44 protein-coding genes and 1 tRNA gene (1 of these 45 only partly in view) are annotated in these 57,671 nt (G+C 55.5%); 32 read left to right on the forward strand and 13 right to left on the reverse strand.

Annotation, left to right across the window (positions count from 1 at the left end; translation table 11 throughout):
• Positions 1-89: 89 nt before the first annotated feature.
• Positions 90-728, forward strand: a complete 639-nt coding sequence (locus FDK21_RS16435; RefSeq protein ID WP_138149930.1) for a hypothetical protein — start codon at positions 90-92, stop codon at positions 726-728.
• Positions 729-751: 23 nt separating this feature from the next.
• Here FDK21_RS16435 and FDK21_RS16440 read toward each other — a convergent pair whose 3' ends face one another.
• From FDK21_RS16440 to FDK21_RS16450, 3 genes are all read right to left on the reverse strand, one after another.
• Positions 752-1,612, reverse strand: a complete 861-nt coding sequence (locus tag FDK21_RS16440) for a thioesterase family protein (protein ID WP_138149932.1) — start codon at positions 1,610-1,612, stop codon at positions 752-754.
• A 260-nt stretch (positions 1,613-1,872) separates the two neighbouring features.
• Positions 1,873-2,727 carry a thioesterase family protein gene (locus tag FDK21_RS16445; RefSeq protein ID WP_114011382.1) on the reverse strand — a complete coding sequence of 285 codons (855 nt, stop codon included), beginning with the start codon at positions 2,725-2,727 and terminating at the stop codon, positions 1,873-1,875.
• A gap of 152 nt (positions 2,728-2,879) precedes the next feature.
• Complete coding sequence (locus FDK21_RS16450) at positions 2,880-3,911, reverse strand: endonuclease/exonuclease/phosphatase family protein (protein ID WP_138149934.1); 1,032 nt, start codon at positions 3,909-3,911, stop codon at positions 2,880-2,882.
• A gap of 727 nt (positions 3,912-4,638) precedes the next feature.
• On the opposite strand from FDK21_RS16450, the gene FDK21_RS16455 reads away from it, so the two are divergent.
• Complete coding sequence (locus FDK21_RS16455; RefSeq protein WP_114011379.1) at positions 4,639-5,310, forward strand: response regulator transcription factor; 672 nt, start codon at positions 4,639-4,641, stop codon at positions 5,308-5,310.
• A gap of 86 nt (positions 5,311-5,396) precedes the next feature.
• Here FDK21_RS16455 and FDK21_RS16460 read toward each other — a convergent pair whose 3' ends face one another.
• Positions 5,397-8,951: a hybrid sensor histidine kinase/response regulator gene (locus FDK21_RS16460; protein ID WP_114011378.1), complete on the reverse strand. Its 3,555-nt coding sequence runs from the start codon at positions 8,949-8,951 to the stop codon at positions 5,397-5,399.
• A gap of 375 nt (positions 8,952-9,326) precedes the next feature.
• Between FDK21_RS16460 and FDK21_RS16465 the strand changes: the two genes are divergently transcribed.
• The 4 genes from FDK21_RS16465 (at position 9,327) to FDK21_RS16480 (ending at position 13,612) form a co-directional block, all read left to right on the forward strand.
• The gene (locus tag FDK21_RS16465; protein ID WP_138149936.1) at positions 9,327-10,544 is read left to right on the forward strand and encodes a pyridoxal phosphate-dependent aminotransferase; all 1,218 of its coding nucleotides are present in this window, start codon (positions 9,327-9,329) and stop codon (positions 10,542-10,544) included.
• Between the two features lie 13 nt (positions 10,545-10,557).
• Positions 10,558-11,874: a PAS domain S-box protein gene (locus tag FDK21_RS16470; protein WP_245418545.1), complete on the forward strand. Its 1,317-nt coding sequence runs from the start codon at positions 10,558-10,560 to the stop codon at positions 11,872-11,874.
• 15 nt (positions 11,875-11,889) lie between these two features.
• A complete protein-coding gene (locus FDK21_RS16475; RefSeq protein WP_114011376.1) occupies positions 11,890-12,507 on the forward strand; it encodes a response regulator in 618 nt (205 codons plus the stop codon).
• 376 nt (positions 12,508-12,883) lie between these two features.
• Positions 12,884-13,612 (forward strand): helix-turn-helix domain-containing protein, encoded by a 729-nt coding sequence (locus tag FDK21_RS16480; protein WP_198663060.1) that lies wholly within the window; start codon positions 12,884-12,886, stop codon positions 13,610-13,612.
• A 195-nt stretch (positions 13,613-13,807) separates the two neighbouring features.
• Here FDK21_RS16480 and hemN read toward each other — a convergent pair whose 3' ends face one another.
• Both hemN and FDK21_RS16490 read right to left on the reverse strand, forming a co-directional pair.
• Positions 13,808-15,157, reverse strand: a complete 1,350-nt coding sequence (gene hemN / locus FDK21_RS16485) for an oxygen-independent coproporphyrinogen III oxidase (RefSeq protein WP_138149938.1) — start codon at positions 15,155-15,157, stop codon at positions 13,808-13,810.
• A 104-nt stretch (positions 15,158-15,261) separates the two neighbouring features.
• Positions 15,262-16,464, reverse strand: a complete 1,203-nt coding sequence (locus FDK21_RS16490) for an alpha/beta hydrolase (protein ID WP_138149941.1) — start codon at positions 16,462-16,464, stop codon at positions 15,262-15,264.
• 407 nt (positions 16,465-16,871) lie between these two features.
• On the opposite strand from FDK21_RS16490, the gene pip reads away from it, so the two are divergent.
• The 14 genes from pip (at position 16,872) to FDK21_RS16560 (ending at position 30,768) form a co-directional block, all read left to right on the forward strand.
• On the forward strand, positions 16,872-17,825 hold the full coding sequence (gene pip / locus FDK21_RS16495) for a prolyl aminopeptidase (protein ID WP_138149943.1): 954 nt from the start codon (positions 16,872-16,874) through the stop codon (positions 17,823-17,825).
• Positions 17,826-17,871: 46 nt separating this feature from the next.
• A complete protein-coding gene (locus tag FDK21_RS16500) occupies positions 17,872-18,969 on the forward strand; it encodes an AbrB family transcriptional regulator (protein ID WP_138149944.1) in 1,098 nt (365 codons plus the stop codon).
• Between the two features lie 601 nt (positions 18,970-19,570).
• Complete coding sequence (ccoN, locus tag FDK21_RS16505; protein ID WP_114011371.1) at positions 19,571-21,202, forward strand: cytochrome-c oxidase, cbb3-type subunit I; 1,632 nt, start codon at positions 19,571-19,573, stop codon at positions 21,200-21,202.
• Between the two features lie 12 nt (positions 21,203-21,214).
• Complete coding sequence (ccoO, locus tag FDK21_RS16510) at positions 21,215-21,949, forward strand: cytochrome-c oxidase, cbb3-type subunit II (RefSeq protein ID WP_114011370.1); 735 nt, start codon at positions 21,215-21,217, stop codon at positions 21,947-21,949.
• Between the two features lie 11 nt (positions 21,950-21,960).
• Positions 21,961-22,113: a cbb3-type cytochrome c oxidase subunit 3 gene (locus FDK21_RS16515; RefSeq protein WP_114011369.1), complete on the forward strand. Its 153-nt coding sequence runs from the start codon at positions 21,961-21,963 to the stop codon at positions 22,111-22,113.
• Between the two features lie 2 nt (positions 22,114-22,115).
• The gene (ccoP, locus tag FDK21_RS16520) at positions 22,116-22,988 is read left to right on the forward strand and encodes a cytochrome-c oxidase, cbb3-type subunit III (RefSeq protein WP_114011368.1); all 873 of its coding nucleotides are present in this window, start codon (positions 22,116-22,118) and stop codon (positions 22,986-22,988) included.
• 533 nt (positions 22,989-23,521) lie between these two features.
• Positions 23,522-24,973: a cytochrome c oxidase accessory protein CcoG gene (ccoG, locus tag FDK21_RS16525; RefSeq protein WP_114011367.1), complete on the forward strand. Its 1,452-nt coding sequence runs from the start codon at positions 23,522-23,524 to the stop codon at positions 24,971-24,973.
• 124 nt (positions 24,974-25,097) lie between these two features.
• Positions 25,098-25,601 carry a FixH family protein gene (locus FDK21_RS16530; protein WP_138149946.1) on the forward strand — a complete coding sequence of 168 codons (504 nt, stop codon included), beginning with the start codon at positions 25,098-25,100 and terminating at the stop codon, positions 25,599-25,601.
• Positions 25,602-25,628: 27 nt separating this feature from the next.
• Positions 25,629-27,896: a heavy metal translocating P-type ATPase gene (locus FDK21_RS16535; protein WP_138149948.1), complete on the forward strand. Its 2,268-nt coding sequence runs from the start codon at positions 25,629-25,631 to the stop codon at positions 27,894-27,896.
• A gap of 107 nt (positions 27,897-28,003) precedes the next feature.
• Positions 28,004-28,204: a cbb3-type cytochrome oxidase assembly protein CcoS gene (ccoS, locus tag FDK21_RS16540; protein WP_114011364.1), complete on the forward strand. Its 201-nt coding sequence runs from the start codon at positions 28,004-28,006 to the stop codon at positions 28,202-28,204.
• Positions 28,205-28,229: 25 nt separating this feature from the next.
• Positions 28,230-28,637, forward strand: a complete 408-nt coding sequence (locus tag FDK21_RS16545; RefSeq protein WP_138149950.1) for a hypothetical protein — start codon at positions 28,230-28,232, stop codon at positions 28,635-28,637.
• 6 nt (positions 28,638-28,643) lie between these two features.
• Entirely contained in the window at positions 28,644-29,315 is a 672-nt protein-coding gene (locus FDK21_RS16550) for a DedA family protein (protein WP_138149952.1), read from the forward strand.
• The gene (locus tag FDK21_RS16555; protein ID WP_114011361.1) at positions 29,299-29,934 is read left to right on the forward strand and encodes a LysE family translocator; all 636 of its coding nucleotides are present in this window, start codon (positions 29,299-29,301) and stop codon (positions 29,932-29,934) included. The genes FDK21_RS16550 and FDK21_RS16555 overlap by 17 nt, the downstream gene beginning before the upstream one ends.
• 39 nt (positions 29,935-29,973) lie before the next feature.
• A complete protein-coding gene (locus tag FDK21_RS16560; protein ID WP_138149954.1) occupies positions 29,974-30,768 on the forward strand; it encodes a class I SAM-dependent methyltransferase in 795 nt (264 codons plus the stop codon).
• Positions 30,769-30,876: 108 nt separating this feature from the next.
• On the opposite strand, the gene FDK21_RS16565 is transcribed toward FDK21_RS16560, so the two are convergent.
• On the reverse strand, positions 30,877-33,012 hold the full coding sequence (locus FDK21_RS16565) for a methyl-accepting chemotaxis protein (protein ID WP_171022130.1): 2,136 nt from the start codon (positions 33,010-33,012) through the stop codon (positions 30,877-30,879).
• 414 nt (positions 33,013-33,426) lie between these two features.
• Complete coding sequence (gene hemA, locus FDK21_RS16570) at positions 33,427-34,704, reverse strand: 5-aminolevulinate synthase (RefSeq protein ID WP_138149958.1); 1,278 nt, start codon at positions 34,702-34,704, stop codon at positions 33,427-33,429.
• Positions 34,705-35,260: 556 nt separating this feature from the next.
• Between hemA and FDK21_RS16575 the strand changes: the two genes are divergently transcribed.
• On the forward strand, positions 35,261-36,910 hold the full coding sequence (locus tag FDK21_RS16575) for a radical SAM protein (protein ID WP_138149960.1): 1,650 nt from the start codon (positions 35,261-35,263) through the stop codon (positions 36,908-36,910).
• A gap of 126 nt (positions 36,911-37,036) precedes the next feature.
• Complete coding sequence (locus tag FDK21_RS16580) at positions 37,037-37,555, forward strand: response regulator (RefSeq protein WP_138149963.1); 519 nt, start codon at positions 37,037-37,039, stop codon at positions 37,553-37,555.
• Between the two features lie 42 nt (positions 37,556-37,597).
• Here the strand turns inward: FDK21_RS16580 and FDK21_RS16585 are convergent, their stop codons facing one another.
• The 3 genes from FDK21_RS16585 to FDK21_RS16595 all read right to left on the reverse strand — a co-directional run bounded on the left by FDK21_RS16585 (position 37,598) and on the right by FDK21_RS16595 (position 41,174).
• Positions 37,598-38,710 carry an AAA family ATPase gene (locus FDK21_RS16585; RefSeq protein WP_114011355.1) on the reverse strand — a complete coding sequence of 371 codons (1,113 nt, stop codon included), beginning with the start codon at positions 38,708-38,710 and terminating at the stop codon, positions 37,598-37,600.
• Positions 38,711-38,987: 277 nt separating this feature from the next.
• On the reverse strand, positions 38,988-39,647 hold the full coding sequence (locus tag FDK21_RS16590) for a TetR/AcrR family transcriptional regulator (protein WP_138149965.1): 660 nt from the start codon (positions 39,645-39,647) through the stop codon (positions 38,988-38,990).
• Between the two features lie 603 nt (positions 39,648-40,250).
• Complete coding sequence (locus FDK21_RS16595) at positions 40,251-41,174, reverse strand: MurR/RpiR family transcriptional regulator (RefSeq protein WP_138149967.1); 924 nt, start codon at positions 41,172-41,174, stop codon at positions 40,251-40,253.
• A gap of 344 nt (positions 41,175-41,518) precedes the next feature.
• Here FDK21_RS16595 and FDK21_RS16600 point away from each other — a divergent pair, with 344 nt between their 5' ends.
• The 4 genes from FDK21_RS16600 (at position 41,519) to FDK21_RS16615 (ending at position 45,510) form a co-directional block, all read left to right on the forward strand.
• Positions 41,519-42,382 carry a 3-keto-5-aminohexanoate cleavage protein gene (locus FDK21_RS16600; RefSeq protein WP_114011352.1) on the forward strand — a complete coding sequence of 288 codons (864 nt, stop codon included), beginning with the start codon at positions 41,519-41,521 and terminating at the stop codon, positions 42,380-42,382.
• 94 nt (positions 42,383-42,476) lie between these two features.
• The gene (locus FDK21_RS16605; RefSeq protein WP_157967780.1) at positions 42,477-43,094 is read left to right on the forward strand and encodes an NUDIX hydrolase; all 618 of its coding nucleotides are present in this window, start codon (positions 42,477-42,479) and stop codon (positions 43,092-43,094) included.
• 94 nt (positions 43,095-43,188) lie between these two features.
• Positions 43,189-44,673, forward strand: a complete 1,485-nt coding sequence (locus FDK21_RS16610; RefSeq protein WP_114011350.1) for an aldehyde dehydrogenase family protein — start codon at positions 43,189-43,191, stop codon at positions 44,671-44,673.
• 78 nt (positions 44,674-44,751) lie between these two features.
• Positions 44,752-45,510, forward strand: a complete 759-nt coding sequence (locus tag FDK21_RS16615; protein WP_138149969.1) for an SDR family oxidoreductase — start codon at positions 44,752-44,754, stop codon at positions 45,508-45,510.
• Positions 45,511-45,693: 183 nt separating this feature from the next.
• Here the strand turns inward: FDK21_RS16615 and FDK21_RS16620 are convergent, their stop codons facing one another.
• A complete protein-coding gene (locus FDK21_RS16620; protein ID WP_138149971.1) occupies positions 45,694-46,662 on the reverse strand; it encodes a threonine dehydratase in 969 nt (322 codons plus the stop codon).
• A gap of 197 nt (positions 46,663-46,859) precedes the next feature.
• Between FDK21_RS16620 and FDK21_RS16625 the strand changes: the two genes are divergently transcribed.
• Positions 46,860-48,260 (forward strand): PLP-dependent aminotransferase family protein, encoded by a 1,401-nt coding sequence (locus FDK21_RS16625; RefSeq protein ID WP_171022131.1) that lies wholly within the window; start codon positions 46,860-46,862, stop codon positions 48,258-48,260.
• Positions 48,261-48,299: 39 nt separating this feature from the next.
• On the opposite strand, the gene FDK21_RS16630 is transcribed toward FDK21_RS16625, so the two are convergent.
• A complete protein-coding gene (locus tag FDK21_RS16630; RefSeq protein WP_138149975.1) occupies positions 48,300-52,538 on the reverse strand; it encodes an ATP-binding protein in 4,239 nt (1,412 codons plus the stop codon).
• Positions 52,539-52,978: 440 nt separating this feature from the next.
• On the opposite strand from FDK21_RS16630, the gene phaP (FDK21_RS16635) reads away from it, so the two are divergent.
• From phaP (FDK21_RS16635) to FDK21_RS16655, 5 genes are all read left to right on the forward strand, one after another.
• Positions 52,979-53,356: a TIGR01841 family phasin gene (phaP, locus tag FDK21_RS16635; RefSeq protein WP_138149977.1), complete on the forward strand. Its 378-nt coding sequence runs from the start codon at positions 52,979-52,981 to the stop codon at positions 53,354-53,356.
• Between the two features lie 468 nt (positions 53,357-53,824).
• Positions 53,825-54,460, forward strand: a complete 636-nt coding sequence (gene phaP, locus FDK21_RS16640; RefSeq protein WP_138149979.1) for a TIGR01841 family phasin — start codon at positions 53,825-53,827, stop codon at positions 54,458-54,460.
• A gap of 317 nt (positions 54,461-54,777) precedes the next feature.
• Positions 54,778-54,854, forward strand: a tRNA-His gene (locus FDK21_RS16645).
• A gap of 606 nt (positions 54,855-55,460) precedes the next feature.
• The gene (locus tag FDK21_RS16650; protein ID WP_138149981.1) at positions 55,461-57,104 is read left to right on the forward strand and encodes an EAL domain-containing protein; all 1,644 of its coding nucleotides are present in this window, start codon (positions 55,461-55,463) and stop codon (positions 57,102-57,104) included.
• Positions 57,105-57,332: 228 nt separating this feature from the next.
• Positions 57,333-57,671, forward strand: the 5' portion of a protein-coding gene (locus tag FDK21_RS16655; protein ID WP_171022132.1) for a PAS domain-containing protein. Its footprint extends 177 nt past the window's final position; the window shows 339 of its 516 coding nt (coding positions 1-339); its start codon is at positions 57,333-57,335; its stop codon lies beyond the right edge, outside the window.

Consider the following 57,671-nt stretch of genomic DNA (forward strand, 5'->3'; position numbering starts at 1 on the left):
TTAGTCGAGAGCCTTGGCTCTGATGCGTGGAATCTGTTAGATTGACCCTCTGGCAACCCGACGGGTGCGACCGCAGAGAGGACCAAGCCATGATCAGTGCGAAGAGGCGAACTCCACCGCATTTCGAACGACCAGCCATGTTGTTGGTGGCCGGATTGCTGGTATCTGGAATGACGTTGCCAACGGCTGCTCAAACTGCAAGCCCATCGGGTGGAGCCAAACCGTCTCTGTCACAAAGCCAGCAGGAGGAACAGGATTGGCGCGAGCCGCTGCTGGCAGAATTGGCACGACTGGCGACAGCCTTGGAGCAGGAGCAGAAATTCAATCAGCTACTCCGGAATCGCCTCGACATTCTTGATCATCGGATTGACCTGCTGGAAGAGCAAAATAGTGCCCTCTCAGACCAGCTCGGTGCCATGGAAGAAGCCACGCGGTCCGGCGGGGCCGCACAAACCCAGCCAAGCGACACATCAAAGGACAAGGGGCCAACCGCCTCTGGCCCGATGGAGCTGGGCAAGAGCAAACAAACCGACCAGAATCCACCATCGGGCGGAGACGCACAGGCCAAGGATCCGGTCCAGAAACAGCCCCCCAAGGCGGACAAAGACGATGAGAGTGGCCTGCCTGACAATTTCGAGCAGTTTCTCGATATGGGCGAAGCCATGATGCGCCGTTTCTTCGGGGTGGTGAAGGAGTTCCGCAAGGAGTTTGACGAAAACCGCGTCTAGGGTCTTGATCCCTGAAGCTCTGATCAGCTTGCGCCAAGCATCGCTGTGACCTTCGCACGGGTGAAGTCCGGCAAGGGTTCGGACTTGCGTGTGGTGTGATTGAGAAGCATCACCGCAGCCTCCAGGATCGCCAGATGGGCACCGTCCCGCATGTCGAAAAAGTCATAACGCTTGGTCAATGCGCGGGCCTGAAGGCCCGTATAGCCCAATTGCATTTGATAGGCTGTTCCCACTTTCATGGGGCTGAGAATATGCAGCCGCATTTCTACCGCCACGCGCCCAAATCCTTGCGATTCCAGCCATTTGACATTCAGACCGACCCGCTCCCAAGCATGAGAGGCCGCATCGGACACCGCTGAGATATAGGCCTGATCCCGTGCCAGCATGTCACCATCACAAAGCCCCGGATGCAAGATGCCGCGGGCAATGATAAGGCCATCCTCTTGTGGCGGTTGTCTGGGGGTGAGATCGGCAGGATCCTTCAAACCACGCGGCATCACCGCCGTGTTGGCCTCATCACAAAGGGCGTCAGACACAGGCGGCAAGCTCCCCCGATGCCAGTCTAGCGCTGTCGCTGCAATCCGGCCGGTTGTGGTCTCACGCATCACATGCTGGATGAAACATCCTTCGCCCGGAGCGATCAGGTCGCCAAAGGCGACAATCACCGACGAGGTGATCTGGATCTGGGCGCCACCACGCAGTTCGCAATGATAGCGCACATGGCGATTGATCAGGGGTCCCAATTGATCATCCAGCTTGTGGCACATGGCAAACAATTGGGCCGCATCCTGAAATTTGGCGAAATAGAACTGGACATTCATGTGATCGTTTTCGTCACATTCCCAAAGATTGACAAACTGGTTGAGCGAAACGAAACGGGTCATCAAAAAAGTCCTGAGAGAAACAAAAGGCAGGCTTGATGACACCACAAAGCAGGCCAAAAGGAAAGACCCACAGCCGCCAATCGGTGCCAAGACCGCCTCAAGAAACGGGGCACTAAAACAGGATGAGCGACAAGACAAAATGGCCCCGCGGTGGGGACTACCGCGAGGCCGGGGTCGGTCTTTGAATGTCTGGTTTCAGGACGACCGACCTCTCTGAGCCTGCACATGCACAGGCCCGAAGTCCGACGTCTGCAGGGAAATCAAATCATCCTTTCCTTGATGGCTTCTTTGGCAAAGTCCGGCAAATGGTTCGAGCGTCTTGTTGCGACACTGAACACCATGGCAGCGGTGTCAACAAAGGCGATATGGCGTCCATCGCGGATATCGAAGAAGTCATAGCGCATCGTGAACATGTTGGGCTGCAGGCTTGTGAAGGCTACATGGATGCTAAATTGATCCCCGGCTTTCATGCCTTCCAGCACACAGAGCCGCATTTCGATCGATACACGACCAAAGCCGTTGACTTTCAGCCAGTTGCTGTTCATTCCAACCTGCGCCCATGCATGGGACCCGACATCCGACGCGGCGCTGATATAGGCCTGATCACGGGCATGACCGGTGGCATCACACATGGCAGGATGGACGATGCCGCGACCAATCAGGGTTTCGCCGAAATCCTCCGGTGATTTCAGGGAGAAATCCGCGTCATGCTTGAGGGCGCGTGGCATGACATTGTCGTCGATCTTGTCTTGATGGTTGGCATGGCTTGGCCAGGCGGTTCCCTCATAAAGATCGAGCGCTGAAGCCGCGACCAACCCGTTGGTGATATTTTCCATCACATGTTGCACGAAGCAGCCGCTTTCCGGCATGCCATCGTCGGTTTCCGGCGTCACCAGCGAGGTCAGAATGCGCACTTGCGACCCACTTCTCAATTCCGAATGGAACCGGACATGGCGACTGATGCGCTTGGAGAATGCATCTTCCATCTTGTTGCAGGAAGCAAACAGCTTGCTCGCATCATCGAACATCGAGAAATAGAACTGAACGTTCATATGATCATTTTCGTCGCATTCCCATGTATTGATATATTGGTTCAGCGTGACAAAACGTGTCATGACGATCCTCCTTTTCAGAAAGCACGAACTAACTTTGAATTGTTTTAAGTAAATTATATCGCGAAAACGATTTTGGAACTAGTATTCGATTTGCTTAGGTGTTTCTGACGACAGGAATTTTTGGCATTTATTGTTTGGAAGAAGTAACGACTTCAAGTGGAATGGGTGGCGTCACCAAAGTCGGGATCCTGATCCGTCCGAACTTGATCGAAAGTGCCCAGAATAACATCATGATCCGAAAGTGCCTTGCCGCTCATATCCAGCCCCGGCACGATCCGTGCCCCTCTTGGCGCAAAGCCGCGCGTGCAAAACCAGTCCTGATGCTTGCGGGCTTTAAGCCCGACCGAGCGACCGTTGGGGCGCGTGGTGGTGCCGGTGGCGTTATTCTCCCAGCTATAGCCATGACGGTGGGCTGTGCGAAAAAGTGGTTCCAGATCCTTGTCCAGACCATGCAGATCCGACAGGGTGCCGAAATCACCACCAATGAGGATCGGAAGATCGGTGGCAAACATGTCCAGAGCGGCGATGAGGCGCTCCAGCATGGCGAGGCGCAGGATCTGCGCGTGGGTGCTGGCGAGGCGGGTGGAAACGGCGCAAAATGGGCCATGTGCGGTCGAGAAAGTGGCGGCAACCGCGCAAGAACCGCCAATGCGACAGCCCTCCATCTCCTCCGACGCAGCATCGTGGGTTGCTGTAAAATTTGCACCATTGGCATCAAGACGGATCAGGGCCACGCGGTCCGGGTCCACCCGTGACAGGATGGCATTGCCATGCCAGCCTTTGTCGTTGCGGCTGTCAGCCGCCAAGCGTCTTTCGACCGCATTGCCCAAACCGGCCTCGAAATATTCAAGGCCAAAGCAATAGCGCATGCCAAGGCTGTCAGCCAATGCCTTGGCGGTGTGGCGCTGATGGGTGCGGGCCATGCCGATATCCATTTGCGAGACCAACACCAGATCGGCTTCCAGTGCGCGCAGCAGATCTGCGGATTGTTCGGGAAAGAAGCAGCGCTGCATGGTCCAAGCGGCCACGGTCAGGCGGGTCGGCAATGGTCCATTGGCGATCAGCTCGCCGCCAATCTCGACCTGATGCAGAGCTGGCATGGTCCGCATCAATGCCCGATGGGCCTCAACGCTGCGGGCCGCAATGTCGATGGCGTGACGCAACTCCGGGTCGATGTCGGGCAAGCATGTACAGCTCGCTGTCTCAAAGAGGTGCATCGCCTTTGCCTCGGTCCCACATTGGCCCCATCTGCGGACAGATACCGCCGCAAGGCATGGGCGCTCTCAGCCACCGGTTGGGACCCAAAAGCGCGAACCATGTCCTGTCGCGCCAGAGCCTATTGCTGAAATATAACGATCAGATGTCCGAAACCACAGCTTGCAAGCGGCATGGGATCGGACAATGCTGCAGAAGCGAGAAAGAGGGAAATGGCTTGAAGTCAAACAGCGATTCTTTCCGGTTCAACTGCCACAGGCTTGTTATGGTTAACAAACTTGGCGCTCATCGCAAGGATTTCCCCAAAGGAAGCGACTGCGCGACATTTTTTTCAAGTGAATTGCCGTATCCGCTCAACGAATTTGCGAATATGTCAATGCTACGTCTTGCCAAGACAGCGGCAACCGCCCATAGTTTGCTCGAACTCTTCATGTTTTCTTTGGCAAATTTGCCAATCAGGGGTGGCAAAGCGCCTTCACGGCAGACATCCCGAAGCGGCACACCTCCAAGTGAGGTGGAACTTCAAGGCAGCATGAGGAGCGTGTCCGACCGGTGAAAATCGGCAAGGACAGGAAGTGGGTGGCCGGTTGGCGTTTCTGCCTGGCCACGAAGTGAGTTTGACGTGAGGGGTGGTCTAGTCCGATCCGCCAGATCTGACAGACACATTCCACCCATCTGATTGGGGGAGGACCGAAAGTGCATCAGGCATCTCTGAATATTATTATTGCCGATGATCATCCACTGTTCCGGGGCGCGCTGCGCCAGACACTGGAAACGATCTTCGATCAGATTGCCATTCATGAGGCCGGGACCCTGGAGCAGGTGGGCGAAAGGCTCGAAGTTTCTGAAGACATTGATCTTGTGCTGCTCGATCTGTCCATGCCGGGCGTCCGTGGCTTCTCTGGCCTGCTCTATCTTCGGGCGCAATATCCGGCCATTCCGGTGGTCATTGTATCAGCCAGCGAAGACGTTCCAACCATCCGCCGTTGTATGGAATTTGGGGCATCGGGCTTCATTCCGAAGTCCATGTCCATCGATGCCATTGCTCAGGGCATTCGCGCCGTGCTGAACGGTGAGACTTGGGTGCCGGAAAGCATCGATCTCAACGCCCCATACAGCGATGAAATCACCGAATTGGTGGAACGCCTCAACACTCTGACACCACAGCAGGTGCGTGTGTTGATGATGCTGTCGGAAGGCTTGCTCAACAAGCAGATTGCCTATGAGCTGAATGTCTCCGAAGCCACGGTGAAAGCCCACGTTTCGGCGATCCTGCAAAAGCTCAATGTCGACAGCCGCACACAGGCCGTCATCGCCGCCGCCAAGATCGAAGCCGGTCAATGGCAGGCCATCGGCGCAAAAAGCTGATCACATCCGACACTTTGTGAAATCAAAAACCCGCATGCATCGAATGCGGGTTTTTTTGTCTGGCTCATCCATCGGGCAAAAGCATCTCACTGATTGCGCTTGCGCATCGCGGTCATGTTCCATGTGTTGAGCAGGGCGCGCAGCTGGGCGGGTTTGACCGGCTTGTTGAGGATTGCCATATCTTTGCTGCGGGCCTCTTCGCGCACCTCTGCGGTGCGGTCGGCGGTGATCAGGCTGGCCATGATGTCAGTGCCGAATTGTGCTCTCAATTCAGTGCAGGCATCGGTGCCCAGCATATTGTCGAGATGATAATCGATCAGAATGCCGTCCGGTTTGACATCGGATTCCAGCAAGGTTGCCTCGGCTTCCTCGATGCCGCCAGCGGTCAGGACCGTGCAGCCCCAGCCCTCCAGCATGGCCCGCATGCCTTCCATGATCTTGGGTTCATTGTCGATGCACAGGATCGACAGATGACTGAGCGGCTGGTTGGCCATCGAGGCAGGGGCCTCGGCCCGGCGGGCGCTGTGCAGCAGCCGGAAGGCAGGCAGTTTCACCGCAAAGGCCGACCCCTTGCCCACAGCCGACATCAGCCGGATCGGATGGTCGAGCACCTTGGCGATGCGGTCGACAATCGACAGGCCAAGGCCCAGTCCGCCAGCAATCCGTGCCCCTTCGTCAAGACGCTGGAATTCAAGGAAGATTTCTTCGCGCTGGGCTTCCGGGATCCCGACACCGGTATCATGGACCTGAAATTCAATCGCTCCTTCCAGACGCCGGCAGCCGACCAGAACCCGGCCTTCTGGCGTATATTTGATGGCGTTGGAAATCAGATTCTGCAACAAACGGCGTAGCAAATGCTTGTCCGAGCGCACATGCAGACCACACGGTATGATCCGCAATTCCAGCCCCTTTTCCTTGGCCATCGGCTCGAAATCGATCCGCATCCGCTCCAGCAATTCATCAATCGGGAAGGCCGACAGTTGGGCTTTCATTGCGCCGGAATCCAGCCGGGCAATGTCGAGCAAAGCCCCGATAATATCCTCAACCGCCTCGAGCGAGCTGTCGATATTGCCCGCCATGACGGCGCATTCTGCCACCTTGGCATCTTCGCTTGCCTCTGCCATGCCTTCAAGCCGGTTGACCAAGGCGGTGGTATAGAGCCTTGCAGCATTCATCGGCTGCATAATGTCGTGTCCGGCGGCGGCCAGAAAGCGCGTCTTGGAGACGTTGGCCGCTTCCGCATCCTGCTTGGCGGTGCGCAAGGCATCATTCAGATGCATCAATTCGCGGGTTCGGTCACGCACCCGGCGTTCAAGCGTTTCATTGGCGCTTTCCAAGGCCCGTTCGGCCCGCACCCGCTCGGACACGTCGGCAAAGGTGATGACAATGCCACCATCGGGCATCGCATCGGCGCGAATGGACAGGGTACGCCCCGAGCCACCCATCTGTTCCTGATAGGGTGCCTGCTGGACGACGATCAGATCGATCCGGTCATTGACCAGCTGTTCGCTTTGGCCTTCACCAAAGTCCCCCCGATCAGCAATATGATGCAGGATTGATTGCAACGGTGTGCCGACCTGACCAAATTCCGGCGGGATATTGAGCAGGCTGCGGAACGGTTTGTTCCAGAGAGTGAGACGCAAATCGGTGTCGAACACCGCAATGCCCTGTCGCACATGGTTGAGCGCGGTCTGCAGCAGATCACGGTTATATTGCAGCGCTTCGGAGGCATCGTCGAGCAGCTTCATCGTCCCCTTGGGCGAGGCTTCCTGTCGTTTTAATAGCAGGCTCATCAGCAGCCGCGAAGAGGCCGAGCCAATGGCGCTGGCCAGCAATTGCTCGGCAAAGCGCAGGAATTGCGGATCCACATCCAGATTGCGCTCATAGGGCATGCTGCGCTCTTTGGCGTGAGCGCGAAAACTACGCAAGGTGCGTTCGGCTCCCAGATAGCGCGCCACCATATCTTCCAGGTCCCCCGCCGTCAGCATGGTGCGGAACAGACGTCGGGTCTGTGGCGGGCGCAATTCGTCCGGTACGAAAATGTTGGCCTGCAGCCGCTCGATCATTTCCGGCTGTCGCGACACCGACCCTGCCGTATAGGCGATCAGGTTGAACAAAAGGCTCCAGAAAACCCCGTGCAGAAGCGAGGGGAGATCGGTGCCGAACAAGGCCTGTGGCTTAAGGAAGGTGATGCCGAACGGCCCGTCAGCCAGGAAGTCCACCGGGATCAGGCCGGACTGGGCAAACATCGGCAGCAACAGGGTATAGGCCCAGACAAAGAAACCAACCAGCAGGGAGGCAATCGCGCCACGTGCATTGGCCCGTTTCCAGATCAGGCCGCCAATCAACGCAGGCAGGAACTGGGCCATCGCCGCAAAGGCGATCAGCCCGATCTGTGCGAGTGCGGTATTGTTGACCGCCGTGCGATAGAAGGCATAGGCGAGTGTGAACAATGCCAGAATGGCCAGCCGCCGCACATTCAGCAGGGTCCGGCCCATATCTGGCGAGCTGATCGCCTGATCCGCATGGCGGCGCAGGATCAAGGGGATGACCAGATCGTTTGAAATCATGATCGACAGGGCCACGGATGAGACAATGACCATGGCGGTTGCCGCCGACAGCCCGCCAAGAAAGGCGATCAGCGTCATGGTTTCCGCCCCATGGGCCATCGGCAGGGTCAGCACATAGCTGTCTGCATCCACCTGACTGCCGAGCAACAATTGCCCCGCCAACGCAATCGGAATGACGAACAGATTGATCAGGATCAGATAGAGCGGGAACATCCATGTCGCCCGCCGCAGAGACCGCTCGGAGGTATTCTCCACCACCGCGACATGGAACTGGCGCGGCAACAAAAGAGCCGCTCCGGTCGACAGGGTGATCATCACGATCCAGTTGATGGCATCCGGCCCGCCCTGTGGCCCGAGGAAGGAAATGCCTGCATCCGAAGCTTGACTGAACAGATCGCCGGGGCCATCGAAAATCCAGAAGGTGATGAACATGCCCACCGTGAGAAAGGCGAACAGCTTGACCACGCTTTCCGTCGCCACCGCGAGAATGAGGCCATCCTGATGCTCGGTTGCGTCCGCGTGGCGGGTGCCGAACAGGATGGCAAACACCGCCATGGCGATTGCCACGAAAAAGGCAATATCGGCCAACACCGGCAGGTTGCCATTCGGGAAGGCGATATTGAGATGCTCCATCAGAGTGGCGACCGAGGTGGCCACCGCTTTGAGCTGCAACGCGATATAGGGCATCGTGCCAACCACCGTGATGACGGTCGCCACCGCTGCGACAAGCTGGTTCTTGCCATAGCGGGCACCCAGAAAGTCGGCAACCGAGGTGATGCGCTCGGCCTTCGAGAGGCGAATGATCCGCCATACGAGCGGGATGCCAAGGGTGAACAGGATGATCGGGCCAATATAGACGGTGATGAAATCAAGGCCACTCGACTTGGCGAGGCCAACGGAGCCGAAAAAGGTCCAGCTGGTGCAATAGACCGCCAGCGACAGGGCATAGAGATTGGGATTGCGTTCCCGGCCGGGATTGCGCCGTGCGCGATAATCCCCATAGGAGGCGATCGCAAACAACAGACCGATATATAACAGGGTCGTCAGCACGACCATCCAGCCTTGCAGCATAAAAGGCGATTCCTCCTACATCATTAAAGCAGATATAGCATAAGATTTTTCAAGGATTCCAGACATGAGACGAAACCGGCTCCTTCACCTGTGCTGTTTTTAACCGGAGAATCAGCCGGACAAGCCGTCACCGCTTTTCTGCGTAGGGGCAACATCGGCGCAATGAACCCGACATCCGCGTCCAAATCGGGCAATAAAGCACCCCAACACCCATTCTTTGGGCGAGGACTGGACCTTCTGGCTAAGTATCACCCCTTGCACATGGGAAAAAATGGGCGCAAGGATGATAAGCGCAAACAACACCCTCTTTAATTGAATGCCTTTATGTGCAAACTGCTAGGGTAAACTACGCATTTAATTCAGAAGGTCCAACAAATGCAGTCCAGCATCATGTCGAGTTTGCGTGCAGAGGCGATTGACGCGCCGGCCAGTCAGATTATCGAAATCATCAAATATGCAGACGGCAAGGACGATATCACCCCCTTGTGGGCCGGACAGGGCGTTCTGCCAACTCCCGATTTCATCTGCGATGCAGCCACCCGCTCCCTTGCGGCGGGCGAGACCTTCTATACCTATCAGCGTGGCATCCCCGAATTGCGTGCGGCGATTGCCCGCTATCACGAGCGCCTTTATGGCCGCCCCTTCGATCCAGAACGCTTCTTTGTGGTTGGCTCGGGCATGCAGGCCATCCAGATGGCGGTGCGCATGGTGGCCGGTCCTGGTGACGAGATCGTCTTGCCAACGCCTGCCTGGCCAAACCTGTCTGCGGCGGTCGGCATTGCCAGTGCCAAAGCGGTTGAAGTGCCGATGCAGTTTCGGCCTGAAGGTTGGCATCTCGATCTCGATGCGCTGTTCGGTGCTTGCACCGAGCGGACCAAGGCGATTTTCATCAATAGCCCAAGCAATCCGACCGGCTGGGTTGCCGATGAGGCCGAACTTCGTGCGATCCTCGCTTTTGCCCGCGAAAAGGGCATCTGGATCATTGCCGACGAGATCTATACCCGCTTCTATTACGGTGAAGGGCGCGACACGGCCCCGTCCTTCTATGAGATCATGGACGAGGATGACCGCATTCTCTTCGTCAACAGTTTCTCGAAAAACTGGGCCATGACCGGCTGGCGTGTGGGCTGGATATCTGCCCCGCCGGCAATGGGCGACATCATCGAGAATCTCATTCAATATTCCACGTCCGGTGTTGCCGTCTTCATGCAGCGCGCAGCCATTGCAGCGCTCGAGGATGGCGAAGCGTTCGTCACCAGACAGATCGAGCAGGCGCGGGTGGGCCGCTCCAAGCTGCTGGAGGCTTTTGAGGGCAACAACCAGTTGCGCTTTGCCGCCCCCAAAGGCAGCTTCTATTTCTTCTTCGGGCTGGCCGATGAGCCCGATGCATGGCCTTTGACCAAACAGCTGGTCGATGAGGCGAAAGTGGGATTGGCACCGGGTTTTGCGTTTGGTCAAAGCGGGTGCGCATTTATGCGACTATGTTTCGCAACAACTTCCGAGCAGATGGATCGTGCGGTAATGCGTTTGAATCGTTGGCTTTCGGCCAGAGACGCAATGCCGGAACGGGTTTTGGATTTGGAACAGGCGTAAGAGATCACCTGATATGGACGCAACGGTAACCATCAACGGTCCCAAGCGAATGGACGAAACCTCGCCTAAAAGACAGGCCGTGCCATTTCGTCCGCTTGAACAGATCGACGCCCGCCTGATGTCATTGCTCGACATGGCGGCTGACAGCATCTGCCTGATGGATGCCCATTCGCGCATTCTCCTCTTCAATAAGGCATCGGAAAAGCTGTTTGGCTATACCGCCGAGGAAGTGGTTGGCCAGAGCGTCGATATCCTGATGCCGATGAAATATGCCCGTCACCATGATGCATGGGTCGATCGCTACTTGCGCACCGGGGAGCATTCGATCATTGGCATCGGTCGTGAGGTGCAGGGCCGCCACAAGGATGGCAGCACGTTTCCATTCGACCTGTCGGTCGGCGTGACCGAAACCGAGGACGGCAAGCAGTTCATCGGTGTGCTGCGTGATTTGCGCCCCCGCAAAGACGCCGAAGGGCGCCTGCGCAGCCTGCAGACAGAACTCAACCAGATGACGCGGATCAATGCGATGGACGAGATGGGGGCCACCGTTGCCCACGAGCTCAACCAGCCGCTGACCGCCATCATTCTTTATTTGCAGGCGATCGAGCGCAAACTGAACGCCAATCCCTGCGCCCAGCAACTTGACCAGGAAGATCTGGACAAGCTGACCGAGTTGTGTGGCAAGGCGCGTCAGGAAGCCCAGCGCTCCGCCTCCTTGCTGCAACGCATCCGGTCGATCATAGAAAAGAAGGAGCCCGAGCGTAGCCATTGCAATATCGTTGATATCATTCAGCGTGCGCATCAACTGGCGCTCGTCGGCTTTGCTGCGACGGATGTGCATGTCAATCTGACGGCCACGGATGACATGCCTGCAGTTGCGGTCGATCCCGTTCAGATCGAGCAGATCTTCCTCAATCTGTTGCGCAACGCCTTTCAGGCCATGCGTGATCAGGATCAACGGGACATCAATATCACGGTTTCGGTGCCTTCCGAACAGGAGGATCTGCGAAAACGTGTTGTGGTTCACTTCAAGGACACCGGCCCGGGCATTCCCGATTCCCATCGGGATACATTGTTCAAGGCCTTTGACTCCGAACGGCGCAATGGCATGGGGCTGGGGCTCGCCATTGCACGGTCCATTGCCCAGAATCATGGTGGGAGCCTCGAATTGGCACCAACCGATATCAACCAGCCGGGGGCCTGTTTTATCCTGACCCTGCCCATCGTATCCCCTTTGTCGCAAGACCCATCGGACGATCCCGATGTGACCGACATTGACGATGATTGGCAGAGTGACAGTGCTCCGACGGCATCAAAAACGCCCGAATAAGCCAAGAGGCAACGAATGACAACTGATCTGCACCCTTCTATTCATATCGTCGATGATGATCCAGCCGTCCGGGACGCTTTGTCCGTTCTGTTCGAGCTGGAAGGCTATCAGGTTCAAACCTTCTCCAATGGGGAGGATTTCCTCTCCGGCCTGCGTGAATCCGTACCATCCATCATTTTGATGGATGTTCATATGCCCGGTCGCTCCGGCCTTGAGGTCATGGAAGAACTGGCTGCCCGCCACATCGCGGCCCCCGTTCTGATCATTTCTGGTCAGGGTGACATTCCGATGGCCGTAGCCGCCATCAAACAGGGCGCCCATGACTTTATCGAAAAGCCGTTTGACGGCACCGAAGTGGTCAATCGGATCGAGAAGATTCTGGCAACGGTCAACAAGACCCCGGATGCCGGTCAGTCGACCTTGGCAAACTGGAGTTTCCCACATGCGGAGAGCCTGACCCCACGTGAACGCGATGTTCTGTTGCAGATCACCCAGGGTGCCTCCAACAAGGAAGCGGGTCAGCATCTGGCAATTTCGCCGCGCACGATTGAAGTTCACCGTGCCCGGATCATGGAAAAGCTCAAGGCCCGCAATACCGCAGATCTTGTTCGTATCGTGCTGACCGGTCGCTAAACCAGCGACCGGATTCTGCCGATCTGCGTGAATAATGATTTGCCGAGCGCGCGCGCATTTGGGCTTCGTGCGGGCTTCGAAAAGAAGATGTGTTTCAAGACTCATCGGACAAAAACCGGATTTCAATCCGGTTTTTTTGTATCTATCTGAAAGATATGTCTTTTTAATTTAATTATAGTTATCCAAAAAAATCTTTCGCACCTCGAAAACCATTGGAGACTTTTTTCCCTTTGGGACTAAGGGTAATTACGTGTAGTATCGTTTTTGAGCGCGACCAATTGCAGCACAAAGAAACATGTCGTATAGATTTTCACAATCCTCGAAGCGGGGGATGGGTTTCTTTGAGTGATCGCTTCAGGAACGGGAGTAGGGAAACATGTCGGAAGAGCGTATTCTTAAAATGTCGGGCCACCGCATGGCCAGCGGCAACGTGGCTTCTCGATCTTCCTATCCGGCGGAGACGGAAAACAAAGGAATCATGTCCAGCGATCAGAGCAGACACAAGACATTCCCGGCCCATGGCATCATTTTCTTTGAAGGCGACCCAGCCAACAACATTTATGAAGTCGCTGACGGTTCGGTCATGCTCTACAAGTTGCTGCCCGATGGTCGCCGTCAGGTCGTCGAGATTCTCGGGCCGGGCGATCTGTTTGGTGTTCCCGCTGGCGAAGTCTATGATACTTCAGCAGAAACTCTGACGGAAACGCTTGTTCACATGGTCTCCCGCAAGGAGGCTGAAAGCTCTTCGACCATTCAGGAGCATATGAAAACATGTCTCGTGTCTCAGGTTCAGAGCCTGCATGAGCATGCGGTCCTGCTGGGGCGCAAGTCGGCGCATGAGCGGGTTGCTTCCTTCCTGATGCGCTTCGTGCCGCACCGGGGTGACTTTGCCTGCATCGGCCCTCAAGGCACCGACAGCGATGAAAGCGTCGTTACGCTGCACATGACCCGTCAGGAAATCGCCGACTATCTCGGCCTGACCATCGAAACCGTCAGTCGTGTTCTCTCGGATATGAAGCGTCGGAAAGTCATCACGATGGAGAAGCAAGACCGGATTCGGATCATGAATGTCTGCGGTCTGTGTCACCTCACGGGCAAGTATTGATAGTGATTCTACGTATTTTTATGCAATAATCGAATAATCGGTGTTTTACCTAGTCGTTAATATAGGTAAAGCTCCACGGACAAATTGTCGCAGTTCGATTTGTGTCAAAATTCTGTCTCAAAAAAAGCCGAGCGCCCCCGACATGGTGGCCTCGGCTTTTTGATTCCTAACGTTGCCAGTCAGCACTGATCTTGCTCAGACCGCAACAGAATGACGCCCCTTGCCTGCCTGAAGATAAGCATCGAAAGCGGCAGCAACCAGTCGCACAAGCGGTCGGCCCGCGTGGGTTACCCGGACCAGATCGCCATCGCGATCTGCCACGCCATCGGCGATCAGTTCAGACAATTGCGGATAGCAGGCCCGTAGCGGTGCCAGAGCCACACCGAAGTCGTCGGCAATTGCGGCGACATCCACCTCGTAGGCCGTCATGATCGACATGATGATGGCAGCCCGTGCCCGGTCATCCGGATCCATTTCCAGGCCCCGAACGATCGGCAGTTCGCCGGCTTCGATCGCCCGTACCCAACCGGCAAAGTCGGGGCTGTTCTGAATGTAGCCCTGCGGCATCTTGCCGATAGAGGAGGCACCGATGCCGATCAGAATATCCGCCTCATCGGTGGTGTAGCCCTGAAAATTGCGCCGCATCCGACCTTCGCGTGCCGCAACGGCCAGCGGGTCGTCCGCTTTGGCGAAGTGATCAAGGCCGATCTTCTCGTAGCCATGATCGGCGAGCGCTTCGGTCGCATCGTCAAACAGGGCAATCCGTTCGGAGGCATCGGGCAGGAGATCTTCGGGGATCAGGCGCTGATGCTTCTTCATCCATGGCACATGGGCATACCCAAACAGGGCCAGACGGGTCGGATCAAGCTTGGCAGCCAGTTCCACCGTGTTGCGGATCGTTTCTCTGCTCTGGTGCGGCAGGCCATACATCAGATCCAGATTGATCTCCGCGATCCCGGCAGAGCGAAGCAGGGAAACCGCTTTTTCCACCTGCTCGAACGGCTGAACGCGACCGACGCTTTCCTGTACCTTGAGATCGAAATCCTGCACGCCGAGGCTGGACCGATTGATCCCGGCTTCCTTCAGAGTGTTGACGAGGCTCTGCGTTACCGTGCGCGGATCCAGTTCGATCGCATGCTCCATCCCTTCGGTGAAGGTGAAGTGCCTGCGAAGCGCATCGACAACCCGCAAAAAGGCATCATGGGGCAGGATGGAGGGTGTGCCACCGCCCCAATGGATGTGACTGACCGGCTGACCGTCGGGCAACTTGCTGGCCACCAGCTCCACCTCGCGTACCAGCATGTCTGCATAGTCCTGCAGAGGCTTTTCCTGCTTGGTGATCTTGGTGTAGCAGCCGCAATAATGGCACATGGACTGGCAGAAGGGCACGTGGAGATAGAGAGAGATCGGCGTTGCCGGATCGATCGTCTCAAGCCAGCACGCATAGACATTCCTGTCGACATCGGCCGAGAAATGCGGCGCGGTCGGATAGGATGTGTAGCGCGGCACAGCACGCGTGGCATATTTCAGGGTTACATTGGTCATGGCTGCATTTAGCTTTGAGGCTGTCATGGCAGCTTTGAGAAAAGTCAAAACTTACCGAATTGTCATATCACGCTTTGGTCTACAATGAATCGGCCAGATTGGCGTCAGTCGCGATCGAAAATGGCACTGGTGGTCCGCACCACCAGCGAAATAGGCAGCGTTGCCGTGCTGACAACCTTTTGGGAGACGCTGCTTTGCTCCCCCTGGTTGGTCAGCATGCCCCGTTGACCGGACTTCGTAAGGCCCTTGATCAGGGTAACGAGGCTGGGCGAGGTGACCGCCGTCATATGGTTGAACTCGTCCCCACCCTCGAAGTCTGTAACATCGATTACTTGGATGCCACCGCGCTTGATCTTCGACACGTCGATGGTGTTGCCCAGTCGGCCATGGTCTCCGGTCAGGAAACTCGACAGGGCCAACGCGTCATCCTTTTGCGACACGAAGATCACGAACTCCGGTGGCAAGGTCTTGATAGCAGCCAACTGGCTGTTGAAGACATCCATGTCGAGATCCGGCGAGATCAGGATGACGGCCCCGATTTTCTTTGGCAAGTGACCATGGTTCGACAAGGCCAGCTGTCTCAGGCTCTCCATCAGCAGTTCGGTGCCAAGAGAATGGGCCACAAGGGTGAGCTGGTCGCTGTCAGAGCGGTTGAGCAAGCCGATCAGGTCCGCCAGATGATCCCGCGAGGCTTTCACGCTGTCCCGATCATACATATACAATTCCGGCTTCCCGGCAGATGGCCAGCTATAGAGGGTCAGCGGGAAGGGCAGTTCGAAATCATGCTTCATCTGTGCCGCACGATAAAGCGCTTCGGAGAAATCGGTGTTGTAGCCATGGACGAACAGCATCGCTTCACGCTTTCCGTCTAACCCTCGCACGCCCGGCGCATTGAGACGGGCATTGAGGGCCTGACGGAAGGCCTCTTCACTCTGATAGAGCTGGCTTGCGGCAACGGCAAAATGGCGTTTTGGATCCGGGTCCCGTTGGGGCCATTCGATTTGACCGACTTTGTGTATGGGAGGCACGGAAACCGCATAGGAGGCGTAGCTGATCACCCTGTTGCGGCGTCCGTTGAAGTCCGACTTGTCAGATGGCAGGCGAGACGTGGCGACCATGACCTGCGTCAGATCAGCGGGTTTGGAGGAGGCCGAGATGAACTTGACGCCCGTTGGCGCTGAACAGCCGGTGAGCAACAGCCCCATAGCCAAAAGCAGGCCCAGCCCGAAGCGACGCGGGGTGTCGACCTTGCCATTCGATTGATTGTGCAGGGGCGCTTCAAGCAAAGCTGCCAGTTGGTTGATCATCTCTCACCAATTCATCACATTCCAGCCTGTATCGACAGACCTTTGAGCTGTCATCTTTACCAGCTTTTCATAACAAGCAAAATGGCCTTGAGTGATTTGCGCTGACCATGTTGCGCAATGGCAACGACGGTTGATGATATCGCACCCATTCTTTGCCGGGATGTCAATTTTGTCAGATCAAGATAAGCATCATTTGCGGCTGATAAAGGGTCGTGATATGGAAAGAGACACCCTGCCTCGAATTGCATCCAATCCAGTCGCTTCACACCATTCATAGCCAGTCTCGATCATCTTGGACAGGCTTGGACTTGCACCAACTACGCCTGTTTTTTCGCTATTTCTCGACGCGTGTTTCTCCGACCCTTGTTCGGTTCGATATGTTCCGCACCAAAAAAGGAAGCTTGCCAATGCCTGCACAAAGCCCACTTTATCCACCCATCAAGCCCTATGATCACGGCATGTTGGATGTTGGCGATGGCCACGCGGTCTATTGGGAACGGGCAGGCACCAAAGGTGCCAAACCGGTTGTTTTCCTGCATGGTGGGCCGGGGGGCGGCTGTGCCGATGTTCATCGGCAGCTCTTTCATCCCGATCATTATGACATCCTGTTGTTCGATCAACGCGGCTGTGGTCGCTCATTGCCCCATGCCGACCTGACTGCCAACACCACATGGCATCTGGTCGAGGATATCGAACGGCTGCGCACTCTGATGGGCGTGGAAAAATGGATGGTGTTTGGCGGGTCGTGGGGATCGACCTTGGCGCTCGCCTATGCCGAGACCCATCCCGAGCATGTGTCCGAGCTGGTTCTGCGTGGCATCTTCACCCTGACTGAGGCCGAGCTTGACTGGTATTACAAATTCGGCGTCAATCAGATGTTTCCGGACAAATGGGAAGCCTTTGTCGCGCCAATCCCCCCCGAAGAACGCGGTGATCTGATTGCTGCTTTCAGAAAGCGCCTGACATCGGATGATGAGACGGTCCAGTTGGAAGCCTCCAAGGCGTGGAGCATTTGGGAAGGGGAAACCATCACCCTTCTGCCAGACCAAGCCAATAGCACCAGCTTTGCTGCCGACCATTTCGCGATTGCCTTTGCGCGGATCGAAAACCACTTCTTCTCCAACAAAGGATGGCTTGAAGAGGGGCAGTTGCTGCGGGATGCGCCCAAGTTGGTCGGCATTCCCGGTGCAATCGTCCATGGCCGCTATGACATGCCATGCTCGATGCACAATGCCTATGCCCTACACAAGGCGTGGCCCGATGCCGCATTCCATCTGATCGAGGGGGCAGGGCATGCCTTCAATGAACCGGGTATACTGGAAGCCCTGATCGCCACCACTGACGCCTTTGCCGGTGTGTGATCCAGCCACAAGCGGATCTCACCAAAAGCCAATAAAAGGACATTGAATGCGCCCATCGCTGCACACCATCAAACAGGTCAACTGGCTGAATTTGATCGAGCTTTATGGCATCGCCTTCATCGGTGGCTGGCTGGCGCATTTGATCGATTTTCCAGCCTCCTGGCTCACCGGTTCGCTGGTGGCTGTCGCTGCCGCCATGTTTGCGGGGCGCACGTTGACCATGCCGAATTGGGTGCGGGATGCTGCGTTTGTCCTGATTGGGTTGGTGCTTGGCACAGGTTTCTCACCTGAAACCCTTGAAGCCATCGCCACCTGGCCTTTGAGCATCGCCATTTTGGTGGTCAATGTCTTTGCCATGACCTGGGGAGCCTATGCGGTCCTGCGTCATATCGGCAAATGGGATCATGCCTCCGCTCTGTTTGCCTCCTTGCCGGGGGCGCTTGGCTATGTGATGGCCATTGCAGAAGCCGCCAAGGCGGATATGCCTCGGGTGTCGATCGCTCAGTCGATCCGCCTGTTTGTTCTGCTCGCTGTGCTGCCGATCGCGCTGTCACCTTTTTCCAAAGGCGAAACCGCCGTAGGGATGAGTGCCGCAACGGGGGCGGGTGCTGCCCAGCCAGATCCGGTGGGACTTGAAACCTTGGGGCTTATGCTGCTGGCGGTCTTGCTTCTGGCCCCGATCGTCCAGCGTCTGAAGGTGCCCGCAGGGTTGCTGCTTGTCGGCATGTTTACCTCTGGCAGTCTGTATCTCACCGGCACCCTGACAAAACCGCTGCCGGACTGGTTCACCATCATCGGCTTCATCAGCATCGGCGCCCTCATCGGTGCTCGTTTTGGCAGTATCACGCTCCGAACTCTTCTGGATCTGACCCGCATCTCGCTGTTGTCGCTTGCGGCGTCTGTTCTGATGGCCGTCAGCACCGCATCGCTATGCGCCTGGTTGCTGGACTTTCCCTTCGCCCAGGTCTTTCTGGCCTTCTCTCCGGGTGGTTTCGAGGCAATGGTGTTGTTGGCCTTCCTGTTTGATATGAATCCTGCCTATGTTGCCGGACATCATCTGGTGCGCTATCTCGGCCTTGTTTTCTTCGCCCCGATTGTCACCGATCGCCTGACCCGATCGCAAAGGCGCAAGGAGCACGCTTGAGCGATCTGCGCAGGCGGCTGGCAGGGCTGGCTGGCTGAACTGGCGACTGGATTGCACAGGCGAACACCCCTCATGCAGAGCTGATTCCCTGTTCCACAGCCCGCCGATGCGCGAAGGGGCCTGCCGAAGTGAATGGAGACTTCGCTGTAATGGGAAAATATAAGGGAATCTACTTGTAGTGGCAACTAACCTGTCATATCGGAAAATTGCCCAATACATCTCGATGAGCGTGTATAAAGTGCATTCTCCCTGCATATTTTTTCTACCACTTACGGATGAGAGAACTTATCCAGAACCTTAGCTGCATCATTATTAACATGCTGTAATATAAGGATTTAAAAACTGAATACAAAATTCATGATTTTTAGGGGCTGTGACCACGAGTCGCAGGTGTGAAACTGGCTCCCCCATTTCGTTGATATGAGTCAAAGCGTATGAGTGAGGTGAACCATAGGGTTTTGCTACCCTTTGGGGGGAAGTGCGTTCCGAGATCAACTAGCGATCGAAATCAAGCATTCGTAAGCAACAAATGGTGATCGAATTTATATGCTGAACCGTGGCTGCCCTTCGGTAGACAAAAAGGTTCAGATGGGACTTAAAGATGGCTCACACGACTAAAAGACTCTCTGTTGAAGAAGGCCTTTTCGCAGTATTCCTGACTGTGCTGGCCTTCGCGTGTCTGACCATCGCTGCAAAAGCGGTTGATGGCGTCATGGCATTTCACGCGACCGTCGGGCTGATATTCTCAGCCCTCGGCGTATTTCTTATTTTCAATGCCTATTTCAAGCGTCCAGCGGACGTCGATGAATCAGGCTACAACCTCGGCCCGATCAAGTTTGCAACGGTTGCATCCATGTTCTGGGGTATTGCCGGTTTCCTGGTTGGTGACATCATCGCCTGGCAGCTGACATTCCCGGTCCTGAACTTCGATCTGGAATGGATTAACTTCGGTCGCCTGCGTCCGCTGCACACCTCTGCAGTGATTTTTGCGTTTGGCGGTAACGTGTTGCTGGCATCCTCATTCTATGTGGTACAGCGCACCTCGCATGCGCGCCTTCCGGGTCGCGTGGCGCCTTGGTTCGTCATTCTGGGCTACAATGCATTCATCGTGATCGCCGGCACTGGCTATCTGTTGGGTGCAACACAGGGCAAAGAATATGCAGAGCCGGAATGGTATGCCGATCTGTGGCTGACCATTGTTTGGGTTGCCTATCTGCTGGTCTTTCTGGCCACCCTGTGGAAGCGCCGCGAACCACATATCTATGTGGCAAACTGGTTCTACCTCGCCTTCATCGTCACCATTGCGATGCTGCATCTGGGCAACAACCTGTCGATTCCGGTTTCCATTTTCGGTATCAAGTCCTATCAGGTTTTCTCTGGTGTGCAGGATGCGTTGGTTCAGTGGTGGTATGGCCATAACGCAGTGGGTTTCTTCCTCACCGCTGGCTTCCTTGCCATCATGTACTACTTCATCCCAAAACGCGCCGAGCGTCCGGTTTACTCCTACCGGCTGTCGATCGTGCACTTCTGGGCCCTGATCTTCATCTATATCTGGGCTGGACCGCACCATCTGCATTACACCGCTCTGCCGGATTGGGCGCAGACCCTCGGCATGACCTTCTCGGTCATTCTGTGGATGCCGTCCTGGGGTGGTATGATCAACGGCCTGATGACCCTGTCTGGCGCTTGGGACAAACTCCGCACTGACCCTGTCCTGCGCATGATGGTGGTTTCCGTCGCTTTCTACGGCATGTCGACCTTCGAAGGTCCTCTGATGTCGGTCAAAGCGGTGAACTCCCTGTCACACTATACCGACTGGACCATCGGTCACGTTCACTCTGGTGCTCTTGGCTGGGTTGGCTACATCTCCTTCGGCGCGATCTACTGCCTCATTCCATGGCTGTGGAACAAGAAGGGCCTGTATTCCAACAAGTTGGTTGAATGGCATTTCTGGGTATCGACCTTGGGTATCGTTCTCTACATCACCTCGATGTGGGTTTCCGGTATCATGCAGGGCCTGATGTGGCGCGCTTACGACAAGCTCGGCTTCCTGGAATATTCCTTCATCGAGACTGTTGCAGCAATGCATCCGTTCTACATGATCCGTGCGATTGGCGGCTTGCTGTTCGTCCTCGGCGCCCTGATCATGGCCTATAACCTCTGGATGACCGTGAAGGTTGGTGAGAAGGCGGAAGTTGACGCCGCAGATCCAGCTTTGGTCCCTGCAGAATAAGGAACGGTATCCATGTCATTGATGAACAAACACGGCATTCTCGAACGCCATTCCATGCTCCTGCTCGTTGGCATCCTGATTGTGGTTGCCATCGGCGGTCTCGTCGAGATCGTTCCGCTTTTCTATCTGAAAAGCACCATCGAGAAGGTACAGGGCGTACGTCCCTACACCCCTCTCGAACTCGCCGGTCGTAACATCTATATCCGCGAAGGCTGCTATCTGTGTCACTCACAGATGATCCGCCCGATGCGCGACGAAATCGAACGTTACGGTCACTATTCTCTCGCTGCCGAGTCCATGTACGACCACCCCTTCCAATGGGGGTCCAAGCGTACTGGTCCGGACCTTGCTCGTGTAGGCGGCAAATATTCCGACCTCTGGCACGTTAATCACATGATCGATCCTCGGTCGGTGGTGCCTGAATCGGTCATGCCGGGCTATCCGTTCCTCGCCAAAAAGGAACTGACGATCAACGATATCTCCGCTGATCTGAAGGTCAACAAGATGGTCGGGGTGCCTTACACGGACGAGCAAATTGCCAATGCCAAAGCCGATATGCTGGCCCAGGCAAATCCCGATGATGACAATATCGATGGCTTCGAAGAACGCTATCCTGATATCACCTATCGTGATTTTGACGGCAATCCGGACAAGGTGACGGAAATGGATGCATTGGTTGCCTACCTGCAAATGCTGGGCACCATGGTCGATTTCTCGATCTATGACAAGAAGGCAGACCTTCGCTAAGGAGCGGGTTCATGTCAACCTATGAAACTTTAGCCAACTTCGCGCAGACCTGGGGCTTGCTCTATTTTGTGCTGATCTTTGCGGGCGTGCTGATCTACACCTTCTGGCCGTCCAACAAGGATAAGTTCGACGAAGCCGCCAATATGCCGCTGCGGGAGGACTGAGAATGAGTGATCACAACAAAGAAATCGACCACCTGTCCGGGGTAGAAACCACCGGTCACGAATGGGACGGTCTGAAAGAACTCAACAATCCGCTGCCCCGTTGGTGGCTGTGGACCTGGTATGTCACCATCATCTGGGGCATTGGGTACTGGATCGTCTATCCGGCATGGCCATTGCTGGAAACCCACACCAAGGGCGTGTTTGGTTATTCCAGCCGCGCCGAAGGTCAGGCCTCCTACGATGCGCTTGTTGCCAAGCGTCTCGAGCAGGGCGCTGGCCTGAAGGAAGCCTCTGTCGAGGATATCCTTGCCGACGACAAACTGCGCCAGTTCGCAGTGGCTCAGGGGTCTGCAGCATTTGGTGACAATTGTGCAGCCTGTCATGGCACGGGTGCCGCTGGCAACACCGGCTTCCCGAACCTGTTGGACGACGACTGGCTCTGGGGTGGCACGGTAGATGCCATCCACGAAACCCTGCGCGTCGGCATCCGGTCTGGCCATGAAGACGAGCGCATGGGCGACATGACGGCCTTTGGTCGCGATGAGATTCTTGAAAAAGAACAGATCGAAACCGTTGCCAGCTATGTCCAGTCCCTGTCTGGCGATGCGCCTGAAGGGGCAGATCTGGAAGCAGGCAAAGTGCTGTTCGAAGAAAATTGTTCATCCTGCCACGGCGAAGATGCCAAGGGTGACAAGGACTTCGGTGCTCCAAACCTGACCGACGCCATCTGGCTCTATGGTGGTGATCGTGCAACGATCATCGAAACCATAAACAATGGCCGTAAGGGCGTCATGCCAAGCTGGGAAGCGCGTCTGGATCCTGTGACCATCAAGTCTCTGGCCGTCTATGTCCACACCCGTGGTGGTGGCCAGTAAGCGATAAGATCCGGGGCGCGGATGCCGCGCCCCATTCAAAAAGAGGACCAGCGCATCATGTGCTGGTCCTTCATCATTCAGCTTCGGCTGCGGGTGAATAAGAGGCATGTCCGGTTTACCATTTTGTATGATCGACCGGAGCTTCTGCGATTGCCCACAATGTCTGTGGCTGATGCCAAATGGCTGCGTTCAAAGGCAGCCTATTTGCTATCAGCGACAATTTGCCTCGGTATTTTTCCAGATGATTTGCAGTAAGTCATATACCACTGGAATGTGGAAGCGCTAGAACAGAAATACAATACTGGTAGATTATATGCCATTTAATGCTGGAGGTTCGTGTGCTTGGCAGGCAATTCGGGACACTGGATTGAAATCAAACACCTTCTTTCAGTATGGAGCACATGATCATGAACTGAAAATTGCGACATTTGCTCTATGATCCGGACCAGACAACGGACGCCTCGACCAAGGCGCCCAGACCACAGTTACCAAGACCAAGACATGCGCAGGACACTGCTGCAAGGAGAGTAACAATGACGGTTGAAGCTCCAGAGACCAACACAGGCGATGGGTCGCTTTATGCCACGGCTAAGAAGATCTATCCGCAAAGCGTGAAGGGCCGTTATCGCAACTTCAAATGGGCCTTCATGGCCGTTTCGCTCGGGATCTATTACTTCTTGCCCTTCGTGCGGTGGGACCGTGGCCCGGGTGCTCCGGATCAGGCCGTCCTGATCGATTTTCCCGCGCGTCGCTTCTATTTCTTCTTCATCGAAATCTGGCCGCAGGAGGTTTACTATCTGACCGGTCTGTTGATCCTCGCCGCCCTGATCCTGTTCCTGATGAATGCTCTGGCTGGCCGTGTCTGGTGCGGTTACATGTGTTTCCAGACGGTCTGGACTGATCTCTTCATGCTAGTCGAACGCTGGGTTGAAGGGGATCGCCGCGAACGCATGCAGGCCGACAGGCAGTCGATGACCTCCAAGCGTGTTGGCAAAATGCTGTTCAAGCATTTTCTCTGGCTGATGATCGCCTGGTGGACGGGTGGTGCATGGGTGCTTTACTTTGCCGATGCTCCGACCCTCGTGACCGAGCTGGCATTCGGTCAGGCGCCAATGGTGGCCTATGTCTGGATCGGCATTCTCACCGCGACCACCTACATCATGGCCGGTCACATGCGCGAGCAGGTTTGCGTCTATATGTGCCCATGGCCCCGTATTCAGGCGGCCCTGACCGATGAATGGGCGCTCAATGTGACCTATCGCACTGATCGCGGGGAGCCACGTGGATCGCTGAAGAAAATGAAGGCCCGCGCAGCCGAAGGCCTTGATGCTGGCGATTGTGTTGATTGCGGCCAGTGTGTCGCGGTTTGCCCGACGGGCATTGATATCCGTGACGGGGCCCAGCTTGAATGCATCCAGTGTGGCCTCTGCATTGATGCCTGTGACAACATCATGGACAAGATCGGCAAACCACGCGGCCTGATTGACTATGACACGGACGTCAACATTCAGCGTCATCTGGAAGGCAAGGAAAGCATCTATCGCTTTGTCCGGCCCCGCACCATCATTTATGTCGGCATGATCACCTTGGTCTGTGGCCTGATGGTCTTCTCGCTGATCAATCGTCGTTTGGTGGACATGAATGTGCTGCATGATCGCAACCCGCTCTTTGTGTCCCTGTCTGATGGTTCCATCCGCAATGGTTACACGATCCGTCTGATCAACAAGGCTTCAACCGCCCGCGACTTCGAGCTTTCGTTGGTCGATGTACCTCAAGGCTTCACCATGAAGGCTGTGGGCATTGAAAGCCGCGATGAAACGTCGATGATCGTGCCGATCGATCAGGACATCACGAAGGAATTGCGCATTCAGGTCTTTGCGCCGCCAAAGACCCAGCTCGACAAGTCCCAGCCGGTGAGCTTCAGCGTCAGGGACGCGGAAACCGGTGAAGCACAGATCGTGCAGGACTATTTCAAGGCGCCCTGAAGCGACCTTACCAAAAAGATAGAATTAGAGGCTTCCGGTTCCCGCCGAAAGCCTCTATCACTTTGTTAAACCGGAGACTTTGTCGCAGCGATCAAAGGCAGGGCCCGGCGCGAGGGAGCGACCAATGGCAGAGCAGACAAAACAGGGCGGAGAAAAGAAACTCACGGGCAGGCATGTCTTTATCTGGATTTGCGGCTTTTTCGGCGTGATGTTCATCGCCAATGGTTTCTTTGTTTATTACGCCCGCACAAGTTGGCCCGGCGTGGTTGAGAAAAGCCCTTACACGGCCAGTCAGAATTTCAACAAGACCCTGTCGGAAGCCGCCGCGCAGGACGCCCTTGGCTGGGTCATGAGCCTTGAATTCAAACGTCGTCAGAGTGAAGTCTATTTGGTGGTAAGCGCCAGAGACAAGCTTGGCAATGCGATTGACGATCTGACCATCGAGGCCAATGTCGGCCGCCCGGCAACCGAGAATTTTGATCATAACCTGACCCTGGAGCCTACATCGGATGGTGTCTATCAGGCCAAGATCGGTGCACTCGATCCGGGCCGCTGGCGGGTCAAGTTCGAGGCCCTGCAGAAGGGGGAAGTCAAGTTCCAGTCCCTCGACACGATCTCGTTGAAATAAGGCCATTTCCTCCAGACGGACCCACAAATGAACGATTCAGACACGGTAGAACGCGACTGGACCGCCTTTTCAGAGAGCCTGCCAGATGGCAAGTCGAAACTGGCACTGGCGGTGGAGGGCATCTATTGTCCCGCTTGCATGACGCGGATCGAAAAGGGCCTGATGGATTTAGACGGGGTCTCCAACGCCCGCGTCAATCTCAGTTCCCATCGTCTGGCCGTCACGTGGGATCCCGAAGAGACCAACCCCGACATTCTACTCCAACGTCTGAACAGCCTTGGCTATGGCGCCCATCCGTTTGATCCAGGCCGGGTGAAAAGCGACGAGCAACGCGAAAACCAGCGCCTGCTGCGCGCGCTGGCCGTGGCTGGCTTTGCTTCGATGAATGTCATGCTGCTGTCGGTTTCGGTCTGGTCGGGCAATGTCTCTGACATCACCGATGAAACGCGCGATTTCTTCCATTGGCTCTCCGCCTTCATCACTTTGCCCGCGGCGGCCTATGCGGGCCAGCCCTTCTTCCGCTCTGCATGGCGGGTGTTGCGCAAGGGCCATGTGAATATGGATGTGCCGATTTCCATCGGTGTCATTCTGGCCCTCTTTCTCTCTGTCCTGCAAACCATCCAGAGTGAGAAGCACGCCTATTTCGAGAGCGCCCTGATGCTGCTCTTTTTCCTTTTGGTTGGGCGCTGGCTCGACCACATGATGCGGCTGAAAACCCGCTCTTTTGCCGAAAATTTGACCGCGCTCAAGGCGGAAACAGCGATGAAGCTGTTTGCGGACGGGGCCTTGCGCGAAGTGCCCCTGTCCAAGATTGAAAGCGGCGATAAAGTGCTGGTGCGCCCCGGCGAACGGGTCTCGGTTGATGGCACTGTCTTGTCCGGCAGCTCGCAAATCGACCAGAGCCTTGTTACCGGCGAGACCAAACTGGTCGACGTGGCCGAAGGGGATGCGGTCTATGCAGGCACGCTGAATGGCGAACATGCTCTGACCATTTCGGTCACGGCTGCCGCCAAGGGCACCTTGCTCGATGAGGTCAACCGGCTGATCGATGATGCCATGGAAGCCCGATCCGGCTATCGCCAGTTGGCTGACCGCGCCGCCGAGCTTTATGCCCCGATTGTCCATACGGCCTCGGCGCTGACCTTTGTTGCTTGGTGGCTCTATGGCATTGGCTGGCAGCCCTCACTGGTCATCGCCATTTCAGTGCTGATCATCACGTGCCCCTGTGCGCTTGGATTGGCCATTCCTGCCGTTCAAGTGGTGGCGTCCGGCTCCCTGTTTCGCAATCAGGTTTTGCTCAACCGCTCTGACGCGCTGGAACGGATTTCCGATATCGACATGGTGGTGTTCGACAAGACAGGCACCTTGACCCGCCCGATTGCAGGCATCGTCAATGGTGAGGACTACGATCCCGAAAGCCTCAACCTTGCCATCGCGTTAGCCAAGGCGTCGAGCCATCCGCTGTCCGCCGCCCTTGCAGGCATGGATCGGCGCATCAGCCCGATGTCCGGTGTCACGGAAGAGAAGGGCAAGGGGCTGAGCGCCGAATGGAAGGGGGAGACATTAAGGCTCGGCTCTCCTCTTTTCTGTGGTGCTGAGAAGGAAGCCGAGACTGTTCGCGTCGCCCATCCGATGGCTTCGCTATTGGCCTTTGCCCGCGAGGGGCAAGCCCCGATGGTCTTTGCGTTGGAGCAGCAATTGCGCACGGACGCCAAAGAGGTGATAGCCCAGCTGAAAGCCAGCGGCAAAAGCCTGTTGATCCTGTCCGGCGACCAGCCCCGTGCGGTGGAAACGATCGCCACGGAACTCGGCATCGAACATTTTGAGGCGGGCATTTCACCCACTGACAAGATCGCCCGCATCGAAGCGGAAAAAGCCAAAGGCCATAAGGTCATGATGGTCGGTGACGGGTTGAATGATGCCCCCGCTTTGGCCGCCGCCAACGTGTCCCTGTCGCCGGTCACCGCAGCGCATGTCAGTCAGGCAGCCTCGGATGCCCTGTTCTTGGGGGAAAAGCTGGCCCCGGTCCTCCATGCCCTTGATATCGGCAAGAAGGCGCGTCGGATCATGGAACAGAATTTGTGGCTTGCGACCCTTTACAACATTGTCGCGGTGCCGATTGCCATTGCCGGATATGTCACCCCGCTGATCGCAGCCCTTGCCATGTCCGGTTCATCGCTGGTGGTTACCCTCAATGCCTTGCGGGCGCGGGCCAAAAGTGATCCTTGGTTCACCGACAATGTCGCCTTTGACGAAGCGCTGAATGATCAGGCACCGGGTGCAGATCGCCCCTAAGTCAGTCAGACTGTGTGAAAAGTCATTGGCTTCATTCGGACGCCATGATTTAACTGTACGAAATACCATCGCCGATCTGATGTGAAGACAAGAGGTAGGATCCGGACATGAATGCTCTGTTGTTTCTCATTCCCGTTGCGCTCATTCTGGGCGGCTTGGGCCTTGTCGGTTTCCTTTGGTCTTTAAAGTCCGACCAATATGAGGACATTCAGGGGGCAGCCTATCGCATCCTTGATGATGACGATCTTTCACCGGAAGAACAGGCCAAGATCAACGCCAAGTCAGAACCAACTGACAAAAAGGGCTGAGGGGTAACGAAGGATCCCATAAGGCATGCTGAACGCTCTGCGCTATTTCTGGAAAGAGCAACCACTGGCCCTGTCAGCCTTCTTGCTGGCCATGGCCTTTCTGGTCTTCTTTGGCGCGCGTTTCGTGCTTCATTTCATCTATTTTCATGATCCCGTTCATCGCAATCAGGCCTTGGAGCCTTGGATGTCGCCGAAATATGTCGGCATGAGCTATCAGCTGCCGCCTGAAATTATCCGCGAGGTGATGCAGCTGGATCGCTTTGAAGGCAAGCGTGTCACCATCAAAAAGGTGGCCGAAGGACTCGACATCAGCCTTGAGGAGCTGGAGCGGCGTGTCCGCAATGCCCAGAGCAAGGTCAAGATCCTCCGGGATCAAAGAGGCCGCAAGATTTTCGCCCCCACCCAACCGCATTCTCGCGATGGCGGGAGGTGAGAATCCATGACAGACACCATATTGGCGCTGATTCCGAGCTATGGCCTTTGGGTGATCTTCTTCACGGTTGAGTTGGCCTGTCTCGCCATTCCGTTGCCCGCCTCCATGCTGGTGGTGGCCTCCGGGTCTTTTGCGGCCTCCGGCGACATCGATCTTTACAGCGCCATGGCCGCAGCGCTTGTGGGCTATTTGATCGGCGATCAAACGGCCTTTCGAGCCGCCCGTCTGGCAGGCGTCCCTCTGATCGAACACTTTCGCGCCTCTGCGCGCACGAGAAGACTGATCGCGCGCACTGAAAGCCTTCTTGAAAAGCGCGGTATTCTCGCCATTCTGCTTTCCCGCACCATCCTGTCGCCACTCGGGCCATGGATGAGCTATCTGTGTGGGGCGATTGGCGTAAAATGGCATGCCTTCACCCTTGCCTCGCTTGCCGGTGCAACACTCTGGGTCGCGGCCTATTGCCTGATGGGGTATTATTTCGCGGACCGAATCTATGAATTGGCAACCTTGACCAGCAACGGCATTGGCTTCCTGTTGGCCTTTGCTACGGCCATCATGGCGGCCCTTTGGCTGCGGTCGAGCTGGCGGCGCTACAGCCTTCAGCAGACAGATGACGCCGAAGCGCTGCCTGTCCACTCCTCTCAAGAAAGACCCAAAGACCATGCTGATCCCGTTTGACACCTTGCTTGTTTTCATTTCTGCTGTCATCGCGCTCGGGCTTGCTCCCGGTCCAGACAATATTTTCGTGCTGACCCAATCAGCGCTTTATGGTCGCAAGGCAGGGCTGGTGGTGACCTTGGGGCTGTGCACCGGGCTGCTGGTTCATACCGCGGCGGTGGCTTTCGGGGTGGCGGTGATTTTTCAAACCTCGGCACTGGCTTTCACTGCGCTCAAACTGGTCGGCGCTGCCTATTTGCTCTATCTGGCCTGGGGTGCGTTCCGGGCCGGCAGTAGCGCCATCCCGATGAAGGGTGGCGCGGGCAACGGACCAAGCCTGATGGCGCTCTATCGCCGCGGCATCGTGATGAATATCACCAATCCCAAGGTTGCGATTTTCTTCCTCGCCTTCCTGCCGCAATTTGCCGACCCGGCCAATGGGTCATTGACTGGGCAGTTGCTGCTGCTCGGAATGCTGTTTATCCCCTGCACCTTGCTGGTTTTCGGTGGCATCGCCTTTGGTGCAGGTTTCCTTGGGGGCTGGTTCAGCAATAATCCTAGGGCGCAAGTGATCATGAACCGCATGGCCGGTCTGGTCTTTGTCGCGCTGGCCGTCCGTCTGGCAACTTCCCAACGCTAGGCTAGGGACGGTCTCTGATCCATCTCCAGGAGCCACCCGGTGAAACACATATCCCTTCGCGATGTCGCCACCCATTGGGACCAGAATGCGGACCAGTGGGCGGAAGACGTGCGCAATGGCTACGACACTTATCGTGAACATTTCACATTGCCTGCCTTTCGTGCCTTCCTGCCAAACCTGAATGGGCTTGACGTGATCGACTTTGGCTGCGGGGAAGGGGGCAACAGCCGCCACTTTGCCCGGATGGGAGCACAGGTTACCGGCATTGATCTGTCCGAAGGCATGCTCTCCCATGCCAGACGTCAGGAAGCAGACCAGCCCCTTGGAATCCGCTATCTGCAAGGGTCTTTCTGTGACAAGACAGAGCTGGCTGACGGCTCCTTTGATGCGGTGCTGTCCACCATGGCGTTGATGGACGGGCCGAATTTGGACGGCGCCATGGGGGAAGCCTTCAGATTGCTAAAACCGGGCGGCTTTCTCGCCTTCTCGATCCTCCATCCCTGTTTCATCATTCCCGGTGTCCAGTGGAAACCGGCCAACGATCAACAGGAGGCGGTCGGCTTTGGTCAGGCGCGCTATTTTGCCCGCGAAACCTTTGTCGAAAACTGGAAATTCGGCTGCCGCCCCAATCTTGATGCGGTTGCTTCCTTCGCCGTGCCGCGCTTTCCGCGCACTATGGCGGATTATGTCAACGCGGTCGCGGATGCTGGTTTCCGGCTGACCCGCATGGAAGAACCCCGCCCCAGCGACGAGGCCTGTGCCATAGTCCCCAGACTGGCCCGTTGGCGCGATCTGGTGGCCTTCCTGCTGCTCATTGAAGCCCGAAAGCCCTGAAGTCAAAAGAACAACAGACATGGTCTGGAGCATGGCCAGAACAGCAAAAAGCCCGCCCAAAAAACCCGCCAAGGCGGGCTTTTTATGCATTTGCATCTTTACATTCGATCAGGCCGCGCGCACCTCTTCAAGAAACCGGGCCACCAGTCCATTGAGATTGACTGCCTGACTGGAGACAGCCTGCGAAGCAGAGAGCACCTGATTGGCTGATTGATTGGTCTCGGTTATTGAAGCGGTCACACCGCTCATGTTGAAGGCAACTTCGCTGGTGCCTTGTGCTGCCTGCTGTACATTGACACTGATCTCAGTAGTCGCGGCCCCTTGCTGTTCCACTGCCGTGGCAATCGAACTCGTATAGTCGTTGATCCGGTTCATCGTCTGGGCGATTTGGTCGATGGCATCGGCTGCCTCCTTGGTTGAGCCTTGAACCGAGGAAATCTGGGATGAAATTTCTTCGGTTGCGCGCGAGGTCTGATTGGCAAGTTCCTTCACCTCTGCGGCAACCACCGCGAAGCCCTTGCCCATTTCGCCAGCACGCGCTGCCTCGATGGTTGCGTTGAGGGCGAGCAGATTGGTTTGCTCGGCGATGTCCTGAATGAGCCGGATGACATCACCGATCTTTTGCGAGGAGTCACTCAATGCCGATACTTTGACATTGGTTTCTGTCGCTGACAGCGTCCCCTCGGACACCACTTGTTTGGTTTGCTCCACCTGTCGACCGATCTCCTCGATCGAGGCGGCCAGTTCCTCTGCCGCAGCCGCAACGGTCTGAACATTCACCGAGGCCTGTTCGGAAGCCGCCGCAGCCGAGGTGGCACGTTGAGAGGTATCCGACGCGATGCCGGTCAAAACCTTGGCCGTGCCTTCCATTTCTGTTGTATTGCTGCCGACGGTTTCCAGCGCCTGCTTCACATCACTGTCAAAACTCTTGATCAGATACTCGACGGTCATTTGCCGTTGCTCGCGGGCCTTTTGCTCTGCTGCTGCGGCATCTGCAAGGCGCTGCCGCTCAATGGCATTGTCTCGGAAAACCGCGACGGCCTTGGTCATGTCTCCGATCTCGTCGCCTCGACTGGTGCTGAGCAGGGCCACATCGGTGTTGCCATCGGCAAGATCTGTCATTTCCGCGACCAGAGCGCTGATCGGTCTGGTGATCGAGCGGGAAGCCAGCACTCCGCCAATGCCCGAAATGGCGAGCAGGACGAGACCGATCAACATCATGCGATTGCGCATGGCAACAAGCGGCGCGCCGATTTCAGCGGTTGCCTGAGCCGCGATGATTGCCCATTTGTTGCCGTGATATTCGAGCGGAACCGCATAGGTCGTTAGTTCGGTGTCGCGATAGTCCGAGGTGATGGCCGGTTCCCAACGGCCCGCCAGAGCGGCAGTAATCACCGGGCTGTCGATCTTGGTCTTCAGCATGTCCTCGCCCGGCGTCTTGTCGCTTTCGTTCAGCATGGTGCCATCGCTGCGAACAATCAGATATTCCCCCGTTTTGCCCAGACCGGCACGATTGGTCAGCACCTTGTCGGCAATGTTTGGCAACTGAAAAGCCAGAACTCCGATTGTCTCGCCGGTCTCATCGGCGATCCGGGTGGAGACAAAACTGGCTGGCGCATCGTTGCTGGGGCCATAGGGGCGGAAATCGAAAAAGGCGACCTCTTCGTTGGTCATCTGGGCCGCAGCCCGGAAAGCATTGCCCAGATCGGTATCCCTCCAGCGTCCTTCATTCAGATTGGTAGCGAAGTCCTGCTCCTTGAATACCGAATAGACAAGGTCACCTTCCTTGTTGAACAGGAAGACATCATAATAGCCATGTTCGCGCAGCAACTTGCGGAACCATGGATGAAATTTTGCATGGACCATATCATACTGGCTACCGGTGTCAGCGGCATCCAGATTGTCCTTCTTGCCGACATCATGCGGGTTGCCAGTGATATAGGCCTTTACCAAAGCCGCCTGCGGGTTCGTACCAACAGCCTTCCAGGCCGCTCCAAAGCTCTGAATGGCTTCTCTGGCAAGCGGGCTTGCGGCAACAATCCTCAAGTCTTTGTCGATCAGTTCAAGACTTTTTGCGATTTCGACTTTCCGCGACTTGAGAAGAGCCTGTATCTCTTCCTCATGCATTGTATGGATATTGTCACGCGCAGTGATAAAGCTGGCAAATCCAACTCCCAGAACGCAAAGAAAAGCACTCAAAACAACTAAGACGGGGAGCTTGCGGGAAATACGTAAGGACGACATGGTAAACATCTGGCAGTCCACTTATGTTGATTTATAGCTTCCACTTTAATTTTAAAATTTTAACTCGCTCAATATAAATATTTACTAAATAGAAATTATAATTTTGAAGATATTGTAAAGTAATTTTTTGATCTATTTTGTTTTGGACTGTATTTATATAGGTATGATTAAAATAAATTATTGGAAAAATTGCATTTTTCAAGAAAAAGTGAGAGTAGATGGTGTTTTTCAATAGAGACTTTTAGGTTTGTTGTGTAATAAAGTATTTCAGTAAACGAATGATGTGCAGTATTATTAGGCAATATTAAGTAAGAATTGCACAAAAAAAGAGCACCAAACCCATTGGGTTCGGTGCTCTTTTGTTCTCGTGCGCAGTCGGAGAAGCCAAGTCAAGTCGGCTCGTTCAGATGCAAATCAGCCGCCAGCAGCCTCGAACACTTCCTGTTCGGCTTCCGCGCTTAGGTCATAAAAGGTACCCGGTGTGATATAGGGCAAATCAAGCTTGTCCCAGACATCAAGCAACGCAGCCGACAGACCATTGACCAGACCATCATCATGGAAAGGTGACGGGGTGATGCGCAGGCGCTCGGTGCCGCGCGGAACGGTCGGATAATTAATCGGCTGGATATAAATGCCATGCTGATCGAGCAGCATGTCGGACGCCTTCTTGCAAAGATCCGGGTCGCCGACAAACAAAGGCACAATGTGGGTTTCAGACTGCATCACCGGCAGCCCTGCATCGGACAGTGCCTTTTTGGTTGAAGCGGCCTGCCGCTGCTGACCGTCGCGTTCGACCTGACTGCTTTTCAGGTGGCGAACAGAGGTCCGCGCAGCTGCAGCGATGGCCGGAGGCATTGCCGTGGTGAAAATGAAGCCGGGTGCATAAGAGCGAATGGCGTCGATAACCGCAGCCTTGCCGGTAATATAGCCGCCAAGCGTACCAAAGGCCTTCGCCAAAGTGCCTTCGATGATGTCGATCCGGTCCATCAAGCCTTCGCGTTCGCAGATGCCTGCTCCCCGCTCGCCATACATGCCAACCGCATGGACCTCATCAATATAGGTCATTGCATTGTATTTCTCGGCCAGATCGATAATTTTTTCGATCGGCGCAACATCGCCATCCATCGAATAGACGGACTCGAACACAATCAGCTTGGCGCGTTCCTTGCCAGCGGCAGCCAGCAGCTCTTCCAGATGCTCGACGTCATTGTGACGCCAGAGCTGTTTCTGAACGCCAGAGCTTTTCACCCCAGCGATCATCGAGGCATGGTTGAGCTGATCGGAGAGAATGAGACAGTCCGGCAACAATTTGGCAATGGTGGATATGGAGGCCTCGTTGGACACAAAACCTGATGTGAAGACCAGAGCCGATTCCTTGTTGTGCAGATCCGCCAGCTCCATTTCCAGCTCGACCAGAGGCCGGTTCGTACCGGAAATGTTGCGCGTGCCGCCTGCGCCGGACCCCATCTTTTCAGCGGTCTCGGTCATTGCCGCGATCACGTCGGGATGTTGCCCCATACCCAGATAGTCGTTCGAGCACCAGACCATAATCTCACGTTCAAGACCATTGTCGGCGCGCCAGATCGCACGTGGAAATTTGCCCGCCTGTCGCTCCAGATCTGCAAAGATGCGGTAACGCTTCTCCTCTTTCAAAGAGGAGACGGCATTCTCAAAAAACTCTAGATACTTCATTTGAAGTGATATCCGCTTGTTTCTGGTCCAAATCTGCGAACCGGTCGGTCTCTCAATCCAATACAACCCCGTGCAGCATTGCGACACTGCAAACTTGTCTGTGGTCCTTGGGGAAGTTTGGCCCTCAATCTGTATGGTCACTTTGACCGACACTTTGACCAAGAGCCTTGAGGTTTGTCAATTATCACACCGGTTACAAATTTGTAAGGCAGTCGTAAGGCTACGGTTAGAATTTTGGAAAAGTGTTGCAAAATCAAACCCTACATCCGACCCATATGGCCAGAACCGGCTGGTTTCGGCGGGTTCTGGCCACCTGCACCCCAGCATATCTACGCAATCGACAGAATCGAAATGAGGGGTGAGAGCGCCTGTCAGATCAATCGCGTGCATTGAGGTAATGATTTCAATGATCGTTATGGTCAGTATTGTGCGATATGATTGCTAGATTTTTTAAGCACATTTCTTGTCCTGACACAGAATGTTTGCTTTACTGGTCTTACAAAATTTGACGTAAAATTACTTATTCCTGCTTTCTCATTTTTCTAGGACCGCCATCATGCCGTTTCACGTCGCCCTGATCACCCCATCGAGATATGATCGCGATGGTTACGTTCAGCAATGGAAGCATCCAACCATGGTCACGCAGGCGCAGGCAGCCGTAAAGGCCCTGCTGAAGGACTGCGATAGTCGTCAGCTGTTGGGGCCAGACGTCACGATCACCTGCGAAGATCATTATGAGATCTTTGGCCCGGTTCCGGTGGAAGGCATTATCGAGCGCATCAAGGAAGCTGGCAATGGCGCAGTATTTCTGACCGGTGTTTTGAGTGCCTTTTATCCGCGCGCCATGGATCTGGCGCAGATGTTCCGGGACGCAGGCATTCGAGTGGTCATCGGTGGTGTCCATATCAATGGTGTGATGGCTTTGTTCAAGGACAAGCCCTACGGCCTGCAGGACGCGATAGACATGGGGGTGACCCTGTTTGTTGGTCAAGCTGAGGGCCATATGGACGAACTGATGCGCGATCTGTATGGCGGTATTCACAAGGATGTCTATGACTATCTCAACGATCTGCCGGACTTGAAGTCTGCGCCGATGCCGGATTATCCGGTCGAGATGATCAAGCGCAGCAGCTCGGGCATGTTGCCCATCGAAACCAGTCGCGGTTGCCCGTTCAAATGCACCTTCTGCTGCATCCCCAACACCCAAGGGGTGAAGATGCAAATGCGCGACCCGCAGGACATTGCCGACTATGTCCGGGACTATTGCCAGAAGGGGGTCAAAAATTTCTTCCTGTCCGATGACAATATCGCCCGCAACAAGGAATGGGCACAGGTCTTTGATGCTCTGGCCGAAAGCAAGCGCGTTCACAATCTCAACTATCAGATGATCATCGAGGCCGATACGGTTGCCTACAAGATCCCCGGTTTCATCGAAAAGGCCCGGGCCGCTGGCGTTACCGATGTGTTTCTCGGCCTTGAATCGATCGATCCCGACACCATCAAGGCGGCAGGCAAAAAGCACAATCGGGCTGCCAATGTGCGGGACATGTTCGATGCTTGGTATCAGGCGGGCTGTGTCACCCTGTCCGGTTTCATCATCGGCTTTCCCGGCGATGATGCCGACAAGATCAGAAGAAATGTCGACACGTTGGTTGAGGAATATGCAGGCGAAATCTTTACCTTGTCCGTCCTGACCCCGCTGCCCGGATCCGTCGATCACAAACGGCTGGCTGATGCGGGCACCTACATGGATCCGGACCTCAACAATTATGATCTCGGCCATGTTGTCTTTCATCATCAGGATCTGCCGCAAGCGGATTTCGATCGCATGAAACCCTCGATCCTGCGTCGGCTCTATTCCGTCAAGCGGGTTTGGTCCATCATGCTGCAAGGCCTGCGCAACCCGGCCGGTGCCGTGACCAACTATTCCTGGTCGCTGTTGTTGATGCTTGGCTATCGGGTCGAGGGCGGCGGTGTCTATGAAATGGGACTGGGGCGGTATCGCAATCGGCTTTTGCGCCGGCCTACCATGCCTATCGAGCCCGCCATCCTTTTCTATCCCAAATATGCCTTGAAGGATGCGCGCTTTCTGCTGCTGGGTGGCGCCACCATCCTGCTGCTGAAAGCCATGCGCGCCCTGGCAAGACGCAAGGTGGCCAAGGAAAAGGCCAACGCAGTCACCCCCCAACTGCAACCCGCTGAGTAGAGGGATGGATGGGGGAAGAGACCCCGCACCACAGGGTAAAGATTCATAAAGGCTTTTGCGATAATCTAATCCAAGCCTGACGTCTATTCGCTTGACGGCGGATGATATAGAGGTGCGGAGTTTTATATGTCAGTGACAGTCCTGTCAGCATTGAGGGTTTTGGTGATCGAGGATAGCGCCTATATGCGCACGATCATTCGAACCATTTTGCAAGGTCTTGGCGTGCGCGAGATTTTCGAGGCCGAGGATGGGGGCGTCGGACTGGAAAAGCTTGAGCAGCTCTCGCCCGATGTTGTGATCATTGACTGGGTTCTGCCAATTCTTGACGGACCAGAGCTCGTCCGCCTGGTGCGCAATCCCAACCATCCGATGGGCACCGTACCGATCATCATGATCTCGTCCTATGCCGAAAAACACCGCATCATGGAAGCCAAGCAGCTGGGCGTGCATGAATTCCTGCGCAAGCCCTTCTCGGCCAAGGATGTCTATCTGCGAATGGTGGCGGCAACCTCCATGGAGCGTCCCTTCGTGCGGACCGACAATTATTACGGTCCGGCCCCGCGCGAGGCGGTCACCCGCCGTGCTAGCGACGGAACGCCAGAGCAAGGCCAGTCCGGGGTTGCCATGCCAACCGCCTTCGCCTGACCGCATCAGAGTCAGACCGCCCTACAGTCAGAAAAGCGTCGATTAGCGGACGATTGTCAGCGTCTCCGCGGCCCGTGTGATGCCTGTATAGAGCCATCTGTGGCGGTGATCGCGGAAGGCCCAGCTTTCATCAAACAGCATCACGTCGTTCCATTGGGAACCTTGTGACTTATGCACGGTCAGCGCATAGCCATAATCAAATGAGTCCCCTTGTTTGCGAACCGTCCAGGGAATTTCGCCCCCATGTTCCTCGAACAGCGCTTTGGGCACCTTCAGAGGAACCCTGCCGGACAATTCATGCCCGATTTCCGGACTGACCCGCATCTTGATATCCTTGCCGGTCCGGCTGGTCACCTTGTCGACCAGCCAGATGCCGCCATTCAAAAGGCCCTTCTGGTGGTTGTTGCGCAGACAAACAAGCTTGTCGCCAACCTGAGGGTAGGGGCTGTCAAACGACTTCAGCTCTCGCAGGCGATTGTTATAGCGCTGCCGGGTGACATTGCGGCCAACCAACACCTGATCGGCTTGCAGAACCTTGTCCGTTTCCAGATCGCGGCGATGGATCACTTTTACCGTGTCATAGTCGCCATAATCCAGCGTGTTGCCTTCGCGCACATCCTGTGCCAGTCGAATGATCGGATTGTCCCGCGCCTGACGGTGAATTTCCGTCAGCATCATGTCCGGTTCGTCATCGGTGAAATAGCCACCGCCAGAAACGGGGGGCAACTGGGCGGGATCGCCTAGAACCAACACCGGCTTGCCAAAGGACAGCAAGTCAGAACCCAGCATTTCATCGACCATCGAGCATTCGTCAATGATGATCAGATCCGCGTCGTGAGCCGGGCTATCCCGATTGATGACAAAGGCAGGAACATCGCTTTCGGCCTCGTCATCGTCATCGCGACTGTCCGGCCGATAGATCATCGCATGGATCGTGCTGGCCCCCGGGCATCCCTTTTGCCGCAAGACCTGTGCCGCCTTGCCTGTAAAAGCGCCGAACAGGACTTCCCCATCGACCCCTTGCGCCAAATGCTTGGCAAGGGTGGTCTTGCCCGTGCCCGCATAGCCGAACAGGCGGAAAATCGGCGCATCACCCTTCTTTATCCATTGATTGACCGCATCCAAAGCGGCGGCCTGTTGATCGGACCATTCCACGACAGTCTTACCCTCGAACCGGAATCACACACGCTTCCTTCGTGGAATCGCAGTCCCGACACTGACCAAGCAGAGCCACAATTTCAAGCATCAGACAGGCTTTTCGAAGCCTTTCGGGCAAAAAGAGAACAAAATGTGAATATCTGCAATCGTTTCAGGCATCCGAAAGGCGGCCTGCATCTGAGGCAAAAAAAATGCGCGAACCGAAATTCGCGCATTCAGCAAACTGTCGCATCTTTGCCAGAAGAAGTTAGAGGAAATCACCGGAGATCAAGGGTCAGGCCTGCATCAATTCCTTGCTGTCTTCATGAACTCTTTCTTGCTCGGAAACCAACGCATCGGTGAAGTTCGGGGAAAGCCCGGAAAGCAAGTCAAGACCCATATTTGCGAGGCGTTGTTCTGTACAGTCGAGTTTCGAATAATGGCTCATACCAAGCAGGATCCCCATCATATGATCTAGACTCAACTTGGACTTGCCCTGATCCGAAGATTTTTCTCTATCAAGTCGTTCAAGGAGAACGGAAAGACCGCCGGTTAGCTGTACGTAATAGTCCTGATAAATTTCATAGCATTCGCCATCTTTGACCGTGAGTTCGCTCAAACCGTTCAACAACAGGCAGCCTCTTCCAGCGCCCTTCTGGGACAGGAAATAGCTAAAATCCAGGATCAGATCTATCGCCGCATGCTCTGGTTCCTTGGCTTCCATTTCGGTGCGCGCATTGATCAGTATATTGAGGGGATTTGCCTTTACATAGCGCTCAAGCACCAAACCCAAAATCCGCTCCTTGGATGCAAAGCTATTGTAAAAACTTGATCTTTGGATATGCATCGCTTCAACAAGTGAACTGATGGATGTTCTGGCAACCCCGTCTGCCCAGAAAGTTTCCGTTGCTGCATCGAGCACGTTTTCATAATCGAATTCTTTTGGTCGGCCCATGACAATCCTCACAACGTCTACGTGGAGTAGTAATGAATATCTTATAACTAGAATCTAGCCATCTCCTTTGAAGGCTGCAATGCGAATGGTTAGAGGAGGAAAATTTTGTCTGATCTGTCCATTTTGTAGGAAAAAAATAACGCCTTGGTTGTAGCAAGGGTTGTGCATTTTTATGTCTATACATAACTAAATTAGGTATAATATATCGAGACATAACTTAATCGATAAATCACCAACAAAAATTTCCCCCCTGATAAATTCGAAACTACGCATATACTTGAAGTTTCAAGGAAATTGAACGTTGGATGCAGTATCCAATTGAAATAACGGGACCGATCTGTGGTTGTGCCAATCCTGGAATGCCCTGAAATATTTTACCGTGCAGCATAAAATAAATGCACTCTTTAATTGAATTTGTTGCCTGTGGGTAAAGTCTTTCTTTTCCCGGACGGTTGATTGAGATTGTCTGTCAAGCCTCAGATAGAAAATAAAAGAGCCGCATTGGGATAACGTTTAACCATGGTGTTTAAGACGAATCACTCCCGAATGAGCTGGCAAACCTGTTCACCTCTTCGATTGTGGCAAGGCTGGATATAGGGAGGGTCAGTCAGGAAAGCGCTCTTCGTCATCCTCGTCTTCAAGGTCATGGGATGGATCGACCGGATTGAGATAGCCGTCGACCGCATGGACTTGATCCCGAAAGCTTCTGAGATTGCTGACCACGCTGTCACCACCCAGCCGGGTGCATTCCGCGAGGATAAGCTCGCAAGCAGACGCTGCCGGGACCAGAGAGGGCAAAAGCTGCGGCCCGGTCATCGGCACGAACAACCCCATGTCAGCATAGGGCACAGCTGGTGAGGACATGGTATCGGTGATCGCGACGATCTTGCAGCCTCGCTTCTTGGCGACTGTTAGAAGCCGCCCGCCCTCCGATGCATAAGGGGCGAAGGTGAACAGGATGATCAGATCTCTTGGTCCTGCTTGTCCCAGCATGTCAAAATGAGATCCGTCAGGGCTTTCCAGCAGTTGAATCGAAGGCAGGGCAATTTTGCCAGCATAAGCAAGATAGTGCGCAAAGGCGAAGGACGAGCGATAGCCTGAGACGTAAACCCGGTCAGCCTCCAGAATGGCATTGGCGATCCGTTGTACTGATTTCAGGGTGTTGGGCTGAAACAAACTGGTCAGATTGCTCAGCGTAGCCTGTCCGATTTCGACAAAAGCATCCGAGCCTTCTCCCCATTTGCCGCCTTTTTGCAGAGCTGCGGCGCGCTCATCCAGCCGCACTTCCTGTACCTGCACACCTTCCTGAAAGACCGAGCGGAAGGGATCAAAAGTGGAAAAGCCAGCAACCTGAGCCAGCCGCACGATGGTGGAGGGGTGCACGTCGGCTGCTTTGGCCAGCTGTCGCACAGACTTGAAAGCGACATCGGCCGGATTGTCGAGCACATAGGAAGCCGCGACCTTCATCTGAGGGGAAAGGCCGGGATAGGCATCCCATAGCAATTGTCGCAAATCATCGAGTTTCATGTCTGTACTTTTGGTTCAAGCCATCGAATGCATTGGCAAACGGTGCTGTCCGCTTGTCTCAGCCCTTTCATACAAAAGTTGATCGGGTTTGGCAAAAGGTGAGGAGGCTATGCACTGGAAGGACCAATTGTATTTGCCACAGTTTGAGCCGCAACTGCCGGAAAAGTGCAGAAAATAGCCAAAAAGGAACACGCCTTCACCCGGCAAATGGGGAAAAATTCCAAAAATGCAACGATATGTTGCTCTTTGGAAAGATTCGCGTTTACCTCACGTGTGAAATGAATAGGATTGAATTCGTGTTTTGAATTAATCCTGTTTACCACTAGCCACGACGTTGAAATAACATGTTTTTCGGTATGCCCAAGCCCGTGGTTCTGTCCTATGCAGCCAATGGAATTCGCCGCTCCAAACGGGATTGTCTCGCCCTGCCCATCAAGCCTGATGAACTGGTTGCCAGCGCGCGCGCTGCAAAAGAGGCCGGTGCTTCTCTTTATTCCTTCTCTGTGCGCGACGACACGGGCATTGCAATGTCTCAACTGGACGCCTTGTTGCCGACGATCGCCATGATCAGGGATGCGACCGACGGTGGATTTGGACTTCAGTTGGAACTGGACATCAATCCGGCAACGGGCATCGACCTGACAGAAGTCGACCGGTTGCTGGCTGCTGAAACTGTGGATTCACTCCAAATCCGGCTCGATCAGATCCTGCCTCGTGATGGCGACGAAGCCGACGAAGACCGGGCGCGTCAATTCCTTGATCTTTGTAATGAAAGAGGAACGGGCGTTCAGTTTGCGCTGGATCGGGCCAGTGACATCGAATGGTTCTATGCCTTTCGCCAATATGGGATCATTCCCGAAAGCTGCCGAGCCTTGTTGTTCATCCTCGGCACGGACGGCGAGCAGCCGACCAGCAATGCCAATGAGTTGCGTCCCTTTTTGACCACGCTGGACAAGCTATACCTGACCGGCAAGGTGGCGTGGTCTGTGGCCGCTTTCGGTCCCTCGGAGCTGACGGCCCAGACAGCGGCGCTTGCGATGGGTGGGCATATGATGATGGGACCCGCCTATAATGCCCAGTCTGGGCAAGGAGAGGCTTTCAAAGGGCCCCAAGATCAGGTAAGTCCGTTGCAGCAAGTCGCCAATCTGCTTGGTCGCTCCATTGCTTCCGGCTTTGAGACCCGAACCCTGTTGTTCGGGCCACGCTGAACAAGCCTGAACGATCCCCAGCAGGCCGCCACATGCCCGCATGGGGGATTGGGGCGACTGGCTGGCAAATGATGCAACAGAAAGACAGACAGCCATGTCCGACCGGTTCCTGCCGCGCAAGGATCGCACCGATCCTGCCATCACTGAGAGTGAAATTCAGTATGATGGCTTTGTCACCCTCTCCAAATGCACGGTGCGCTACACAGACACATCCGGCACGGTTCATCATGTAACACGCGAAATTCATGACCATGGCAGTGCGATTGCCGTTCTGCCAGTTGATCGCGCGCGCCGCGTGGCTTTGCTCGTGCGTCAATTGCGGATCGGCGCTTTGGCCAATGGGGAGAAAGACCCAATGCTGCTGGAAGTCGCAGCCGGTCTGGTCGATCCCGGAGAAAGCCCCGAAGGGGCCGTCCTGCGCGAGGCGGAAGAGGAGCTGGGCTTTGCCATTCACGAGCTGGAACATGTCACCCGTTTCTATGCCTCACCGGGCACCTTGACCGAAACCATTGATGCCTATCTTGCCTGCTACACGCTCGATGATCGGGTCCATGAAGGGGGCGGCCTTGACCATGAAGGCGAGGACATCATCGTCGAGGAAATCGCTCTTGACGAACTTGGCGAAGCGGCCCTGCAAGGCCAATTACGCGACGCCAAGACAATCCTGCTGATCCAGCATTTGATGCTTGCTGAGCCGGAATTGTTTTTCTGATCAGACCACCTGAAACTTTGAAAAGTCACCCTTGCTCTCGGCCTTGTCTCGGCGCACACTCTCCCCCAGCTGTCTGATGAATAGGGAGGCAAAGATGACAGAAACGCTTGCAAAGAGAGCGGGCTCTATTGCCCAGGGCAAGGTCTGGGCCAACCTGATTGACGGAGAGGCCGTGCCTGCAGCCAGCGGCAAGCTGCTTGACCTCATCTGTCCGTCCGATGGTCAAGCCTTCTGCCAGATCGCCCGCTCCACCAAGCCCGACGTCGATGAAGCGGTTGCCGCCGCCCGCAAGGCCTTCGAGGGGCGGATATGGAGCCGCATGACGGCAACCCAGCGCGGACGTTGCCTCTCCCGCCTCGCACTGCTGGTGGACGAGCATCATGAGGAACTCGCCGCGCTGGAAAGTCGAGACACCGGCAAGCCACTGCGCCAGGCTGACGCCGATATCACCATGGCCGCTCGTTACTTCGAATTTTACGGTGGTGCGGCAGACAAGATTATGGGTGACACCATCCCGATGCTGGACGGGTTTACGGCGCTCACCCTGCGCGAACCCCATGGGGTGGTCGGCTCCATCGTGCCATGGAACTATCCCGCCCAGATCGGGGCTCGGGTCATTGGTGCGGCATTGGCGATGGGAAATTGTCTGGTTATCAAGCCTGCCGAGGAAGCGTGCCTGTCGATTCTGCGCATGGCTGAGTTGGCCGATGAAGCGGGCATTCCTCCGGGCGTTCTGAATGTGGTCACCGGCCATGGGGAAGAGGCAGGCAGTGCTCTGTCCGGTCATCCGGGGATCGATTTTCTCACCTTCACCGGTTCTCCCACGGTTGGCACTTTGGTCCAGAAGGCAGCCGCCGACAATCATGTCGGCACGACGCTGGAGTTGGGCGGTAAAAGCCCGCAAATCCTGTTTGAAGATGCGGATTTGCAAGAGGCCATGCCGGTGGTGACCAACGCCATCATCCAGAATGCCGGCCAGACTTGTTCTGCCGGATCGCGCCTGTTGGTGCATCAAAGCCTGTGGGATGCGGTTGAGGAGCAATTGATCACCCGCTTCAATGCCCTGACAGCGGATCGGCACGACCGGGACGCGGATCTCGGACCTCTTATTTCCAGCGGTCAGGCCGATCGGATCGACAGTTTCATGCAGCTTGCCGCCGACCGGGACATTCCCGTGCTGGCTGCAGGCTCAGTCGCCTCTGATGCTCCTGATGGCGGCTTCTATGCAGCCCCCACCCTGTTTGGCCCTGTACCGAACAGTCACCCGCTGGCACAGGATGAGATTTTCGGGCCGGTCCTGTCGATGATCCCCTTCAGGGATGAGCAGGAAGCCATCGATCTGGCCAATGGCACCCCCTTCGGACTGGTTGCCGGTGTCTGGACACGGGATGCTGCCCGATCCATGCGCATGGCCCGTGCCGTGCGGGCCGGGCAAGTTTTCATCAATGGCTACGGGGCAGGGGGTGGCGTTGAGCTGCCGTTTGGCGGTTTCAAGAAATCCGGCCATGGGCGCGAGAAGGGCATGGCGAGCCTGTTGGACATGTCGGCACTCAAGACGATCATCATGAAACACGGCTAAAGGCCTGATAACGGCCGAAAAACGGTCGAACACGATAGGAAAAGGTCCGGCAACAGCCGGATAATGGGAGGAAACAGAATGACAGCGGACAAAGGGTCCAAAAGACTGGAAGGCAAGGTTGCCATCGTCACGGGAGCTGCATCTGGCTTTGGTGAAGGCATTGCGCGGCGCTTCGCTGCCGAAGGGGCCAAGGTCGTCGTCGCCGACCTTAATGGCGACGCAGCCCGAGAGGTCGCCGCCGATATTGGCGGTACCGCGATCGTGGCTGATGTGTCGCAAAAGGACGCTGTTGACCGCATGGTCAGCGCTGCGGAGGATTTCGGTGGCCCGGATATTCTGGTCAATAATGCAGGCTACACCCATTGCAACATGCCTTTCATGGATGTCGACGAAGCGATGTTTGACCGGATCTATGATGTCAATGTGAAGGCAATCTTTCTCGCCACACGGCGGGTGGTGCCCATCATGCGGCAAAAGGGCGGCGGGGTGATCATCAACACCGCTTCCACCGCCGGTTTGCGGCCGCGCCCCGGTCTGGTGGTCTATAACAGCTCGAAGGGGGCCGCCATTTCCCTGACCAAAAGCCTCGCCATCGAATTTGCCCCTGACAAGATCCGCGTCAATGCTCTCTGCCCGGTGGCTGGTGAAACCGGCATGCTGCATCTCTTCATGGGGGAAGATACGCCAGAGAAACGTGATCTATTCAAGAACTCGATCCCCATCGGCCGCCTGTCAACGCCAGAGGACATCGCCAATGCTGCGCTCTATCTGGCCTCGGATGAAGCCAATTTCATCACCGGCGTGGCGCTGGAAGTGGATGGGGGCCGCTGCATCTGAACGAGTCGTCAAATGAGAAAACACCTTTCGCCCGGTCTGGACGAAAGGTGCTCCCCCCACAGTGCTCACCGGGCCTGTTGGATCATGGGGAGCGCAGGGCCCTGCATCAATCCTGATCAACGGCTGGTTTTACGCCCGGTCAGCGGCCGTTCTTGGTCAGGAACCGCTCAAACGGTCAGCTGGTCAAACCGTTGGCGTGTGACCGGACAGGACATCAGCCATCCAGTCAGAGTCGATATTCTGGCCTGACAGGACAACACCGACCTTCTTGCCCGCCATTTTGTCTTTCTCGATCATCAGGGCCGCCAGAGATGCAGCGCCCGCTCCTTCTGCCAGATTGTGGGTGGCACGATAGATCAACCGGATTGCCTTGGCGATGCTGTCATCATCGACCCGGACAATATGATCAGCCCCCTTCATCACGATATCAAGAGCGTCCGCATCGGGGCAGCGGACCGCCATGCCATCGGCAAAGGTGTCGCTGCGCTCGGCTTCGGTCAGCGTGCCGCATTCGAAGGAGCGGGCATAGCCATCGGCCCGGTCAGAGACCACCCCGACAATCTTGGTCTTGAGATTGAGGGCATTGCGCGCCTCGATCATGCCGCAGATGCCCGAGCCCTTGCCAATCGGCACATAGATCGCATCAAAATCGGCATGCTGGCGCATCATTTCATAGGCATAGGTGCCGACGCCTGCCACCAGATCCTCATGGAAAGAGGGCACCATGTGCAATCCATCCCGCTCTGCCATGCTTCGCGCACAGCCACAGGCCAGATCAAAGTCATCCCCTTCCTCGATCAGGGTTGCGCCAAAGCTCTTCATGGCCGCATTCTTTTCTGCCGAATTGCCATGGGGCACGACAATGGTGGCATGCAGACCCTCAACGCGGGCGGCGAAGGCAAGGCTCTGACCGTGATTGCCGCGCGTGGCGGAAATCAACCCTTCGGCTTCAGGGAAACGGGCCTTGTAGCGATTGGCATAGACCAAGCCGCCACGCACCTTGAAGGCGCCAGTTGGGGTGTGATTCTCATGCTTCATCCAGACATCAGCCCCCAACGCCTCGGCCAGCAGAGGCCAATTGTAACAAGGGGTTGGTTTCATGGCGCGGTAAACCAGTTCCTCGGCGCGTTCGAAATCCCGACAGCTGAGCATGATGATGGTCCTTTTTTGGCGATGCTTTTATGGTGGACCTGCCCGGTGGCTTTTTGCCCGCATGGCGATCCAACGCTCTTGCAAAAAGCATGACAAAGGATATTGTATGGGACAACTTATATATTGTATGGGATGCAATGATTATTGTATGCCATACAATCAAAGCGACGATCTGGAAAGGTGAGACAGGTGTGCCCATGAAGGACAAGCAGGCCAAATGGTGCCCGGAACTGGGCGACTTCGCCGGGCCGAAATATCGCGCCATTGTTGCCGCCATGCAGCGCGACATCCAGAGTGGCGCCTTGCCGCCGGGCACGCGCCTGCCCACCCAGCGGGATCTTGCCTGGTCGCTTCAGGTCAACCTCTCAACGGTCACCGAGGCGTTTCGCGAAGCGACCCGCCTGCGCTTGATCACCGGGGAAGTGGGGCGTGGCACTTATGTGCTGCCGGGCAATGATGCGGTCCAGCTCTATGCCATCGACAAAGGCGGCAATCACGACACGATCGATCTGTCGACCATTGTTCCGGCACGGGCTTTTTCCAGCGAGGATTTGCGCCAGAGCTTTGCCACCCTGCTGGCGCGGGATAATCTTTCCGACATCATGGACTATCCTACCCCGGACCTGATGCAACGATGCCGCAGTGCCATTGGCCAATTCTATCAGCCGCGTGGCTTTCACCCACGCCAAAGCGACATGTTCCCCTGTGCCGGGGCGCAAGCGGCTTTGTTTGCCGCTCTGCAATGGATTGCCAAGCCCGACCTGCCGGTGTTGGTCGAGGAATTGACCTTTCCGGGCATGAAGATCGCCGCCCGTCAGATGGGCCTGCGGCTGGTGCCGGTTGCCATGGATGAGAAGGGCATTCTTCCCGCCGATCTTGACCGTGCCGCGCGGGCCAGTGGGGCGCGAACTTTGGTCATCAGCCCGATCCTGCAAAATCCCACTGGTGCGACCATGGATGCCGACCGCCGGGCCGCCATTGTCGCATTGGCCGAAAAGCTCGACCTCTTGGTGATCGAGGAAGATGTCTATGGTGGCTTCACCAAGGAACCGCCGCTCAGCCTGCAATTGGCGGGGCGCTCGATATTGGTCGGGGGGCTGTCGAAACTGGTGGCTCCGGGGCCACGCTTCGGCTTTGTCATTCCGATGCTTGAGGGCAATGAGGCGCGGCTACCGGAGCAGAATTTCGCCATCGATGAACTGGTCCATGTTACCAGTTGGATGGCCGCTCCGATCATGCTGGAGCTTTGCTGCCACTGGATCGAAAGCGGTGAGATCAACCGGCATATGGAGTGGCAACGGCAGGAGGCAAGGACGCGGCAAAGCCTTGTCAGACGCAAGCTCGGTTTGCCGCCCTTAGGGCGCAAGCCCGCCGCCCCCCATCTCTGGATCGGAGCGGGAAAAGACAGCCCTTTTGCTGGCTTGAGCGGTGATCAGGCCGCCGCCAAGGCGCGTGCTGCTGGTGTTGAAATCGTGCCTGCCTCGACCTTCTGTGCTGGCCGCATGTTGTCTGACGGTATTCGCCTGTGCGCCACATCCCCTCGTGATCGGGCCGACGTGACAGAAGCCTGCAAGCGACTGCGTAAGGCCTGGTCCTAGGCAGGTTTGTTTTCGTTGTATAAGGGAACGGAGCCGAGCTTAGTCCTGCGGCTCCACCACGCGCTCTGCCGGGAAGCTGACTTCGACCAGTGTGCCTTCACCCGGCTTGCTTTTCAGGGTCAGACATCCGCGATTGGCCTCTACCAACGCCTTGGTCAATGGTAGGCCGAGCCCAGTGCCTTGAGCGGAATCGCGCACGGAGGAAACCTGCCGGAATGGCTCAAGCGCCGTCACCAGATCCTTCTCGCTCATGCCGATACCGGTGTCGCGGATTCGCAGCACCACATCGCCATTCTCCTCATGCACCGTCGACAGGATCACCTGCCCGCCAGCATGGGTAAATTTCACGGCGTTCGATAGTAGATTGAGCACGATCTGGCGCAGGGAACGCTGGTCGCCTGCAATCTGGGGCAACTCTGAGGCCAGCGACGTCCGGATGATGATGTGCTGTCGGTTTGCCTGTTGCTGCATCAGGCTGACAGTCTCTGCCACAAGCCGATTGAGATGCGTCGCCTCGAACTGCAAGTCCATCTTGCCTGCTTCCACCTTGGACAGGTCCAGAAGGTCATTGATCAGGCTCATGATGTGATTGCCGGAGGTCTTGATGTCTCTGAGGTAATCCTTGTAGCGTTCACTGCCAACAGGGCCGAAACGTTCCTCCATCATTACCTCTGCAAAGCCGATAATGGCATTGAGCGGTGTGCGGATTTCGTGACTGACCTTAGCAAGGAAGGTCGATTTCTGCTTGTTGGCATTCTCGGCGAGGATTTTCCCCGTCAACAGTTCCTCTTCCGAGCGCTTGTGCTGGCTATTGTCGCGCAGCACCGCGCAGAAGCGCTCGGTGCCGGGAATATTCACTCGGCCCATGGTGACGTGAAGCGGAATGAGGCCGCCCGATGCAATCACGCCGATCACATCGCGTCCGTCATTCAAAACGCTGGCAAGGCCATTCTTGCTCAGACTGTTGAGATAATCGATTGCGGTCTTGTGACTTTCCTCAGCCAGCAAGCCAAGGAAGCTGCCACCCGCCACTTCATGGCGATCCACCTCGAACAGGGCTTCGGCGCTGTGATTCATCCGCAACACATGTCCATCGCCATCCAGAACCACAACGCCGTCGGTGGCGGTGTCGAGAATGGCTTCCAGTTCGGCAATCTTTTCGTCTTCTTCCGAAATGCCCATCGCTTGGGGTTGATCGGGCGCTTCCTCGAAACTGAGCAACGCGGCCGGGATATCGCCCCAATTGATCGAAGAAATGGTGGCCAATGCCGAGAACGGCCGGGCACCTGCCCCACGCAGGGTGGTGCGGCCATTGGTTTTTGTCAGCCAGTCCCCCGGCCGACCGGAAAACAGACCTTCCATGCCTCCGGCCTCTTCCAATGCTGAAGCGCTGTCAAAGCCCAACAAGGACAGGGCCTTGCGCGAGGCAAACAGAATGCGACTGTCTGCGGAAACAATCATCGCAACCGACAGTTTGTTCAACAGATCGATGAGTGGCGAGGTCTTATCCGCGCGATCCCAGAGGCTGGCTCCGGCCATTGATGCAGCAGCCGTTGCCGCTGCCAAGGCCTGCGATGGTGCAACTGAGGTGTCAGCCGTGTCGCTGTCCGGCTCCTCTGTTTCCTCTACGATTGACTCAGTGTCGGCGACACCATCAAGCAATTCCAGCTCGGCCAGCTCCAGATCATGTTCTGCGGATGTGGCTTCGGGCAGATCGAGCGCCAATGCTTCGTCTTGGGGCAGATCCGCCAGTGCAGTGCCTGCAGCTTCTGTATCTTCTCCAACCGCGACAGCCTCAGGCTCTTGAGATGCCGCAACCACGCCAATCTGTTCGGGACTATCGGGCCGCTCTTCAGGTGCTTTTGCGGCATGCAGATCCCCGCCATCGGCAAGGGCTTGCACCGCTTCAAGCAGTTTTTGATGTTCACGCGCCTGTTCGGTCTGGGCTGCCGCCGGCGACTTGGATTTATCAGCAGCCTGTGCCAGCCGCTCACGCATATGGCGGAAGGCTGGGTCCATCGCGAAAATCTCGCGGAAGGCTGAGCTGGCCGCAGATTTCAGGGTCGCATCCCCTTGAGAACGGGTCTGAAGCGCCTGCTGAAGTCGTGCCTGATCAATATCTGGATTGTCCGCGATTTTGTCGGTTGCCTTGGCGGTCAAGCGGTCCATTGACGGCAGGTCGCCAGCCTTGTCATCTGTATCGTCATCCATTGTGGCAATTGGATCGTCGAACTCTTCGTAGTCCTCGTCGATTTCCTCTTCCGGCAGGCTGTGATCGAACTCAGACCCGCCCAGAGCCGCGGCAATTTCGTCGAACGCATCCTTTTCGCCATCGCTCAGGGCCTGACCGTCTTTTGCAGGAGGCTCTGGCATTTGTGGTTTCGTTGGTTCGAAAGCCTTCACCCCATGCGCGGACTCGGTCAACAAATCGCGCACCCGGTGATAGGGGTCAGGACCTTGACCCTTGCTTGCTTGATCGTCCGAAGGTGAGGCAGGGCCGCCGGTGTTCGTATCGTCGCCGCCGCTCGATGCGTGAATCTGCGACGTGCCAAGGCCCGAAGGGGCAAAATTTTGCTCGTTGCCTCCAGTCTCAATCTGGTCATCAGACATGGCGCGGTCTCCATTCGGATCCGAATGTGGCGTCAGCGCCTCTTTGTTGCTGCCCACATCTGGCGAAATCAGGGACTCAGCTGCAGCGACGGCGTCGTTGACCGCGCGCAGCAATTCTTCTGACATTATTTCTCGATTGTCGTGAAACTGTGGCAGCGTTGTGTCGCTCTGATGGCGGTTTGTGTCGCTTTGTAACGGCGCATCAGCAGGTCCTTCGTTGCGCCCGTCGCTGTGCCCGTCGTTGCGTTTGAGCTTGGTGTTGCACATGCCAAAGCCACGAAACCCCTTGAAGCCGTGATACCGCCCGAAGATCGGCAAGCCGGTCAACTCAACCTCGACCCTTGTTGCTTGTCCAGCGACGGGCCATTGGACGGTCAGCCCCACCCAGGTGTCGCGGCTCTCGAAGGCACGCGAGATGGTCCCTTCCATATCCATTTCCAGGCCGTCGGCCAGTTCCTGCCATGTCTTGCCAATGATGGCCGCATTGTCCGGGCCGACCGCTTTGGCCAGATCCTTTGAGACATAACTGAAGCGGCCCACTTCATCGCTTTCCCACACGAAATGATAGATGCCACCCTTGTCCAGCGCATCGGCCAGCGACTGCGCATCCGCTTCAGGTGGCGCCTTGCGCTCCGGACCCGTCTCGCCAACGGGCTCAATATCCGGTTTCTGTTTTGCGGCCCCTCGATCGGCTGCGCGCGGCAGAGTGTAGATGTTTGACCCCATGGCCGCATCGGGGGAGGGGGGCACCGGTTTGTCCGCCGAGCCATCCTCATGGAACGGGGTCAGATCGCTGTCCCGGGCCTTGTCTGCCTTTTCCAGCTCGGCCTTCAAATGCTCCATGCCTCGGGCCACATCATGCATGCCGAAGGTAGAAGCAAAAACATCGGCGCCCTGATCAATGGCCGATTGCTCGGATTCGGCTTCGGCGCTATCGCCAAGTTCCGCCATCAGCAGAGCATGGTCTTCGGCCCGGCGATCCGCTTCGCTCTGGCCTTGATAGTGGACCAGCAAATAGCGCGTATGCTCTGCGTCGCCGATGCGCACGAGTGTCGTCACCGGGCTTGCTTCCTCCTCACCCAGCGGTTTCGAGACGAGGCGCAAAGGCGTGTTGGCTCCGGATGCCAACCCCTTGATGATGTCCTGATCGGACAGGATGGCATCAATCGCCCCGGACTTGGCCAGCGGGGCGAGCTGGTCATCAAGGCAGGCCGCCGCAATGTCCTGTTCAGCAGACAAAGCCTCAAGCAGGGCCTGACCACGCTCCACGTCATCGTTGCCAAGCGCCGGATAATCGGTGGCAATCACCAGCAAAACCCCTTCACCCTCGACCTCTAGTCGTTTGCAAAGGCAATTGCAGGTGATGGCCTCGGCGCCGAGGAAAAAGCGCAATCGATCAAGCATCGGTGCATTGGACCGGGCGTTGCGGACCAGCCGCGCCAGATGGCGTCTTGCCGGGTGTACGTCACCGAAGCTGCGGTTCAGCATGGCGTCCATGCTGACCTCACCAAAGAAGGCCAGACCAGCCGCATTGGCCCACAGAATCCGGTTGCCCTCGCCATTCCACACCCAGGCAGGGCGCGAATCGAGCAGAACCGCTCCGATGGTCGGATGCGCGGTCAGCGTCAGATAAGGCATGGCCAAACTGGCCGGGCGAGTAAATTCCATGGATGCAGGTCTTTGTCTTCAGTCAGTGTTCAGCGTCTCGCCGATCAGCAGCAGGCGCGGTGGCAAAAGATTAATAATATGTAAATACAGTCTCTTTTGGGTCAGGTCCAACAAATCCCTGTGAAAGGGGCGCGAAACCGACTGGGATGGTTAATCTCCCCGTTTGCGGTCGGCTTGCAGTCAATTCTAGTATAAGTTCATACCAAATCCTATGCACGTTATTGGGGATGAATGCGCGTCCTTTCGTTGCATGTGCGAAGAAAGTGCGGCAAACTTCATCGCAATGCAACAATCACTTGCATAGAATGATCCTTGTTTGACGCAGCGGCGAAGCCGCAAAGATCCCAAGAAATTTTCTTGTTGCAGTGCACAATTTATTCTGATATAGTGCGCTGCACAATGAGATTTCAGGTCACTCACTCAGATCAGGAGATAGACACATGATGAAGACCCCAGAAAATTTTGAAGTTCCGGCACAGGTTCGCGAAATGGCTGAAAAAGGCGTCGAGCAGGCTCGCAAGGCTTATGACGAGTTTGCCTCTGCAGCCAGCGAAGCGGCATCCAAGGCTGAAGCCTCTGCCGAAAGCATGCGCAATGGCGCTGTTGACCTCAACAAGAAAGCACTGGCTGCGACCGAAGAGAGCATGAATGCCTCCTTCGATCTGGCAACCAATCTGGTAAAAGCTAAAGACATTCAAGAAGTTCTGGAACTGCAGACCAAATATGTCCAGTCCCAGATGCAGCGCTTCGGTGAAGTGGCACGCGAACTTGGCGAAGCCGCAACCAAAACCGCAGTCGACGCGACCAAAAAAGACTGATTCCGGCGAAAGCCTGATCGGAGATGAGCGACCGGTTGTTGTGCAGGGCTATCTTCACTGGCGCTGCACAATAGCATCCTGATCTGACAAAAGCGCGCGAATGCGTCGCTCTTGAAGGGCGGTCAGGAGAGAGGACGTGGGTTGCTGCAGCTTGATATGCGGAACAATCTGGCACGGCACTTAGCAGCTGTGCAAAGAATGGCGTTTGCGAGCTTGTCGACCCAGTCAGCTTTAAGCAAGGAACAGGAACCGGTCGAAGGATCCTGCGCCAGATCTGAATTTCCAAGCACAGACTTTGGAGACTGAGTCGCAGAGGCTTATGTCCCGGAATTCCACAAAGACCACCTGACTCCATTCGAAGCCTCCCGTTGCGTGTATTGGCTTCAGTGTTCCATGCAGAGCGTGCGCTTGCATGCCTTAAGAGTGTGCAACAACAATGCGCTGAACCTGCACAAACGGAGATGATCCATGACCACCGCCGCCAAGAAAGCGCCCGTTCGTAAAAAGGCCCCGGCCAAGGCTGCTGCCGCGGCCACTTCGTCCAAGGATGTCAAGGCTACTGCCGCGGCTAGTCCCGCCGAGGAAGCCAAGACGCCAGCCGCCGAACCCAAGGCCGCAGCTCCAAAGGCGCGCAAAACTGCTGGGGAAGCACCCGCTGTTGCCGCCGGTCTGTTTGCGATGCCATCCTTTGACATGCCACCGTCGCTTGCATCCCATGAGATGACAGATCTCGCTGAGAAATCCATCGCCAATGCCCGTGATCTCTATGAACAGGCAAAATCCAGCTTCGAAGATCAGACCAGTGCTGTCGAGAAAAGCTTTGAACTGGCGACCGAAAGCTCCCGTGATATCCAAGGCAAGATGGTGGATGCAGCCAGAGCCAATATGGATGCCGGCTTTTCTTTCCTCAATGGCCTGATCGCCGCCAAGAGCATCAGCGAAGCCATTGAGCTACAGACCAGCTTTGCAACCAAGCAGTTCGAAACCCTGTCTGCGCAAGGAAAGGATATTCAGGACTGCCTGACCAAGAGCATGGAAGAAGCAACCGCTCCCATGAAAGCGGCTGCTGGCAAGGCCATGGAAAGCCTGAAAATCGCTGGCTGATAACCCATGCTGATAGAGTGTTTCTTGCCTTATGCGAGGATGAGCCTGCTGCCCGAGACAGAATCTGTGGTGAGCATATACTGGGCGCGCTTCTTCTCGAGACCATAAGAGAGCTCTTCACCAACAGGCGGATCAACCTATGAGTCAGGAAAGGCGCGTCAAGACATGATGCGCCTTTCTCGCTTTTGGAACGGGCATAGTCTTTGGAAAAGCCTGCCTATAGTGACATTTTTTTGACAAGCTGTGGGCAGAGATCAAATCAGCCCTTGCATTTGCTTCGCAGCCCGCCTAATAAACCCACCACATTCAGGTGTTGTGCAGTCGTAGCTCAGTTGGTTAGAGCGTCGGATTGTGGCTCCGAAGGTCGGTGGTTCAAATCCACCCGACTGTACCATTTCACTCTGATGATTTTTCCGAAAAATAAATAGTTCAAACCACTAGCTTTCTTGCGGTGTGGTTGTCTTCGTCGTGTGCGCTGCTTTGTATAGCAAATCGGGCAACAAAGGCTCGCTATGAGGGATGAGCCAAGCTCTCTGCAACAATCCAGAAAGACTATGGTGGGGATCGAAAATGAGCGACACACCAGCATCAGGCTCCGAGACGGTCAAGCGTACCAGCCCACCGGCGCAACCTGGTGGGCATTTTTCGTGTCAAATCCGATTGGGATGGCTACGCCCAATAGCAATGATCAGCTGATCAGTACCGAGATTTCGGAAGGCTGCAAGCGTGAGCGGACTGCATGCTGGCTTAGGCAACTTTGTGATTTGTTGTTGAAATACGCAACTAGAAATTAATCATAGCAACAAGAACTAACTATGACTCGTGTCTAGCACAGTTGGTAAAAGGGGTGAGTATTTGCGTTATACTGAGATTATGCCTGATGCCGAGGCGATGCTGATGCTTTAATATTTAACAGTAGTGACTAAAACAATATAGGCCTCTTAAAGTCTTTAATGCTTTCTAAGGTAGTTTTCTCTATTCTCCACGCATTGGAGGCCCTATGAGTCTGTATAAATACCTATACTCGTTGTGCGATCGTCCCAGAACCGTTGCTGCAGCGATGTTTCTTGCGCTCTTTTCAGCGAGTTTGATGATTGCTGGCACACTGTTTGTTTTTCAGGTTTTTCTGAATCTGGAAACACAATTGAATCGTGAGATCGCAAAGGTTGATCAGCTTGATTCTGCTTTTAACACGACCATGGTGGCGCTGAATTCCCACAACAGCACGGCAGCTTGCTCGCCGGAATTTCATCATTGGTTGAGTACAATCGCATTCTTGCCGGATGGTATCCATGAAATTCTATATTCAGACAAGGATCAGTCCTGCTCGGTCAGTCGTGGAAAAATTCCAGAAGGAATTGAATTGGGCAAGGCCGATCTCGTGCGGCGCGATCTGGGATATCAATTCTGGATGGACCGTGATCTTGGGGTTATCGGCTATCCCGGTTTGCAAGGCACGTTCTTAAGAGAAGGCAATTTTTTGCTTGTCCTACCACCGTTAAAGGCACAGGAGACTTGGCTGCATGGGCAAAAGCAAGAATTTGTGACACCAACGAAGGATGGCACATGGTTGCATCGCGGTGGTGCTGCCAGCCTGAAGGACAAATATCCGGATGTTCAAACAGCGCAAGCAGGCTTTTCTGCAACCGATTGGGCTTTTTGGGGCTTCAAATGCGACAGCTTCAATCTCGTCTGTGTCATGGTTGAAGCGCCAGTAACAGGTTTGATTGTGGCCAACAGTCAAACGATCCTTGTTGGTTTGGTGTTGATGCTCACCATTGTCTGGTCGTTAACCCAAGCTGCCAAGACAAAATTCCTCAGTATGATGTCTTTGCCATCACGGTTTGTGCGCACAATGTCAGAGGACAGTCTCGTTTGTCATTATCAGCCCATTCTGTCTCTTGAAAGCGGCGAGATCGAGGGCGTTGAAGTGCTTGTGCGCTGGCGCGACCTGGACGGATCGCTGGTTTATCCAGATCAGTTTTTGCCTGTCGTTGAGAAACGCAATCTATCGCGAATTCTGACGGAAATCGTGATCAAAAATGCTTTGTCGGACCTGAAAAACATTCAATTCGCAGTGGAACACCCCAGGGTAAATATCAATGTTTTCCCCCAAGATTTTGATGCACGCTGGCTGATCAAATTGTTGATGCCCCTGCAAATGGGGGCCTACAATTTCCAGCCAGTGGTTGAGATTGTCGAGACATCCGATCTCCCACTGGAGCCAACACGTGAAGCCATCGCTTTGCTTCGTGCCAGTGGCATCGAAACCTATATCGATGATTTTGGGGTGGGCTATTCAAGCATCCATTATTTGAGTGGGCTCGGAGCGGATGGCGTCAAGTTGGATCGCTTTTTTGCCATGGCACCGGAAGATTCCTTGTCTTCCAAACTGCTGTTTAGTGCAATTGAGATGATCAGTAAAACGGGCCAGAGGCTTGTGGTCGAAGGGGTCGAAACCAAAGCCAAGATGATGAGCTTGCGCGCCACCAATAAGGTTCATCAGTTGCAGGGCTACGGCATTTCGCCGCCGGTTGCCGTTGATTGTCTGGCCGCCTTCCTTGAAGAATTCCGGCATAATCACGATCAAGCCACTGCGTTCCACCCCAAAGCAATCAGTGAAATATCGGCCGCCTTCAAATAGATCCACTCACGAAACCACCACCGATGGGATCAGCGATGTGACCTCCAGTTTGTTGCCATTTCTTCTTGGTTTGCAGAAGAAATTGCCGATATCACCGGTTTAGATTAAGATTATTTCAACTCAACAATTGCAGTATTCTATCTATCACAATTGGCCGGTTCAAATTCAAAACGTGAAGCGATGACTATGGAAATGTGCAGTAAGGCAGAAACTTCACAGGAGGCCAAAATGCTTGATGGTTCTGTGACAGAGTTGTTCTTGTTAAACAAGATGCTCACAGAAAAAGGCAAATTATTTGCCGCGAACCAGAACTTACAGTCCGAAACATCGCTGCAGGTGAATCCAAACCAAACCCGTGACCCATCGCCAAAACACCAAAACCAAGAGGTTCTGCGTTCAGTTTTTGACGAGGATCCCGACTATTTGTTTGTGAAGGACAGAGAAAGCCGCTTTGTCATTGCCAATCGTGCTGTCGCCGCAGATTTGGGTTGCAGCCCACATGAACTGATCGGAAAGACCGATTTCCACTTTCACAGATTGCAACATGGGCGCAAATACTATTCGGAC

This window comes from Cohaesibacter sp. CAU 1516 (assembly GCF_005771485.1).
GTDB classification, from domain to species: Bacteria; Pseudomonadota; Alphaproteobacteria; order Rhizobiales; family Cohaesibacteraceae; genus Cohaesibacter; species Cohaesibacter intestini.

Excerpts from the sequence above, each read along its gene's own strand:
- FDK21_RS16435 (WP_138149930.1), top strand. The coding sequence starts at position 90 with ATGATCAGTGCGAAGAGGCGAACTCCACCGCATTTCGAACGACCAGCC.
- FDK21_RS16440 (WP_138149932.1), bottom strand. The coding sequence starts at position 1,612 with ATGACCCGTTTCGTTTCGCTCAACCAGTTTGTCAATCTTTGGGAATGT.
- FDK21_RS16445 (WP_114011382.1), bottom strand. The coding sequence starts at position 2,727 with ATGACACGTTTTGTCACGCTGAACCAATATATCAATACATGGGAATGC.
- FDK21_RS16460 (WP_114011378.1), bottom strand. The coding sequence starts at position 8,951 with ATGCTGCAAGGCTGGATGGTCGTGCTGACGACCCTGTTATATATCGGT.
- FDK21_RS16465 (WP_138149936.1), top strand. The coding sequence starts at position 9,327 with ATGCAGTCCAGCATCATGTCGAGTTTGCGTGCAGAGGCGATTGACGCG.
- FDK21_RS16470 (WP_245418545.1), top strand. The coding sequence starts at position 10,558 with ATGGACGCAACGGTAACCATCAACGGTCCCAAGCGAATGGACGAAACC.
- FDK21_RS16475 (WP_114011376.1), top strand. The coding sequence starts at position 11,890 with ATGACAACTGATCTGCACCCTTCTATTCATATCGTCGATGATGATCCA.
- FDK21_RS16480 (WP_198663060.1), top strand. The coding sequence starts at position 12,884 with ATGTCGGAAGAGCGTATTCTTAAAATGTCGGGCCACCGCATGGCCAGC.
- hemN (WP_138149938.1), bottom strand. The coding sequence starts at position 15,157 with ATGACCAATGTAACCCTGAAATATGCCACGCGTGCTGTGCCGCGCTAC.
- FDK21_RS16490 (WP_138149941.1), bottom strand. The coding sequence starts at position 16,464 with ATGATCAACCAACTGGCAGCTTTGCTTGAAGCGCCCCTGCACAATCAA.
- pip (WP_138149943.1), top strand. The coding sequence starts at position 16,872 with ATGCCTGCACAAAGCCCACTTTATCCACCCATCAAGCCCTATGATCAC.
- FDK21_RS16500 (WP_138149944.1), top strand. The coding sequence starts at position 17,872 with ATGCGCCCATCGCTGCACACCATCAAACAGGTCAACTGGCTGAATTTG.
- ccoN (WP_114011371.1), top strand. The coding sequence starts at position 19,571 with ATGGCTCACACGACTAAAAGACTCTCTGTTGAAGAAGGCCTTTTCGCA.
- ccoO (WP_114011370.1), top strand. The coding sequence starts at position 21,215 with ATGTCATTGATGAACAAACACGGCATTCTCGAACGCCATTCCATGCTC.
- FDK21_RS16515 (WP_114011369.1), top strand. The coding sequence starts at position 21,961 with ATGTCAACCTATGAAACTTTAGCCAACTTCGCGCAGACCTGGGGCTTG.
- ccoP (WP_114011368.1), top strand. The coding sequence starts at position 22,116 with ATGAGTGATCACAACAAAGAAATCGACCACCTGTCCGGGGTAGAAACC.
- ccoG (WP_114011367.1), top strand. The coding sequence starts at position 23,522 with ATGACGGTTGAAGCTCCAGAGACCAACACAGGCGATGGGTCGCTTTAT.
- FDK21_RS16530 (WP_138149946.1), top strand. The coding sequence starts at position 25,098 with ATGGCAGAGCAGACAAAACAGGGCGGAGAAAAGAAACTCACGGGCAGG.
- FDK21_RS16535 (WP_138149948.1), top strand. The coding sequence starts at position 25,629 with ATGAACGATTCAGACACGGTAGAACGCGACTGGACCGCCTTTTCAGAG.
- ccoS (WP_114011364.1), top strand. The coding sequence starts at position 28,004 with ATGAATGCTCTGTTGTTTCTCATTCCCGTTGCGCTCATTCTGGGCGGC.
- FDK21_RS16545 (WP_138149950.1), top strand. The coding sequence starts at position 28,230 with ATGCTGAACGCTCTGCGCTATTTCTGGAAAGAGCAACCACTGGCCCTG.
- FDK21_RS16550 (WP_138149952.1), top strand. The coding sequence starts at position 28,644 with ATGACAGACACCATATTGGCGCTGATTCCGAGCTATGGCCTTTGGGTG.
- FDK21_RS16555 (WP_114011361.1), top strand. The coding sequence starts at position 29,299 with ATGCTGATCCCGTTTGACACCTTGCTTGTTTTCATTTCTGCTGTCATC.
- FDK21_RS16565 (WP_171022130.1), bottom strand. The coding sequence starts at position 33,012 with ATGTCGTCCTTACGTATTTCCCGCAAGCTCCCCGTCTTAGTTGTTTTG.
- hemA (WP_138149958.1), bottom strand. The coding sequence starts at position 34,704 with ATGAAGTATCTAGAGTTTTTTGAGAATGCCGTCTCCTCTTTGAAAGAG.
- FDK21_RS16575 (WP_138149960.1), top strand. The coding sequence starts at position 35,261 with ATGCCGTTTCACGTCGCCCTGATCACCCCATCGAGATATGATCGCGAT.
- FDK21_RS16580 (WP_138149963.1), top strand. The coding sequence starts at position 37,037 with ATGTCAGTGACAGTCCTGTCAGCATTGAGGGTTTTGGTGATCGAGGAT.
- FDK21_RS16590 (WP_138149965.1), bottom strand. The coding sequence starts at position 39,647 with ATGGGCCGACCAAAAGAATTCGATTATGAAAACGTGCTCGATGCAGCA.
- FDK21_RS16595 (WP_138149967.1), bottom strand. The coding sequence starts at position 41,174 with ATGAAACTCGATGATTTGCGACAATTGCTATGGGATGCCTATCCCGGC.
- FDK21_RS16600 (WP_114011352.1), top strand. The coding sequence starts at position 41,519 with ATGTTTTTCGGTATGCCCAAGCCCGTGGTTCTGTCCTATGCAGCCAAT.
- FDK21_RS16605 (WP_157967780.1), top strand. The coding sequence starts at position 42,477 with ATGTCCGACCGGTTCCTGCCGCGCAAGGATCGCACCGATCCTGCCATC.
- FDK21_RS16610 (WP_114011350.1), top strand. The coding sequence starts at position 43,189 with ATGACAGAAACGCTTGCAAAGAGAGCGGGCTCTATTGCCCAGGGCAAG.
- FDK21_RS16615 (WP_138149969.1), top strand. The coding sequence starts at position 44,752 with ATGACAGCGGACAAAGGGTCCAAAAGACTGGAAGGCAAGGTTGCCATC.
- FDK21_RS16620 (WP_138149971.1), bottom strand. The coding sequence starts at position 46,662 with ATGCTCAGCTGTCGGGATTTCGAACGCGCCGAGGAACTGGTTTACCGC.
- FDK21_RS16625 (WP_171022131.1), top strand. The coding sequence starts at position 46,860 with ATGAAGGACAAGCAGGCCAAATGGTGCCCGGAACTGGGCGACTTCGCC.
- FDK21_RS16630 (WP_138149975.1), bottom strand. The coding sequence starts at position 52,538 with ATGGAATTTACTCGCCCGGCCAGTTTGGCCATGCCTTATCTGACGCTG.
- phaP (WP_138149977.1), top strand. The coding sequence starts at position 52,979 with ATGATGAAGACCCCAGAAAATTTTGAAGTTCCGGCACAGGTTCGCGAA.
- phaP (WP_138149979.1), top strand. The coding sequence starts at position 53,825 with ATGACCACCGCCGCCAAGAAAGCGCCCGTTCGTAAAAAGGCCCCGGCC.
- FDK21_RS16650 (WP_138149981.1), top strand. The coding sequence starts at position 55,461 with ATGAGTCTGTATAAATACCTATACTCGTTGTGCGATCGTCCCAGAACC.